The organism is Nocardia sp. NPDC057353, from assembly GCF_042667085.1.
In the GTDB taxonomy this organism is placed as follows: domain Bacteria; phylum Actinomycetota; class Actinomycetes; order Mycobacteriales; family Mycobacteriaceae; genus Nocardia.
In genome coordinates this window covers 1-57,362 of sequence record NZ_JBHVAK010000030.1, presented here as the reverse complement: position 1 = coordinate 57,362, position 57,362 = coordinate 1, and the positions used below count along the sequence as shown (strand labels likewise).

Annotated in this window: 48 protein-coding genes and 1 pseudogene (1 of these 49 running past the window's edge); 31 read left to right on the top strand and 18 right to left on the bottom strand. The window is 68.1% G+C overall.

The features are described 5' to 3' along the window. The 3 genes and pseudogenes from ACFUUZ_RS17555 to ACFUUZ_RS17545 all read left to right on the top strand — a co-directional run. A pseudogene (locus ACFUUZ_RS17555) lies at positions 1–1,125 on the top strand (IS3 family transposase) (it extends 32 nt beyond the left edge of the window). 217 nt (positions 1,126–1,342) lie between these two features. Further along, positions 1,343–1,729, top strand: a complete 387-nt coding sequence (locus ACFUUZ_RS17550) for a hypothetical protein (protein WP_378697323.1) — start codon at positions 1,343–1,345, stop codon at positions 1,727–1,729. Positions 1,730–1,925: 196 nt separating this feature from the next. Then, positions 1,926–6,965: a hypothetical protein gene (locus ACFUUZ_RS17545; RefSeq protein ID WP_378697321.1), complete on the top strand. Its 5,040-nt coding sequence runs from the start codon at positions 1,926–1,928 to the stop codon at positions 6,963–6,965. Positions 6,966–7,094: 129 nt separating this feature from the next. On the opposite strand, the gene ACFUUZ_RS17540 is transcribed toward ACFUUZ_RS17545, so the two are convergent. Continuing rightward, complete coding sequence (locus ACFUUZ_RS17540) at positions 7,095–8,225, bottom strand: hypothetical protein (RefSeq protein WP_378697319.1); 1,131 nt, start codon at positions 8,223–8,225, stop codon at positions 7,095–7,097. A gap of 448 nt (positions 8,226–8,673) precedes the next feature. Continuing rightward, on the bottom strand, positions 8,674–9,474 hold the full coding sequence (locus ACFUUZ_RS17535; RefSeq protein WP_378697317.1) for an HpcH/HpaI aldolase/citrate lyase family protein: 801 nt from the start codon (positions 9,472–9,474) through the stop codon (positions 8,674–8,676). A gap of 204 nt (positions 9,475–9,678) precedes the next feature. Here ACFUUZ_RS17535 and ACFUUZ_RS17530 point away from each other — a divergent pair, with 204 nt between their 5' ends. The 9 genes from ACFUUZ_RS17530 (at position 9,679) to ACFUUZ_RS17490 (ending at position 22,223) form a co-directional block, all read left to right on the top strand. Further along, positions 9,679–11,010 carry an LLM class flavin-dependent oxidoreductase gene (locus tag ACFUUZ_RS17530; protein WP_378697315.1) on the top strand — a complete coding sequence of 444 codons (1,332 nt, stop codon included), beginning with the start codon at positions 9,679–9,681 and terminating at the stop codon, positions 11,008–11,010. Between the two features lie 63 nt (positions 11,011–11,073). Then, a complete protein-coding gene (locus ACFUUZ_RS17525; protein WP_378697313.1) occupies positions 11,074–12,114 on the top strand; it encodes an ABC transporter substrate-binding protein in 1,041 nt (346 codons plus the stop codon). A 109-nt stretch (positions 12,115–12,223) separates the two neighbouring features. Beyond that, positions 12,224–13,813, top strand: a complete 1,590-nt coding sequence (locus ACFUUZ_RS17520; protein ID WP_378697311.1) for an ABC transporter permease — start codon at positions 12,224–12,226, stop codon at positions 13,811–13,813. Between the two features lie 28 nt (positions 13,814–13,841). Then, on the top strand, positions 13,842–14,966 hold the full coding sequence (locus tag ACFUUZ_RS17515) for an ABC transporter ATP-binding protein (RefSeq protein ID WP_378697309.1): 1,125 nt from the start codon (positions 13,842–13,844) through the stop codon (positions 14,964–14,966). A gap of 691 nt (positions 14,967–15,657) precedes the next feature. Continuing rightward, entirely contained in the window at positions 15,658–17,574 is a 1,917-nt protein-coding gene (locus tag ACFUUZ_RS17510) for a hypothetical protein (protein ID WP_378697307.1), read from the top strand. 238 nt (positions 17,575–17,812) lie between these two features. After that, positions 17,813–18,196, top strand: a complete 384-nt coding sequence (locus tag ACFUUZ_RS17505) for a hypothetical protein (RefSeq protein WP_378697305.1) — start codon at positions 17,813–17,815, stop codon at positions 18,194–18,196. After that, complete coding sequence (locus ACFUUZ_RS17500) at positions 18,193–18,519, top strand: hypothetical protein (protein ID WP_378697303.1); 327 nt, start codon at positions 18,193–18,195, stop codon at positions 18,517–18,519. Before ACFUUZ_RS17505 ends, ACFUUZ_RS17500 begins: the two co-directional genes overlap by 4 nt. Then, the gene (locus ACFUUZ_RS17495; RefSeq protein ID WP_378697301.1) at positions 18,516–18,962 is read left to right on the top strand and encodes a hypothetical protein; all 447 of its coding nucleotides are present in this window, start codon (positions 18,516–18,518) and stop codon (positions 18,960–18,962) included. Before ACFUUZ_RS17500 ends, ACFUUZ_RS17495 begins: the two co-directional genes overlap by 4 nt. Before the next feature lie 1,215 nt (positions 18,963–20,177). Continuing rightward, positions 20,178–22,223: a hypothetical protein gene (locus ACFUUZ_RS17490; protein ID WP_378697300.1), complete on the top strand. Its 2,046-nt coding sequence runs from the start codon at positions 20,178–20,180 to the stop codon at positions 22,221–22,223. Between the two features lie 406 nt (positions 22,224–22,629). Here the strand turns inward: ACFUUZ_RS17490 and ACFUUZ_RS17485 are convergent, their stop codons facing one another. From ACFUUZ_RS17485 to ACFUUZ_RS17475, 3 genes are all read right to left on the bottom strand, one after another. After that, on the bottom strand, positions 22,630–23,226 hold the full coding sequence (locus tag ACFUUZ_RS17485; RefSeq protein WP_378697299.1) for an MspA family porin: 597 nt from the start codon (positions 23,224–23,226) through the stop codon (positions 22,630–22,632). Positions 23,227–23,390: 164 nt separating this feature from the next. After that, positions 23,391–24,596: a TetR/AcrR family transcriptional regulator gene (locus tag ACFUUZ_RS17480; protein ID WP_378697298.1), complete on the bottom strand. Its 1,206-nt coding sequence runs from the start codon at positions 24,594–24,596 to the stop codon at positions 23,391–23,393. Further along, a complete protein-coding gene (locus ACFUUZ_RS17475) occupies positions 24,593–25,816 on the bottom strand; it encodes a TetR/AcrR family transcriptional regulator (RefSeq protein ID WP_378697296.1) in 1,224 nt (407 codons plus the stop codon). The genes ACFUUZ_RS17480 and ACFUUZ_RS17475 overlap by 4 nt, the downstream gene beginning before the upstream one ends. 135 nt (positions 25,817–25,951) lie before the next feature. Between ACFUUZ_RS17475 and ACFUUZ_RS17470 the strand changes: the two genes are divergently transcribed. Then, positions 25,952–27,490, top strand: coding sequence for an AMP-binding protein (locus tag ACFUUZ_RS17470; RefSeq protein WP_378697294.1), 1,539 nt, complete (start codon positions 25,952–25,954; stop codon positions 27,488–27,490). Positions 27,491–27,496: 6 nt separating this feature from the next. Here ACFUUZ_RS17470 and ACFUUZ_RS17465 read toward each other — a convergent pair whose 3' ends face one another. From ACFUUZ_RS17465 to ACFUUZ_RS17440, 6 genes are all read right to left on the bottom strand, one after another. Then, on the bottom strand, positions 27,497–30,793 hold the full coding sequence (locus ACFUUZ_RS17465) for a hypothetical protein (protein WP_378697292.1): 3,297 nt from the start codon (positions 30,791–30,793) through the stop codon (positions 27,497–27,499). 112 nt (positions 30,794–30,905) lie between these two features. Beyond that, positions 30,906–31,232: a trypco2 family protein gene (locus ACFUUZ_RS17460; protein WP_378697289.1), complete on the bottom strand. Its 327-nt coding sequence runs from the start codon at positions 31,230–31,232 to the stop codon at positions 30,906–30,908. Positions 31,233–31,352: 120 nt separating this feature from the next. Next, complete coding sequence (locus ACFUUZ_RS17455; protein WP_378697287.1) at positions 31,353–32,183, bottom strand: SDR family NAD(P)-dependent oxidoreductase; 831 nt, start codon at positions 32,181–32,183, stop codon at positions 31,353–31,355. Next, positions 32,176–34,089, bottom strand: a complete 1,914-nt coding sequence (locus ACFUUZ_RS17450; protein WP_378697285.1) for a flavin-containing monooxygenase — start codon at positions 34,087–34,089, stop codon at positions 32,176–32,178. The genes ACFUUZ_RS17455 and ACFUUZ_RS17450 overlap by 8 nt, the downstream gene beginning before the upstream one ends. Continuing rightward, complete coding sequence (locus ACFUUZ_RS17445; RefSeq protein WP_378697283.1) at positions 34,086–35,138, bottom strand: LLM class F420-dependent oxidoreductase; 1,053 nt, start codon at positions 35,136–35,138, stop codon at positions 34,086–34,088. Before ACFUUZ_RS17445 ends, ACFUUZ_RS17450 begins: the two co-directional genes overlap by 4 nt. 20 nt (positions 35,139–35,158) lie before the next feature. Further along, positions 35,159–36,316, bottom strand: a complete 1,158-nt coding sequence (locus ACFUUZ_RS17440; RefSeq protein WP_378697281.1) for an acyl-CoA dehydrogenase family protein — start codon at positions 36,314–36,316, stop codon at positions 35,159–35,161. A 197-nt stretch (positions 36,317–36,513) separates the two neighbouring features. Here ACFUUZ_RS17440 and ACFUUZ_RS17435 point away from each other — a divergent pair, with 197 nt between their 5' ends. From ACFUUZ_RS17435 to ACFUUZ_RS17420, 4 genes are all read left to right on the top strand, one after another. After that, a complete protein-coding gene (locus ACFUUZ_RS17435) occupies positions 36,514–37,404 on the top strand; it encodes an alpha/beta hydrolase (protein ID WP_378697279.1) in 891 nt (296 codons plus the stop codon). 27 nt (positions 37,405–37,431) lie between these two features. Continuing rightward, the gene (locus ACFUUZ_RS17430) at positions 37,432–38,532 is read left to right on the top strand and encodes an LLM class flavin-dependent oxidoreductase (RefSeq protein ID WP_378697277.1); all 1,101 of its coding nucleotides are present in this window, start codon (positions 37,432–37,434) and stop codon (positions 38,530–38,532) included. Further along, on the top strand, positions 38,532–39,011 hold the full coding sequence (locus ACFUUZ_RS17425) for a flavin reductase family protein (RefSeq protein WP_378697275.1): 480 nt from the start codon (positions 38,532–38,534) through the stop codon (positions 39,009–39,011). The genes ACFUUZ_RS17430 and ACFUUZ_RS17425 overlap by 1 nt, the downstream gene beginning before the upstream one ends. Before the next feature lie 132 nt (positions 39,012–39,143). After that, entirely contained in the window at positions 39,144–39,395 is a 252-nt protein-coding gene (locus ACFUUZ_RS17420) for a hypothetical protein (RefSeq protein ID WP_378697273.1), read from the top strand. A 24-nt stretch (positions 39,396–39,419) separates the two neighbouring features. On the opposite strand, the gene ACFUUZ_RS17415 is transcribed toward ACFUUZ_RS17420, so the two are convergent. The 5 genes from ACFUUZ_RS17415 to ACFUUZ_RS17395 form a co-directional block, all read right to left on the bottom strand. Beyond that, the gene (locus tag ACFUUZ_RS17415; protein WP_378697271.1) at positions 39,420–40,247 is read right to left on the bottom strand and encodes a mycofactocin-coupled SDR family oxidoreductase; all 828 of its coding nucleotides are present in this window, start codon (positions 40,245–40,247) and stop codon (positions 39,420–39,422) included. Continuing rightward, positions 40,235–41,029, bottom strand: coding sequence for an SDR family NAD(P)-dependent oxidoreductase (locus tag ACFUUZ_RS17410; RefSeq protein WP_378697269.1), 795 nt, complete (start codon positions 41,027–41,029; stop codon positions 40,235–40,237). Before ACFUUZ_RS17410 ends, ACFUUZ_RS17415 begins: the two co-directional genes overlap by 13 nt. Further along, positions 41,026–41,427, bottom strand: a complete 402-nt coding sequence (locus tag ACFUUZ_RS17405) for a MaoC/PaaZ C-terminal domain-containing protein (RefSeq protein WP_378697267.1) — start codon at positions 41,425–41,427, stop codon at positions 41,026–41,028. The genes ACFUUZ_RS17410 and ACFUUZ_RS17405 overlap by 4 nt, the downstream gene beginning before the upstream one ends. Then, entirely contained in the window at positions 41,424–41,879 is a 456-nt protein-coding gene (locus ACFUUZ_RS17400) for a MaoC family dehydratase N-terminal domain-containing protein (protein WP_378697265.1), read from the bottom strand. Before ACFUUZ_RS17400 ends, ACFUUZ_RS17405 begins: the two co-directional genes overlap by 4 nt. 71 nt (positions 41,880–41,950) lie before the next feature. Further along, positions 41,951–43,138, bottom strand: a complete 1,188-nt coding sequence (locus ACFUUZ_RS17395) for a lipid-transfer protein (RefSeq protein ID WP_378697263.1) — start codon at positions 43,136–43,138, stop codon at positions 41,951–41,953. A gap of 144 nt (positions 43,139–43,282) precedes the next feature. Between ACFUUZ_RS17395 and ACFUUZ_RS17390 the strand changes: the two genes are divergently transcribed. The 12 genes from ACFUUZ_RS17390 to ACFUUZ_RS17335 are packed head-to-tail and all read left to right on the top strand — an operon-like array spanning position 43,283 to position 54,893. After that, on the top strand, positions 43,283–44,110 hold the full coding sequence (locus tag ACFUUZ_RS17390) for an SDR family NAD(P)-dependent oxidoreductase (protein WP_378697261.1): 828 nt from the start codon (positions 43,283–43,285) through the stop codon (positions 44,108–44,110). Then, the gene (locus ACFUUZ_RS17385; RefSeq protein WP_378697259.1) at positions 44,107–44,958 is read left to right on the top strand and encodes an enoyl-CoA hydratase-related protein; all 852 of its coding nucleotides are present in this window, start codon (positions 44,107–44,109) and stop codon (positions 44,956–44,958) included. The genes ACFUUZ_RS17390 and ACFUUZ_RS17385 overlap by 4 nt, the downstream gene beginning before the upstream one ends. A gap of 25 nt (positions 44,959–44,983) precedes the next feature. After that, positions 44,984–45,961 (top strand): hypothetical protein, encoded by a 978-nt coding sequence (locus ACFUUZ_RS17380; RefSeq protein ID WP_378697257.1) that lies wholly within the window; start codon positions 44,984–44,986, stop codon positions 45,959–45,961. A 5-nt stretch (positions 45,962–45,966) separates the two neighbouring features. After that, on the top strand, positions 45,967–47,175 hold the full coding sequence (locus ACFUUZ_RS17375) for an acetyl-CoA C-acetyltransferase (protein WP_378697357.1): 1,209 nt from the start codon (positions 45,967–45,969) through the stop codon (positions 47,173–47,175). A gap of 4 nt (positions 47,176–47,179) precedes the next feature. Continuing rightward, positions 47,180–49,282, top strand: coding sequence for a 3-hydroxyacyl-CoA dehydrogenase NAD-binding domain-containing protein (locus ACFUUZ_RS17370; protein WP_378697255.1), 2,103 nt, complete (start codon positions 47,180–47,182; stop codon positions 49,280–49,282). Then, complete coding sequence (locus ACFUUZ_RS17365; RefSeq protein ID WP_378697253.1) at positions 49,275–50,417, top strand: acyl-CoA dehydrogenase family protein; 1,143 nt, start codon at positions 49,275–49,277, stop codon at positions 50,415–50,417. The genes ACFUUZ_RS17370 and ACFUUZ_RS17365 overlap by 8 nt, the downstream gene beginning before the upstream one ends. Beyond that, positions 50,414–51,205: an SDR family NAD(P)-dependent oxidoreductase gene (locus tag ACFUUZ_RS17360; RefSeq protein ID WP_378697251.1), complete on the top strand. Its 792-nt coding sequence runs from the start codon at positions 50,414–50,416 to the stop codon at positions 51,203–51,205. The genes ACFUUZ_RS17365 and ACFUUZ_RS17360 overlap by 4 nt, the downstream gene beginning before the upstream one ends. Then, positions 51,205–52,215, top strand: a complete 1,011-nt coding sequence (locus ACFUUZ_RS17355; protein ID WP_378697249.1) for a phosphotransferase family protein — start codon at positions 51,205–51,207, stop codon at positions 52,213–52,215. The genes ACFUUZ_RS17360 and ACFUUZ_RS17355 overlap by 1 nt, the downstream gene beginning before the upstream one ends. A gap of 1 nt (position 52,216) precedes the next feature. Then, entirely contained in the window at positions 52,217–52,636 is a 420-nt protein-coding gene (locus tag ACFUUZ_RS17350) for a hypothetical protein (protein WP_378697247.1), read from the top strand. Further along, the gene (locus ACFUUZ_RS17345; protein WP_378697245.1) at positions 52,633–53,493 is read left to right on the top strand and encodes an alpha/beta hydrolase fold domain-containing protein; all 861 of its coding nucleotides are present in this window, start codon (positions 52,633–52,635) and stop codon (positions 53,491–53,493) included. Before ACFUUZ_RS17350 ends, ACFUUZ_RS17345 begins: the two co-directional genes overlap by 4 nt. Next, positions 53,490–54,263 carry an enoyl-CoA hydratase-related protein gene (locus ACFUUZ_RS17340; protein WP_378697243.1) on the top strand — a complete coding sequence of 258 codons (774 nt, stop codon included), beginning with the start codon at positions 53,490–53,492 and terminating at the stop codon, positions 54,261–54,263. Before ACFUUZ_RS17345 ends, ACFUUZ_RS17340 begins: the two co-directional genes overlap by 4 nt. A gap of 12 nt (positions 54,264–54,275) precedes the next feature. Continuing rightward, positions 54,276–54,893: a 3,4-dihydroxy-2-butanone-4-phosphate synthase gene (locus ACFUUZ_RS17335; RefSeq protein WP_378697241.1), complete on the top strand. Its 618-nt coding sequence runs from the start codon at positions 54,276–54,278 to the stop codon at positions 54,891–54,893. A 21-nt stretch (positions 54,894–54,914) separates the two neighbouring features. Here the strand turns inward: ACFUUZ_RS17335 and ACFUUZ_RS17330 are convergent, their stop codons facing one another. Continuing rightward, positions 54,915–55,106, bottom strand: a complete 192-nt coding sequence (locus ACFUUZ_RS17330; protein ID WP_378697239.1) for a hypothetical protein — start codon at positions 55,104–55,106, stop codon at positions 54,915–54,917. Between the two features lie 215 nt (positions 55,107–55,321). Continuing rightward, complete coding sequence (locus ACFUUZ_RS17325; protein WP_378697237.1) at positions 55,322–55,885, bottom strand: hypothetical protein; 564 nt, start codon at positions 55,883–55,885, stop codon at positions 55,322–55,324. A 94-nt stretch (positions 55,886–55,979) separates the two neighbouring features. Here ACFUUZ_RS17325 and ACFUUZ_RS17320 point away from each other — a divergent pair, with 94 nt between their 5' ends. Continuing rightward, on the top strand, positions 55,980–56,804 hold the full coding sequence (locus ACFUUZ_RS17320; protein WP_378697235.1) for a DUF1206 domain-containing protein: 825 nt from the start codon (positions 55,980–55,982) through the stop codon (positions 56,802–56,804). A gap of 50 nt (positions 56,805–56,854) precedes the next feature. Further along, on the top strand, positions 56,855–57,362 hold a 508-nt coding region (locus ACFUUZ_RS17315), incomplete at its 3' end, for a hypothetical protein (protein ID WP_378697233.1).

Genomic DNA, 57,362 nt, shown 5'->3' with positions numbered 1-57,362 from the left:
TAAAGTCCTGGACCTGGTCGCAGCAGGGCGACCAGTCGCGCAAGTAGCCGTGGACCTGAGTATCAGCGACCAGACGATCTACACCTGGCGCAAGCAGGAACTGATCGACACCGGCCAGTTACCGGGCGCGACCAGCGTCGAGCAGTCCGAGCTGACCGCGGCCAGGCGCCGCATCCGCGAGCTCGAGCACGAGGTCGCGATCCTGAAGAGGTCTCGTGAGCTGCTCAAAGAACAGGGCAACAGCCCAAAAGGCGGTACGCGGCCATAGCCACCATCGCCGAGGAGGGGTTGCCGGTGCAGGTCGCGTGCCGGCTGCTGGATGTCTCGGTGTCGGGCTTCTACCACTGGAGATCACGCCCGCCCTCCCAAAGATCGATCCGCCACGCCTGGCTCACCGACCAGATCCGCGCCGTGCACACCGCCTCCCGCGGCACCTACGGCGCACCACGCGTACACGCCGAACTCACCCTCGGTCTCGGGATCGGTGTCGGCTACAACCAGGTCGAGCTGCTGATGGCCCGAGCCGGGATCAAGGGCCTGCCCGGGGTCAAGCGCGCCCGCCCCCGGCAGCAGACACCCAGCGCTGGTGACCTGGTCAACCGGGCATTCACTCGCACGGCGCCGGACCAGCTCTGGGTCACCGACATCACCGAGCACTACACCCGGGAAGGCAAGCTCTACTGCGCGGTCGTGCTCGATACCTACTCCCGGCGGGTGGTCGGCTGGTCGATCGACTCGACCCAGACCGCGGCGCTGGTCACCAACGCCCTGGGCATGGCGATATCGAACCGCTCACCACGCCCGGGAGCCACGATCATCCACTCCGACCACGGCGTCCAATTCACCTCGTGGGCGTTCACCGAACGGGCACGCACATCCGGGCTGGTGCCCTCGATGGGGTCGATCGGCGACTGCTACGACAACGCCGTCATCGAATCCTTCTGGGGCAGAATGCAAACCGAGCTGTTGAACCGGCGACGATGGCGGACACGGATCGAGCTGGCGAACGCGATCTTCGAATACCTCGAGATCTTCCACAACCGGCGCCGCCGCCACTCCGCCCTGGGCATGCGCACCCCGATCGAATACGAGATGATCCCATCACCCATCCAACCCGTGGCCTGAAGTCCAGTATCTCGACTCCACGAAACCGGGGGAACATCAAGTGAAAGGCGGGCGTCTTCGCTGGTTGCATGAACGCGCGCCCCTAGGCAGGCGTTGAGACCCGCGATTCTGGGCGCGGCGGTCGTGGGATTTCCGCGGCGCTTGCGCTCAGGGTGCTGGCCGGGTCCTCTCAGCTGCTTGCGACTTGCTGGGTGGTCTTGCAGTGCTCGGTGCTGCGATGCTGGCCAATCTCATCGGCATGGACAACCGGGCGCAGACTGAAGCCCATCACCGGATGGACGGTCGCCGCGATCGTGAACAGGCCCTACGCGAGCGGCACGCCGCCAGCGCCGCCGAATTCGCCGAGGATTCGGCTGCGATCTGGCAGGCCGAGGTCTACGGCTGGCCGCACCCGCCGACGACTGGCACGTCTTCGGAGACGATGAAGAGCGACAGGTCTGCATCGACCTGCTCACTGGTACCTGCGGGTACCGCCGACCGAAACCACCGACGATGGACCAAACCGGTCCGATCGCGGGATGTCGCCGGCAATCTGCGGCATTCTCTCCCGGCGCCGCGGTGCTGGTCCTACGCAGCTGGTTCGGCATTCAGTTGTGGTGTGTAGGCACAACCACGGTGCATGCCGATCGACGCGTCCGGCGCTACCGGGGCCCAGGCTCAGGTGCCAAGAGTTTGCGCAGACCGCACGATCGGGAGCCGTTCCAATCGAAGCTTCAACGGAGCCTCTGCTACCGTTGCTTACTCATTGCGAAAGTCACTCGGACATCAGCGTATGGAAGCGACACGAGGGATGAGACTGCGTGAAGGTCGATCCACTGGAGCAGCCGCCGGTGGGTGAAATTGAGTCAACCGAGGCCGAGGAACTCGCCGGGGCTACGAAACAACTGAACCCCTACTCCGGCGGTGGTGGAGGATCGACGTTCGCTCATTACGTCGCCACACTCTATGTAGCCCGAATGATTCTGGGGCAGGGCTGTCTCGAAACAGATGACCTACCGGTGCGGCAAGTACATTTTCAGGTCGCGGAACACGCGGTTGATGATCTACTCGTCGTCGGCCAATCCGGCGATGACGAGATCCGGGTCATGATAGCTGCCCGGCGCGCTCCCAACTTCGTGAGGAGCCATTCCAAGACTCGAGCTCTGGTCGCATCCCTGGTCGCCGAAGCGGAGCAGACCGAAGGTCAAGATCGAACGCGTATCGCAGTCGCAGTTGCTGGCTGGACTAGCGCATACGATAGGTTGCAAGAACTTGCGGTTCTTTCGCGAGAAAATCTCATGGAAGAAGAATCTTTTTACCGGCAGATCCACACGCCCGGGCGACGGAATCAGGCTCTCCGTACTCGGTACAAGCATCTGTCCGACCTGATTAGAGACGGTCGAGCTTCGGCGCCGTCCGAGGCGGAGGTACGTCAACTTACCTGGCGACTCTTGAGACGATTATGGATAATCCAGTTCAGGGTGGAGGTCGCAAATGAGAGGGACTGGTCTGACGTCAGCAATGATTTAGAGAGATTGGTCCGTTCACCTTACTCTGGCGCCTACCTGCGAGATAAACTATTCCGGCTGTGCGCGAAATGGGATCTATTGGGTGTTGAGATCGACGAGCGCGTAGTTCGTCATCATATTGTAAATATACTCGGAGAGGGCACTCGATCTTTCAACCGTCTTCTCGCCACGCTCGACGATGCAGAAAATTTTGCGCATCGATCGGTGCGGTCGACGATTGGAAGAGCGACCGGTAACGGACTAGGCACTCGGGTTGATCGAACCGATATCGCAGCGGATCTAAAGAGAGCACTGGCGCAGGCTGGGACTGACGGTTGTGCGCTGATCGTCGCAGGCGAATCCGGTGTTGGCAAAAGTTCACTAGTACTGTCGACGGTCCGCGAGAAGATAAAGGAAGATCCCGATAACTTCGATGCCATCGTAATCAATCTTCGCCACCTAACCGACTCAACTGCAGAGATGCGGGCAGCGGTCCGAGAAGCCATCAACACCTCGCTCAAGAACTCTCCTGCGGCGATCAGGCTTATTGTGGTAGATGCGGCAGACATCTCGCTCCAACGAGGCAAGCTCTATCTCGAAGATCTGATCAACGAGGGACATGCAACCGGCGCAGGACTGGTCGCGGTTTCGGCAAGCGTAGCAGTCGAGCATGTCTACGGGCAGATAGGCAACCACTACAGGACGGTCCATACCTTCGACGTTCCTCCGCTCAGCGATTCAGAGTTGGAGTGGGTGGCTCGCGAGGTTGCACCGCTTGGTGGTCTCCTGCGCAACTTGCCGAAGCGGTCGCTGCTGCGGCGCCTGGTGGTTCTGGACCTTCTGTCGCGTGCCCGGCCTCAAATCGATGGCCTACTGACTGGCTGGACTTGCCTGCAAATCGTTTGGCGTGGGCTCGTCCGACAGCATGAGAACAGCGAGTTCGGATCGCCCGAAGGACGCGAGGAAGCGCTTCTAGCACTTGCCGAGCGAGAGCTAGGGCTATCAGGGCGCCCGCGTTCCTCAGTCCATTCATCTGTAATCGACACCCTTCGAAGAGATCATCTGATCGCCCCGTCGGACTTTTACGACCCCGAACCGCGTTTTGCGCACGACGAAGTGCGTCGCTATGCCGTCGCTCTCGTGCTCGTGCGCTCCAGAGCGATCGCCCGCACTCTCGAGGACGCCGACGTGCCGAGGTGGGCAATGCCAGCCGCGCAGCTGGCTTGCCAAGGCTGGTTGCAGCAGCCCGGGGTAGAACCCGATGCTTCGTTCAGGCAAGTCGCTCGAGACTTCGCCCATCTCGGTGCTCGGCACGGACCTAGGTGGGCCGATGTGCCAGTCGAAGCGGCGTTGGAGTCACCGCACGCGTACGAGCATCTCAAGGTTCTCCCCCTGAATGTCTCGGACAACGCAGTACTCGGGTTCGACGACATCATTCGAGTTGCCGAGCAGCACCAGACTCTCGGAAACCTCTTGGACATCGACCGCGCCGAACCGGTAGTGCGGGTTCTGCTGCAGCAGGAGAACGCCTGGCTACACGTCGAGAGCATTTTCACCTTCATCGCCGCTTGGCTGCACGCGCTGATCGTGGCTGAAACGCCAGAAGGTGATGCTACACGTCATTACTTGCGCGCCCAATTGACCTCCTACTGGCAGCAACACTATGAACCACTCGCAACAGAACACAACAGTATCGACGAACTTCCCCCCGTGAGCCGTCGGTTCCAGAGACTCCGCCGCCCACAGCGTCGACAGCGCGGAGATCTCGACTACAGACTCACGAACGAGAGGCTGATTGAGCTGTATGCCGCGCTTGGCGCGGACATTGATATGCGTGTGGAGGAAATCCTCCGCGAGATAGCGGAGCGGGCGCCTGGGTTTCTTGCGCCGGCGGTCGACTCGCCTTTGAATGCACGGGGGATTTCGCAGCACAGCATCGACCTGTTGCAGGTTCTCATGGAGCGATACTATATCGATCTAGAAACCGACAGCGGAGGTCTGCGCGAAGATGGCATTCGAGAACACTGGGGTCGGTGGTCCCCGATTGGCCCTCCGTTCGCTGCCTACTGGTACGGCGGATTCTGGCAAATATTCCAACGGGGAAATCTGGCTCGATCTGCCTCCCTGCTCAACAATATTGTAAATCATGCAGTGCGTTATCGGGTGTCAGAAATCAAAAATTCGCGGTGGGTGGAAGCATCAGATCTGGATCAATACACCTACACAATGCTCATTTCGGGCGAGCAGCGCACATATGTCGGCGATAGTGGAGTATGGAACTGGTACCGCGGCACTGCGGGCGGACCCTATCCGTGCATGAGCGCGCTGCAAGCGATGGAACGTATTCTTGATCTTCTCCTCGAAGCGGGAGCTCCCATATCGGTGATTGTTCGAACTCTCCTGATGGACTGCGAGAACCTCGCCGTGCCAGCATTGCTGCTCGGAGTTATGATCCGGCACATCGAAGTATCTCAGAACCAGATTGAGCCTTTTCTCGCGGAACCAATAATTTGGACCTTCGAATCTGGTCGCATCGCTCACGAGCACTTTGGAGCTATGTCGCCTGACAGTGGCGAACTCGCGAATTCTGAACGTCGCCGAATGTATCTACGTGACATATGTATGCGAATGGTCCTCGGTGCCGGTGAAGACCAGCGCGTCCGACTGCGTGTAGTCGGACGTCTTCTCGCTCAGCGTGGGGAGAGCCTAGGGATGGGCGCCGAGGTTGAGGCTTGGGCGGCAAACCTGGATTACGATAGGTATCGCTTTTATCGATCCGGGGGCCAAGTTGTCGTTGAGGTCGAACCTCCGGAGCATGTAGCTCGATGGCAGGCGCAGTGGCAACCGGGACTGGACCGAACCAACAGTTTATTGCGCCTCCAAAACCGTTACTCTGCTATTCATCGACTTTCAGGTGCAGATTATTCAGAACCGACAGTTGACGAAATCGCTGCAGATCTAATCCTGGCCGAAGATCTACTCGGGTCGCCCCCGCCGATGGCGTCTTCTGATCCTCGCGATTCCGCCGCCCACGTTGCGGCCGCGGCTATCGAGGCTGCAGCGAACTCGAGTGCTCCCATTACTGTGCCTGGAATGAATTTCGCCGTCAAACTTATCGTATCAATCGCCTCGGCTTTCGCGGACGGAGAAGACTGCCGGGACGAGGGATACTATTATGCACTCGGCGCCGATCGCGGCGCAGCGGCAGCGTTACCTTTGCTGCTCCTTCCTGACCTATCCAGGCATCTATCTTCTTCTGGACTTGCAATATCCGATGTACAGAATGCAGCTTCAGCGCTGACGAGGAAATCCTCCGAAGAAACGCGCCTGTATCTCGCGCGGGGGTGTGATCGCCTCTGGGTGAGCCCGTGCCACGGGAGTCCATGTCTTCATCATGTCGCGCTCAATTGGCTGATGGATACTGCGCGATCCTCCGAAATAGGGCCATGGGATTCCGAGGGGCAGAGTCGAACGATCACCCGAATTGATGCCGATTTGTTCGATCGGCTCCAGCAGCTTGCCGACGATTCGATCGACTCTGCGGCACTCGATGCAGCAATCAGAGGTTTCGGTGCAGCTGCTGCGGGAGATAATTGCGTGGCAGAATACGCTACCGCTAAACTTCTCGTTCTGCTACAGACGCAGCGGCGAGCAATGACTGCCCAGGACGACGAAGGTTACTCGGTCGATCATAATCAATACCAATCACTCGTAGCGGCGCGCGCTCTCGCTCAGGCAGCATTAGATGTAGGAGCCGTATTCGATCACATCACCGATCTTCGTGGTAACGCTCACTTATTGGCAAGCTTTCTTCAAATGTATTCGGCAGTCGGGGCCGAATCTCCAGAATTGGGAAGCCGTGTTCGGGCGACCTGGCCGGCAATCATGGACCATTGCTTAACGCTCTCAGCTGGAACGCCTGACCCCTACTCCGACTCAACTTGGGGCGATTGGGCGATAGCTGCACTGATGCCCCGACCCAGGGCATGGATGGATGGCCTGTACAACGAGATTGGGAGTCCACCGTTTGACTGGGTGGTTGCGGAAGACTTGATTGATGTGATCCCGAAATGGGTTCAAGTGGCTAGCGGTCGACGCAAGTGCGTCGACGACTTCATATCTGTTTTGCATACCCTTTCTGCTCGCCGTCAAGTTCATCTGGGTTTGGAATGGGTTCGCGAACTGTGTGTTGTGAACGGAGTGGTAAAGGTCTCCGCATCGCTTATCTTGAATGAATGGCTTATCGGTGTGAGAGGAGCGGCGGAGGTTAACGATCGTATTCCCGAATGGCAGAGCTTTGTAGACTCTTTGGTCGCAGCTGGTAATCGGTCACTTGCCGAGTATTCGAGGTAGACCGGGGTGGTGAAGTTACTGCTAGTGCACTAACTGGGATTCCTCGAAGTCCAGCATCGCCGGATTACTTCAACGAGTCGAACAGTGCTGTGGCATAACGTGCCGAGAATCAAATCTGGTCGGCAATATTTACTGCGCGGTAGGCTCGACTTGAGCCGGCCTGGTGCTACCCGCGCCTCGCAATAACGCGCGTCCGGCCGCCAGGCTCGCGTGGATCATTGGTGCAGTGATAGGGACGCTGCCTTCGCCCCTTCGTTGCACAATGCTGATGTAAGCACCTTCGGTGCGTCCATCTTTTCTGATTGCCCCGTGCACTAGAAAAGGTTTCATCTCTTCCCCCTGAGGGGGTATGTCGATGAGAATCAATGAAGATAGTTCCGAGACCGGAACTAGGTCGATTCGTAGTCCGAAAGGCGGCGGGTACACAAGTTCGTTGAGTACCTGTAGGTATCTGGCGTTGCGACCGGGATCGGCGGGGACGCCACGGATCTTCGTGATAACCTCGCCGCCTGGTACCCGCTTCGCATGGGCGCCGATGATGATCAAGCCGCCCTCCTCGCTGTTGCAGAATCGGGAGACGGACTGTGCTAGCGAGATCTTCCCTTCGAGGGTCGACAGATCATACTCATGTGATTTTGCATCAAGCCAGTTTCCCTCAGGCTGTCCCACCAGCAAATTGGCTGCATTGCCTCGTATTAAATTGGCAACGGTCGATCGATCGATCGTCGATGTAGTGAAAGCGTCACACAACTGAGTTGCATCATCTGCGACTGAATAGAGTTCTCTGGCCGACCGCCCACGCCACGCTGCTTGGATACGAATGCGCAAGAAGAGGGAGAGTGGGTCGGAGTATCTGTCGTCAACTTCAATCGAGTGCAGCGATGCGCGTTTCGCTGCTATCAGGGGATGTAGTAGCTCCCGTGTCTGGGAGATCGCTAGTTCTTCATTACCATCTTCAGGCCAGCTGACTTGCTGACTGAAAGCAAGAAAGAGGTCTCCACCCTCGGATTCGAAGCTGATATTGCCGAATGGACCGTAGTCGTGATCGAGGTAGGCGAGAGACACTGGAGAAACTAGAGCTTCCGCCTCGGCGATTTCGTAGTGCAATGAGGCCGACGCTAGCGCGTTTCGAAGATCGGCCGCCCGAATCGTAGTTAGCTCGTCTTCGATGAGGATCAGTTGACTGTCGACTCCTCCTCGACGCGTCTGGCCTCGAACTATCCACTCTTCCCGTGCGCGGGAGAAGCTGACGGATTTCATGCTTAAGCAGCATAGTCCGTTCTCCAATGAACTCGATCGGCGTAGGCGTCGCGCGCCCGCAGTGTTGCCCAGTTGACCGGCTACGCCTGTCGTCATACCCGAGCGGGACTGAGCGCGCCTGACGAGCGCTGAGTAGGTGGTTAACGTAGTCAGGGTCGAGGAGGTATTTGCCTCATCAACTGATTCATCGCGATCGTTGTTTTGATCGAACGCACCTACCAACGGCGCTGACGCCAGAATCGACTCGGCCGGATGACTCCGACCGAGCACGAAGCGATCATGATCGGGCAGCCGGACCGGCTGCCTGACCCCGCCACCTGTTCGTGCACCAGCCCCACGCTGTCTTCCCTTGGTGGTCAGAAGCTCTTCATTTTGAGGTCCTTCACCTTAAGGGGCCGAAGTTCCCTCCACTCCTTGCCGAAGCTCATTGGCCGCTGAGGGTAGCGCTTCATCCTCGCACTTCGTCGTTCCATGCCGTGATGGCTCGACCGAGGTGGCGGATCTCGGGGCCGGCCGAGACGAACCTCATACCCGCCTGGATGATGTCGCGCAGTACTCCGCCGTCTACGGGTACGCCGCCGATTCCCGCGAATTTGCCCGCGGTCTCGGCTGCGCCGATCACGCGTTGATAGGCGGCCCAGGCTTTCTCGCTTGCGTACTCGCCGGCGATTCCGATGTCGTTTGTGAGGTCGTTTGCGCCGACGAGCAGGATGTCGATTCCGTCGACGGCTGCGATCTCGTCGATGTTGTCGAGTGCAGTCTGAGATTCGATCATGGCGATGACGAGTGTCGCTGCATCGACCGCTGCGGTGGCTGTGGCGGTCGGAACTGTTCGATAGTCGAAGAACGGGAGGGCGGAGGAGATGCCTCGTTCGCCGCGGGGGGCGTAGCGAGCAGCGCACACTGCGGCTGTCGCGTCCTGCGCGCTGTCCACGTGCGGGACGATGATCCCGAGAGCGCCCCCGTCCAGGGTCGCGCCGATGTTCTCGGAGTACGCGGAGCGGACGTGGACGAGCGGCGTGATCCCCGCTGTCAGCGCGGTCAGATTTATCTGCGCGGTGGCGTCGTCGCTGATGGTGCTGTGCTCCAGATCGACGAAGATGGCGTCGAATCCAGCCGCGCGGGCCAGCATTACGATCTCGGGCGTACGCGCGAGCCGCACCGACAGCGCGGTGGCGAGTTCGCCGCGCCGGAGTACGTCGAGCACGGTATTGGGCACCTGTGGGGTATCGGCAGCAGAACGGGTCACCTGTTCTCCCTCTCGATCGTCGGCAACTGTTCCGGTATCGGCTGGTCGGACAGGACGACGTGCCACACCTGTGGGGGTGCGAGACGCTACGTGTTGTGCCGACGATGCTCTTCGGTCAGAATACGTGGAGCAACTGCCGTGTGGCGGTCGACCGTTGCGATGCAGAGCTTTTCGAGTTCAGGGCGAGGGGCGGGGTAGGCGGCGATGATGCATCTTGTCACGTGGCTTATGGGCAACAGCTACCACGCCGCAGGGTGGCGTCACGAGCTGGCCTGGGAGCGTACCGCTATGCGTCTGGACGTCCTGATCGAGGTAGCCAAGATCGCCGAGCAGGCCAAACTCGACGCCCTGTTCGTTGCCGACGGCAACGGTGTGCGGAACATGGACAGGGTCGGCCTGTTCGAGGCCAACACCCCGTCCGCAAGGCCCACCGTCTTCGATCCGGTCACTCTGATGGCCGCGATCTCTCAGCACACCAGCCACATCGGGCTGGTCGGAACGGCATCGACGACCTACGAGTCGGCCTGGGGTGTCGCACGCCGATTCGCCTCGCTGGATCACCTGTCGAACGGCCGGGCCTCCTGGAATGTCGTGACCGGGTCCAACGCGGGTGACTCGCAGAACTTCGGCATCGAAGCGCACCCCGAGCGCGGCGAGCGGTATGCGCGCGCTGAGGAATTCGTCTCGGCCTGCAAAGCACTGTGGGACAGCTGGGACGAAGACGCCTTCATCGAACGGAAGGACACCGGGCGGTTCCTCGACGCGACGAAGGTACGAACCCCCGACTTCCGTGGACGGCACGTCTCGGTCAAAGGCCCGCTGAATGTGTCCCGCTCCCCGCAGGGCCGGCCCGTGCTGTTCCACGCGGGCCAGTCCGAGGGGGGCAGGCGCTTGGCCGCACGGCACGCCGACTGCATCTTCGAGGCGGCGGCAAGCGTGGACGCTGCCCGGGAGTTTTACACCGACCTCAAGGGGCGGCGAGCCGATCTCGGGGGCGATCCCGACCACTTGAAGATCATTGTCTCTGTGGCGGTGTACATCGGCCGCACCGAGGGCGAGGCCAGAGGGCTCTACCGTGAGTTGAATTCGCTGATTAGTCCTGACCTCGGCATCGACTTCCTCGCTAAGGCGGTCTCGGAAGACCTGACCGGGTATTCGCCCGATGCTCCGATGCCGGATCTCAGCGCGCCGGTGGTCGGAGGGAACTCCATCCGGGGACAGCTCGATGCGATCGCGAAGGCCGAGCGGCTCACGGTCCGGCAGATGTACGAGCGCGTTGTGCCCACGATGGGCAATACGGCGCTGATCGGAACTGCGGTGCAGATCGCCGATGTCATGGAGGAGTGGTACACCACCGGCGCCTGCGACGGGTTCGTGCTGGGCGCGTCCATCAGCCCGTTCACGCTCCTGCTGATCCGAGACGAGCTCGTTCCCGAGCTGCAGCGGCGAGGATTGTTCCGCACCGAGTACACCGGGACGACACTTCGCGACAACCTCGGGCTACCTCCGGTCGGGAAGCCGACCCGCGCGACCTGACTGCGAAATCCTGATCTCACTGTCTTCGAACCCATCCCCTGAGTACCGCAGCGAAGGAACAGCATGTCCGCACGACTGAGAAGAATCGGCCTGATCCTCGTCGCGGTCCTGTCGGCGGCGAGCCTGACAGCGTGCTCGCAAGGCTCTCCCGGCGGAGACGGCACGCGCAGCGACACAGAGGGCACCTTGACCTGGTACACCGATGACGATGCTCAGGAAGTGGACCCTGTCGTGCGCGAGTTCACCGCGCAGACCGGCATCAAGGTGGTGCTGCTGGCCACGGAGTTCGTCGCCCAGCGGCTGATGTCGGAATCGGCCAGCGATGTCGCCACCGCCGACGTGATCTCCTTCGCCGGGGCGCCGAGTGTGCTCCAACTCGAAAGCGCTGGCTATCTCGCCAAGCTACCGGCGAGCGTGTCCGCGGCCTTGCCCGACCAGGACCCGGTCTTCGTGAGCGCGAGCGGCAACTGGTTCTCGAATCAGGCCTCGTCGTGGGGGGTGTTCTACAACACCGACCTGGTCGACGCGAGGCACGCACCGACGGACTTCCGGTCCTTCCTCGACCCCTATTGGAAGGGCAAGTTCTCGATCCCGATCTCCACCAACGACAGCTCGATCGAGGGCTATTACCAGATCGCTCAGGAGCCCTCGCTCGGCAGGGACTTCCTGACCGCTCTCGGCAAGAATGATCCGGTGATCTCCGGCAGCAGCGGCCAGGGCGTCAGCGACGTGATCGTTGGCAACCAGCTTGGCGGGATCACCAACGACAACGCGGTCTGGACCCAGATCCAGAAGGGAGCACCTCTGACCTTCGCCTACCCTTCCGGCGGGACGACGTTCTCGCAGAAATACAACGCGCTCACCACGAAGGCAACCCACCCCCGGGCCGCGGAGGAGTTCCTAAAATTCCTGGTGTCGAAGGACGCCGCGACGCTGCTGTCCGCGTCCACCGGCAAGCTGAGCACATTCCCCGGGATTCCGTCGACACCGGCCGGGCGGCCGACCATCTCCGAGGGGAAGTTCTTCCCGCTGCCCGCCCCTCAGAGCCTGGTCGACGCACAGCCCGCGATGGCACCCTTCCTGAAAGAAGCGTTCAACGAGTAGGCCCGAAGGATTGGTAGCGCGGCCGCGTCGGTCACGATGGCGCACCCGGGTCGGCCGCGTCTGGGTATGGGCCTCGACCGCGCTGCTCGTGCCGCTGATAGTGCTGCCCATGGCCTTCCTGGTCTACGGCTCCTTCCAGTCGGCGCCGCCCGGGCAGGCCGGATCCTGGACCCTGCGGAATTACGACGTCTTGTGGTCGGGCGAATTTTTCGATCTGGTGCTGAATAGTCTGTTCCTCGCTGGTGCCGTCACAGTGATCTCGCTGATACTGGGGGCGGCTCTGGCGATCGCGCTGACCCGCTGGAACGTTCCCTATGCGAGGTTCTTCGACGCGGTCACGATCACCCCGGCCTACATTCCTGCCTTCGTCGGAGCCATCGCTTGGTCGTTCTTGCTCGCGCCCCGGTCCGGCTACCTCAACGCAGTCCTGACGGCGCTGGGTCTTCCACCGATCAACATCTTCTCGTGGGGCGGAGTGACCGGCGTGCTCTCGATCTACAGCGTGCCTGTGGTCTACCTCAATCTGCGCCCGGCGCTCCAGTCGGTCAGCAGATCCGCCGAAGAGGCGGCACGGACGCTGGGATCGGGCCGGCTGCAAATCGCCCGACGGATCCTGCTACCCGCGATCCGACCGGCCATCCTGTCCGCCGCCCTGATCGTCTTCATCAACGCTCTCGCGGACTTCGCCGTCGTCGGAGTGCTCGGCGTGCGCGTCCACATCGACGTAGTCGCCTTGCGGATCGTCGAGCTCACGACCAAGGGCGTCTTCGACACCGGCCGCGCCGCGGTGCTCGGCCTGGTGCTCGCGATGTGCAGCGTCGTCGCCCTGAGCGTGATCGTGCGGGGCCTCACCCACCGCGACCTTGCTACCATCGGAGCCCGGCACAGTACAGAATCCGCCACAACCTCACGCGCGCTGAGCGCTCTCGGGTTCGCCCTGTGCCTGGGCTATGCGCTGATCACCGTCGTCCTGCCGGTCGCCGTGCTCGTGATCGGCTCGCTGCAGCCCTACCTCTCGACCACCTTCAGCTCCGGCTGGACTCTGGACAACTACGCGCTGATGGCCCGTTATCCCGGTGCGCTGCGAGCGATCACCAACAGCGTCCTGCTGTCCTTCCTTGCAGCGGGCGGCTGCGCGCTTCTCTCGGCAGTCCTGGCCTACGTCGTGGTGCGGCGTGGGGGACGATGGGGAGCGCTCGTGAACTACCTCTCGATCGCGCCGCTCGCGGTGCCGCACATGGTGTTCGCGGTCGCGCTGGTGTGGACCTGGGTGAGCACGAGTGGCCTCTTCTACGGGACCCGGTGGATACTGCTGGCTGCGTACATTGCCCTGCTCCTGCCATACTCGATGCGGGCCGCTGTGACCGCGTTCCAGCAACTCGACCCGGTCCTCGAGGACGCCGGGCGGATGTCGGGGGCGGCGCAGCGGCGGGTCATGCTCCGTATCGTGGGGCCCCTCGTTCTTCCGGGGATCCTGGCCGGTGCCACCATCGTGCTCTACCAGGCGATGAAAGAGATATCGGCCTCGCTCGTCCTCTACCCGCCCGGCGACCCCGTGATCCCGGTCGCGATCTGGAGTCTCAGTTACCAGGGGCAGTTCGCCCAGCTATTCGCGCTGTGCGTGGTCTACGTCAGCCTCATCTTCGCTCTCGTAGCCGGCGTCAGCGCACTCGCCCGTGGCCGGTACGCGAAGCCATGAGCACCGCCGAGCGAATGAGGAGAGACCTGTGCCATTGCTGACCATTCAGGACCTCGGGAAGACCTTCCGAAGCGGAGATACGGACGGCGCCGGGTTGCGCCGGCTCGACCTGGAAATCGAGCGCGGTGAACTGATCAGCCTCCTGGGCCCGAGCGGCTGCGGCAAAACGACCACCCTGCGATGCATCGCCGGTCTCGAGACGCCCGACCACGGCCGTATCGAGCTGGACGGCACCACACTTTTCGCCGCAGGCCGCGAAGCGAGGCGCCGAGAGGTGAATGTCCCGCCGGAACGGCGCGGCATCGGCATGGTCTTCCAGGACTACGCCCTCTGGCCACACATGGACGTCTTCGAGAACGTGGCATTCGGCCTACGCGGAACACGCCGATCCCGTGCCGAGATCTCCACCGATGCCGAGGTCGCGCTTCGCAGCGTGCGGTTGTGGGACCACCGAAACAAGCGAATCTCACAATTGAGCGGTGGGCAGCAGCAGCGCGTTGCCCTCGCGCGGGCGCTCGCGCCGAACCCGAAGATCGTCCTGTTCGACGAACCGCTGAGCAACCTCGACAGCCGGCTCCGAGACGACATGCGGGTTGAGATCCTGGACCTGCAACGCAAGACCGGAATGACCGCGATCTGGGTGACTCACGACCAAGACGAGGCATTGGCGATATCGACCCGGATCGTCCTCATGAACAACGGCCTGGTCGAACAGACCGGAAAGCCCAAAGAGCTGTGGAATCAACCCGCGTCCAGATTCGTCGCGGGCTTCATCGGGTCGCCAAACCAGCTGTCCGGCACGGTCGTCGCTACCCAGGACAGCTGCGGCAGAGGTCTTGCGCTTGAGGTCCACGGAGCACCACAGATCACGCTGCCCGAAGACTCGGGCTTGCAGCCGGGCGACCGTGCTTCCATCTTCATCCGGCCCGCCGCCATCACTATCTCGGACGGGTACGCCCGCGATCGGGCGAACATGTGGAAGACCTCTGTTGTGAACCAGATGTTTTATGGGGAGCACACCGTCGTCACCGTCGAGTTCGGAGATGTCGCTCTGCGCGTCCGGAGCGAATCTTTCCTTGAAACTGCGCTCGAAGATGTCGTCGTGCAAATTGACCCGTCCAGAATCCTTGTTTTTCGTCGGCACGACACCTGACTTAGCACCGCGGCCACAGCGCCCTGAAAACGTCGCCAGATGGGTGAAAGACCTGCGCGACTCGAAGCCGTCTACCATCACCCGGTCTCGACCGGAACCTGGTTCCCTGCCCGCCAACAAAGCGGGGTAGCCTCAGGGCGAACTGCGCGCTATAGCCGACCAGTGCGTTCCGTTCACCGTCGCTTGGGATCGGGTTCTTCGAAGGAGTCGGAGACATGGTTCAGGTGCCGTTCGTGTTGAGTAGTTCCCTCCATCATGAGCGGTGCCCCCGACAAAGCCGTCCATGAACACGACACGCTTCTATCTCACCAGGTGCGCACCCGAGGAAGGGTCCGGTGACGAGATCGGCGCGAGTGGCTCGCCCGTCGGTGGCTGTTCCTGCGGCACTGGCGGGCAGGTCCTGCAGGTGTAGCCGTGCCTGCGACCCGCCGCACCCGCTCCGGTCAACTCGGCCTGCGGGGCGGTCACATTCTGCGACTCGTCGTCTGCAACCCAGTGTGCTACCGCGACCGAATGTGACGCGCGACAACGAAAATCGCCGTTGGCGGAACGATCCAGTTGGAAGTTCGAAGTGTGTCTCTATGAAACCAACCGGCCTCGTTGATAACTCTGGCGGCAGGAATCTGCGGTTCGGCTACCGGTAGCTACCGATCAACTGTCATGATCGATACGCAGGTCGTTCGAGGGGGTCGTGGCTGAAGCCGGCTCTGTTCACGGTGGCTGTTTGCTGGAGGGGTGGGTGTCGGACTCGGATTGGGGTGTAGCGAAGCCGCTGTCGCTCAAAGCGTTGCACCCGTACCTGTCGGTGGTTGTACTCGAATGCACTGGAGATGACGTTGTAACGCAGTTCGCCATCCTGGAAAATTTCGTCTCGACCATGCCACGACGGCGGGCGGGGCGCTCCGTTGAGACTGTCGCCACGATCAGGTGGGGATCAGATGTCTCGGACGCGGACGTGCCCCGAGATATTCTGACAGAAAATGATTTCAGTGAATTGACGGGATTTGTACGAAGGGTTGAAACGTCGCCGAGTTGGGCTAGCGAGGAGTTGGGACTCCGCGACATCGAACATCTGCTTGTCCTGATGCTTCGGCAAGAACGATTGGTCGCAATTTACGCCGACGATGCCACTACCCAGCGTCTGCAGCGCTGGCTGAGCAAGGCGCCTCGGCCGCAGTGGAGGCGCCTACCGGCTGCTGTTCTTGAGGCGGCCCTGCTGAGTGGGGAGGTGAAAGGGCTGTGGCTGCAGGGCACTCATCGGCGCCGTTCATCGAAGCCCGACTCCAAGAACATCGTCGGGCTGGACCTGCGGGATGCACTCGATCCGGCACACGACTCATCATTTGCTCTTCGTGCAGCGCGAGCGGACCTCGAGGACAGTCCTGAGCGGACTGCATTCAAGGGCAAGGTGGGAACCACACCGGCGAATTCTGCGGTCTGGTCGTCCGAGCGCACCGCATCCTTTCATCAGTATGTCCGGGCAGTCTCCGAATTGTTGACTCTGATCAGGAAGGTGATGACAGAGGGGTCGACGGTTGTGACCTCCCTGCCGATCCTTGCCCGCGAAACCCTGGATGCCTCTGCGGTGCGAGACGCGTACGCGGTCACGGTCTTCACGCCCGAGGGAATAGCGAGTCTCGCGCAGGCCGACATCGCGCGCACGGCCGAGGCTGAGTTGATCCAGCATGCGATCCATGACGTGGTGGGTGACCCGAGCTCGCCGGCTTTCCAGCTCGAAGTGGGTATCGGTGGCGCGATCGGGGGCACGCTCGGGGTCACACCGGTGGAAATCGATGGTCGCTTCCGCCTCGACATCGGCATTCGTGGCACGCCCAGCGATGTCTCGCGGGTAACACCTGTACGTGACGCACTGAGCAGTGGGGATTCGGTTACCATCTACTACCGGTCGGGCCATGCATTCGTCAACAACACATTTTATACCGCTCCCATCACGACTGCACGCTTCTCGAATTGGAGTTTCGAGGACTTCGGCGGCTATCGAATCGACCGGGAGAAGCCGGAAGTCAGGGGTGATCAAGCTATTCACGACAGTATCGGACTGGACGGCGACACGTCACTGTTCGCCTGGGTGCTGCATCACTACGGCGACGGATGGCTGATCTGTGACGACGGATCGGGCGAAGTCGCCGACTTCTTGCATATCGCTGATGATGGCGTTCTCACATTCATTCATGTGAAGGCGACCGACAATGTCAGTCCGTTACGTCGTATTGCTGTCGTCCCCTATGAAGTAGTTGTCAGTCAAGCGGTCAAAAACTCGGTTTATGCCGATGCGGAATTACTTGCGAAAAGATTGCAGGTGCCTCGTATCGCGCGGCCTGCCGCGTGGATCGAAGGCCAGCGCGCGCCAGACCGTAGTGAGTTCTTGGAAGTTCTCGCTTCGCGCGATGCGACCGATCGAACCGAGGTGGTCGTGATTCAGCCGCACGTGAGCGAGCAGAGCTATTGGCGTGTCCGACGTTCGAATAATTCCCCCCCGTCTAACGAGCTCCTGCGGCTCTACTTGCTAGAGCGGCTTCTGACCAGCGCGCGGTCCAATGTGGTGGCCTCGTGCGACGAGTTCACGGTCGTCGGCAGCGCGGTATGAGATCGGACAGTCAGTTTGTGCGTCGTCGCCCGCGGTCGCGAGGGCTCATCGTCCTCCACACCGTGGCGGCACCGTCCTCAGCGGGCGCACAACCGACCGGCACCATCGGCCTCCGAACTCGCGCCCCAACCTCTCTGATCCATACTCAATGCTCCACATCGCGCTGCGCACGACGATGCACCTGAGCTTATCGTGTCGGTGAAGGCCGCGGCCGCACTGTGCGGAGCAGAATGAGCAGATGTTCGGTCACGGCGATGAGTTGCAGACGGCGGGCGAGGTCTTTGCTCGCGCCCTGCCCATCACAGAGGAACTCGCGGTCGCGGCCGAGGCGGTGCTGGCTGCGGTGGAGGCCGAACTGGAGCAGACCGAGACCGCAGCGGAGCTGCTGCGCGCCCAGGACGGCGGCCGCGACACCGAGACGGCGGAAGTGTTCCGCCGGGGTGCGGTGAAGGCGCTGGCCGCTGATCGGAGCCGGTGGCGCCGGATCGTGAACACGCTGCGGCAGCAGCCTGAGCCCGGATTCGACCCGAATGCGGGGCGGGCCGATTTTCGAGGGGCGGAAACCGGATCGGATCTCCGGGCCCGGCTCGGGTCCACCGACGGAGAGCGGGAGAACCTATGACTTCGCGCGGGCAGGTCCGGGTCTGGCACGTCGACGACGGCTGGGGAGCCATCGACTCACCGGCGACGCCGGGAGGCTGCTGGGCCTCGTTCTCCGCGGTGCGTACCAGGCGGCTCCACTTCGAGGCCAGCGAAGCGGTGGAGTTCGAATGGGAACTGGCGGACCAGGACGGCTACCGCTTCCGGGCTACCCGGGCATGGCCGGCGGGGGCGCAACCCACCAATGAGCCCGGCTCGCGGAGCCCGGCCGACGAGCGCCACTTCCGAGGAACGTTCTGGGACATCGATCCCGACGGGACGATCCATCGAGAGGATGGCCGATGATCGGACACCGGCCCGGCGTGGCGCTGGCGGGCGTCGTGGTCGCGGTGGGCCTGACCGTCGCGGGCTGCGCGGAGCCCGGCCCGGACACTTCGCCGTCGGTATCGGCTCCTGCGGTTCCGTCTGTCATCGAGCTCGACGCTGTGCTGGCGCGCGCGATGAGCGCGTCGGTCGAGGAGCGGTGCGGTGCGATCGAAGGCGACGGCACCGACTACGAGCTGATCGACCGGCACCCGAAGGTGCCGGTCTTCGCCCACACCGTGGTCGCGGTCCGACTCAAGAGCTCCTCACGGGTGTGGGGCCGGGTGCAGACCACCATCGACGGCGACCCGCTTCCGGCCCCGGGGGAAGTCCCTTTCGTCTTCGAAGGGACGTCCTGGAAGGTCCAGCGAGACTGGATCTGCGCGATGGTCGCCGCACTGGGGCATTCCTCCCGGGACTGCTGACCCGCTCGCTCGCGGTGGCGCCGGTGCGGTGGGATCCCATTGACTCGAGCCCCGGTCGCCTGGTGTGCCGCCTGCTGCCGGATCCGGTAGCCAACTATTTGCTATGAAGGACAGTTGTCGGCGTGGCGGCTGTTCGACACGCCGTGGGAGAGCCCTGTCGTGAGCGGACGAACGCAAGCCGGTTGGACCGCCTGCGCTGACTGCCCGTCCTACGGAGGTGTGGTGACGTATCGGAGGAGCTGCCGGATCGTCTCACCAAATTCTCACATTTTTGATGGGATTCAGTCGGCCTTCTTGGGAAGTGATGGGATCGATGGTGGAGGCGAAAACCGCTAAATGACAATCTTTTTGGGACGATTTGAGACTGCTTCGGAAAACTGGAACCCGTGTCAAGTGGTCGCAGGTTCAAATCCTGTCAGCCCGACATCGAAAACCCCTTCCGACCTGGATCGGAAGGGGTTTTCTCGTTTCGCGACACGCCGGGAGATTCGAGCCAAGCCGGTCAAAATCTCATACCGCGGTCCCACGCCTCCAGAACATTCCGGTCGGCACCGTCGCGGGCCGATCGATGTCGTGGATGACCGCGGCCTCGCGGTTGTTGCCGAGCTGGCGGGCTGCGCGCTCGGGACTTTCGTGTGTATGGTCGACCGCGGTCGCCACACTTTTGCGGAATCTGCGGGGTGACCCAGGCGAAGTTCTTCCCGCGGGCCGTGCGCCAGATCCAGCTGAAGTTGTCCGGGTTGTGCACCGACCCGTCACGAGTCGAGAAACAGCAGCCTTGTCGGGTTCGGCCTTCCGACGACTTCGAGGTTGTTGATCGCAACGCGCAGCGACTCCGCGGTGTAGTCGACCAGTGCCGCTGTCGTCTCGTGCGATCGAATCCTCGTGCCAGTGTTCAGGTCGACCGCCTACACCCTCGTCCAGTCCCGCGCCGGTTCGCTCGCGCAGGCCGGCGTGTGCTGCGCAGTCGGATCATAGGTAGCTGAGCGATTGCCTGAGTAGTAAAGACTGCGGGATCGAGTAATTGGCTACTCTTGCCGCGCCGAGTAGCGGAGAAGACGCTGAGAAGTCCTACACAGGTGAGCAAAGGTCGACCCTGGAGTTCGGTCGAGCACGAGACCGACAGGAATTCGCACCACAGCTGTGCGCCGCAGTTTCCGGCGGCGGGCCGACCCGTGGTATCGCCTGTTCCGACCGGCGTACAGGGAGGCCGAGATGACCACAGCGGAGGATGCGGACCGGGGACGCGGGACCGAAGTGCGATTGCACGGAATCGGTGACCACGCGACGTACAGCGCGCTGGGAAAACCGCGGTATCGGGAGGTGATCGACAGCCGCGTCTGGATTGGGGAAGTTCCAATGCTTCCGCCGCACAAGCTGCGTCTGGTCAACTGGAGCCGGGCGAACCGGCAGCTTACCCGCAATATCGGGTGGTACCTCGCATTTCCGGCCACGCTGGTGAACGTGGCGGGCTACATGGAGCCTCCCAAAGGTCGAATCCGCACGGTCCTACGCCTCGCGGTTGGCACGGCGAGTGTGTGCCTGACTGTGGTGATGGCGGCGTGGATCTGTGCGATCATCGAATCCGGGTGGCAGGCGATCGACGGTGCTGATGACCGGCTCACCCGGATCCTGCTGCAGTTCTCGGGGCCCGCGATTCTGATCACCGTTATTCTGTACCGGCTCGCCAACGGCCGGGTTTTGGTGGATCGAGGCGGAATTCTGATCTCTTTGATCAGCATCGGGTCTCTGGTCGGTGTCGGGATTTTTGCCGCGCGCAGGCCGGCGTCCACGACAGCGGGCGACGGGTCCCCTGTGCTGCTGGTCTACGACGAGGTATCGAACGCGATCGATCCCATGACGCCGATCGTCGTCATTACCTCGGTGATCGTCTGTGTCATCGCCATCGTCCTCGCGCTGCTCGCTTTCATTCCGGTCTTCAATGCTCGTGCCCCGCTGGCCGGTGCCGCACTCCTGCTGGTCCTGGCGATTTCCATCCTCCACGCTGGTGCTTCCATAGTTCGCCTGGTGATAGCGAACGTCCTGCAGTTCTTCTCGTGGGGTGACTCGCGCCGCGACGGCGAGTATCCCGAGATCTTGCCCACGATGCTGCCGGTTCCCGACGACGTGGATTTGGACGACAGCACTACCGAACTGAGTAACGTGCTGCGCATAGATTTCATCCCGGCCTTTTTTCTCGTCGCAGCAGTGGTCTTCGGCGTGGTGGCCTACGCAATGGCACAGCGCCACCAGAAAGCTGAGCAGGAAAAGCCTGAACAGGCGGTGCGGGATGACGCGGGAGCGAAGGCTGCCAAGGATTGCGCCCGCGAAGCGCGAGCGCACTACATGGTGACCAGCATCCCCAAATTCCTGCCCTGGGTGGCGCTATGCGCTATTCCGGTGACGGTCGCGTGCTGGGCCGGGCTGGCGGTGCTCCTCACCGCGTTGAGCCCGTGGTGTCTGCGGCAGGTCGTCCTCGCACTCAACGTCCTCGGAGCGGTTCTGGTGATCATGATCCTGGCGCGGCGGCCCGAGCGGTGGGCCGATGAAATCCGGCGTACTTTTGCCGCTATCGCCGACATCGCCGGATTCTGGTCACCAGATCTGCATCCACTCGCCGGTGCGTCCTACCGGCGAGCCCTGCTGGCCGGACTGCGGCAGGCCGTCACAGACCTTCAATTTCGCTACCCCGACGAGGTCATCGCTTTGGTCGGGCACAGTCAGGGCTCGGTGGTCTGCGCATGGTTCGTGCGGGGAGCGCACTGGGAGGAGCGCCGGGCCGAAGCCAGGTCCGATCGTCGCGCTCTGAAGGACGGTCTCCACGCTATGGACCGCACTCGGTCGGACCGGATCGCGCTGTTCACCTGCGGGTCGCCACTCGAATCCCTGTACGCGACCTGCTTCCCCCTGCACTTCGGGACAGAATTTTTCGAACGCACCCGAAAGATGACCTACAACGGCAATAGCTGGTGGAACTTCTGGCGGCTGACCGACCCCATCGGTACTGCTCTGCCGGACGTACACAACACTCGGGTGGGCGACAAAGAAGGTATCGAGGCCAAGGGGCACGGCGAGTACTGGAAGGAGGAAGCGATGCGGAAAAAGATCGCCGCATTCCTGGAGAAGCGTCCGATCAGGACAGCCGGGCGCGGGCGGGCCTGTGATTCTCGACCTTGCCCGCAAGTCGGCAATTCTGTTCAGACGGTCTTGTTGGCGTCGACGAGTCGGAATTCGCAGGGAAAGTTGAACACGACCTCCTGATCGAACGCGGCGTCGTCGGCCGCTCGGACGATCCGGGTGCGGCGCGACCACCGCTCCCGTGTGCTTGCCAAAGTCGGCGGGGTACAGCCGGGGGCCGGGCAGCCTACGGGTTCGGGCACGACGTCGGGCTAGGCCATGTTGGTGAGGAGGGCTGTGGAGTCGCTGCGGCCCGTGACGGCGTCGAACCAGGTTCGCAGGTAGATGCGCTGCAGTGTCCAGGGTTAGATGGCCGGCCTGAGCGACTGCGCTGAAATGGGGTCGGCGGGCACCCCTACCATCCGCGTCGACGGCAACTCCTTCTTCGGCCGGCCCTGTCCCGCGTGCCCGACGGCCCGCAGGTGGTCGTCATCTACGAGGCGGTGCACACCCTGGTCGACTACCAGCGCGGGTGCCGGAATGGCCTCGGTCAGATCCAGAGCGGATCGCCATACACCACACCCATGTCGCTGATCTCGTTGGTGTAGACCTGCATCATCGTGTACTGCCGGATGACCGCCGGACCGACGCACCCGTTGATGACCAGGTGGATATCGCGCATGTTGATCCGCGCGGAGGCGCCAGGGACCACGTCCTTCTTGGCGAGCTGCACCTCGGCGACCTTGCCTGGTGTCACCGAGACCGAGGCGTTGAGGCCGAGGTCGGTCAAGTCGGGGTCGCCGTCGTAGTCGGGGCCGATGCCGAAGCCCAGCCCCTGCAGGTCCACCGCGCACCCGACGTGGTAGCCGACGCTCAGCGACCCCGACGCCGGCGACTGCGTGTACGACGATCCGCTGATGTACACCTCGCGCACCGTGCCCGCGGCGTTGAGCGGGGGCACCTTGTTGATGCTCTCGCCGGTCGAGCCGACGACGAAGGTCGGTCCGTCCGGCGATTCGAAGGTCAGCTCGTGCGGGGCCAGGTTCACCACCTCGGCGGCGGCCGAGGGGGCGAACGCGGTGGCGAACGCGGCGGCGACGACGGGCACCGAGCAAGACAGGACGAGCTTGGTGAGGATGGATGGCATGGCGCGATGGTAGCCGTGGGAGGCGTCGGGCAAACGCGGACACGACCGGAGGGGCGGGGTATAAAACCGCAAGTAAAGCAAGGTTTTGCGAGTGCATTCCGGGTATCGGGAAAGACCTCGGCAAACGTGACGCGGGTCGGTGCGGCGCGGGCGGCGGCCGTGGATCAGCTAAGCCGGGCGAGCACCGCCGCGTGCGCGATCGTGGCGAGCTTGGCGGCGATGCCGGGACGGGTGCGCAGCCGCGGGTGCTGGGAGATGTCGGTGAGCACGCCGATGGCGGCGAGTGCGAGGGCGCGCGCGTCCTCGGCGGCGAGGTCTGCGGTGTGGGCGAGGATCGCCTGGGCCCATTCGGCGACGTATTCGCGCTGGGTCTCGCGCAGCGCGGTCTGCTCCTCCGCGGGCAGGTAGAGCAGGTCGGCGGCGAGGATGCGCATGATCCGGCCGTGCATGCCGAGCGTCTGCCGGATGTAGCCCGCGATCAGCGCGTCCAGCACCCGGTCGGAATCGGTGACGGCGGCCAGGTCTTCGGCGGTGACGTAGAGCAGCCCCTCGGCGCCGCGGTGCAGGATATTGCGCAGCACCTCGGTCTTGCTGGTGGCGTACTGATAGAGGGTGCTCACCGACATCTCCGCGCCGGCGGCGATGTCGTCGATGGGGGTGTCGTAGAAGCCGCGCTCGTCGAAGAGCACGGTGGCCGCCGCCAGGATCCGCTCGCGGCGGCCTGCGGGGAGCCGCGGGGCGGGGGCGGGCGGGGGTGGTTCGGTAGCGGCGGGCAGCTCGCAGGCGGCAATGGCGCGGGCTACGGCGGACTGGAGTTCGCGCAGCCGCTCCGGGGCGAGGGTGCCGCGGATGCCGCTGGTGTTGGAGTACATGGTGAGCACGGCGAAGCCGAGCAGTTCGGCGTCGTCGGCCGCGAGTTCGGGGCGGATGCCGCGGATGGCGCCTGCGATCCGGGCGGTGACCTGGGTGAAGTTCTCCTCGAAGACGGCGCGCTGTGCCGGTTCCAGGTGCCGTTGCTCGCGCCGCCACAGGGTGGCCTCGTCGTGGTAGGCGGTGAGGTCGCCGAGGCCGTCGAGGAGCAGGTCGAAGCGCTGCTGCGGGCCGGCGGCCTCGGCGTCGGCGCGGGCGGCGAGCTCGTCGACCATGGCCACCTGCCGGGTGAGCGCCGCGACCAGGATGGCGTTCTTGCCCTTGAAGTGCCGGTACACCGCGGGACCGGTGAGCCCTACCGCGGCGCCGATCTGGTCGATGCCGACGTTCTGGTAGCCGAGGGTGCGGAAGAGTTCGCCCGCGGCGGCGGCGATCTGGTCGGCGCGGCGGCCGCGGCGGGCGGTCGGGCGCGCCGGAGTCGCTTCGGCGGAGGTGGTCATCGGCGCTGTCCGGTCGGCTCGGTCATCGCTCCAGTTTCGCATTCGCCGGGCGCGGCGGAGGGGAGTGTCGAGCGGGGCGGTGTCAGCATGGCGTGGCCGAGGAGCCGCAACTCCGCGCGGATGTTCGGGCGGGTGCGGATGCGCCGGGTCTGGGAGAGGTCGGTGACGACGCCGATCACCGCGAGCGCCACCGCATGCGCCTCGGCGGACGGGTGGCCGGGGTGGCGGGCGCGGACGGCCTCGACCCACTCGGCGACGTATTCGCGCTGCGCGGCGCGGAGCGCCTGCCGGACGTGCTCGTCGAGGTAGACGGCGTCGGTGGCGAGGATGCGCATGGTGCGCCCGTGCATGCCGAGCGCCTGGTCGACGTAGGTGCCGACCAGGGTGTCGAGGACGTCGGGTGTCTGCGCGAGCGCTTCGGCGGTGACGTAGAGCAGCCCCTCCGCGCCGCGTTCGAGGACGGCTCGCAGGATCTGCGTCTTGGTCGGGAAGCTCTGGTAGAGCGTCGCTCCGGAGATCCCGGCGGCGCGGGCGATGTCGTCGACGCGGACATCGTGGAAACCGCGGTCGTTGAACAGCGCCGCCGCCGCCGCGATGACGCGTTCCCTGCGCCCGGCCGGGATGCGCTCGGACTGCGGCGGCGGCGCGGCTGCTACGGCGCTCTCGGGCAGGGCGCACCACGCGATCGCGCGGGCGATGGCGCCCTGGGCGGCGCCGAGCCGCGCGTCGTCCAGGCCGGCGCGGATCTCGGGGGTGTTGCCGTAGAGCGAGAGCAGGGCCAGGGAGAGCAGTTCCAGGGCGCCGTCGCCGAGTTCGGGGCGGGCGGCGGCGAGGGTGGAGCGGGTGTGGCGCTGCACCGTTCCGAAGGCCGCCCGGAACTGCTCGCGCTCGGCCGGGCGCAGGTGCCTGCGCTCGCGCCGCCACAGCATGGCCTCGTCGCGGTGCACGGCGTGGTTCTCCAGGTCGGTGAGGAGACCGGCCAGGCGCCGCTCGGGCGGGGCCGTGCCCTCCGCGGCCCGGCGGGCCATGTCCTGCACGAGTTCGACCTGCCCGATCAGCGTGCGCACCAGGATGTCGTGCTTGCCCGCGAAGTGCCGATACACGGCGGGGCCGGTGAGCCCGACCGCGGCGCCGATCTCGTCCACGCTCACGTTCTGGTACCCGGCGTCGCGGAACAGGTACGCGGCCGCCCGCATGATCTGATCACTACGTCGCGTCATGAAGCCCCCTTGTTTCGTAGCGAAGACTAACACAAAGCTCTATTTAGCCATTTGAGTGCCGCTATTGACGGGGACGTCTATCGAAGTTTACATTCACTCAAGAGACTTGGATCACAGCTAGCGAGGAGCCTCGACATGTACCCCGGCCGACTCGTCTCCGAGCACCCCGACCGACCGGCGATCATCATGGCCGCCACCCGCGAGACGCTCACCTACCGGCAACTGGACGAGCGGGCCAACCGGCTCGCGCACCACTTCCGCGCCATCGGCCTGCGCCGCACCGACCCGATCGCGATCTTCACCGAGAACCACCTCGAGCTGATCGTGACCATGGCCGCCGCCGAGCGCACCGGCCTGTACTACACGCCGGTCAACTCGTTCCTCTCCGGCGAGGAGGCGGCCTACATCGTCCGCGACTGCGGTGCGAAGGTGGTGATCAGCAGCACCGCCAAGGCGGAGGTGGCGCGCAGGCTCCCCGAGCTGTGCCCGGCCGTCGAGCACTGGCTCATGGTGGACGGCGCCGAGCCGCCCTTCCAGGACTTCGCGACGGTGCTCGCCGACCGGCCGGTCACGCCGGTCGAGCGGGAACGGCTCGGTACGCCGATGTTCTACTCCTCCGGCACCACCGGGCGGCCCAAGGCGGTCAAGCGGCAGCTGCCCGATGTCGCGCCCGACACCCAGCTCGGCATCGAGGAGATGGGCAAACGGCTCTTCCACATGCGCGAGGGCATGGTCTTCCTCTCCCCGGCGCCGCTCTACCACTCCGGCCCGCAGTCCACGATCTCCATCGGACTGCGGCTCGGCGCGACGCACATCGTGATGGAGCGGTTCGACGCCGAGGCGTTCCTCGCGCTGATCGAGGAGTTCCGGGTCACGCACACGATGGTGGTGCCGACCATGTTCTCCCGGCTGCTCAAGCTGCCCGCCGAGGTCCGCGAGCGCTACGACCACTCCTCGCTCGAGGTGGCGGTGCACGGCGCGGCGCCGTGCCCGCGCGCGGTGAAGGAGGACATGTTCGCCTGGTGGGGGCCGGTGATCTACGAGTACTACGGCGGGACCGAGGCCAACGGCACCTGCGGCTGCACGCCGGAGGAGTGGCTGGCGCACCCGGGCACCGTCGGCCGCGCCTTCTTCGGCGAGATCGCCATCCTGGACGACGACGGCAACCCGCAGCCCGCGGGCACGCCCGGCACCATCTGGTTCCGCGGCGGCAACAGCTCCTTCGAGTATCTCAACGACGCCGAGAAGACCGCGGAGGCCAGGGATCCCAGCGGGACCATGTCCAAGATCGGCGATATCGGGTACCTGGACGAGGACGGCTACCTGTTCCTCACCGACCGGCAGGCCTTCGTGATCATCTCCGGTGGGGTGAACATCTACCCGCAGGAGATCGAGAACCTGCTCGTCACGCATCCCGAGGTCATGGACGCCGCGGTGTTCGGCGTGCCCGACGAGGATTTCGGGGAGGCGGTGCAGGCGGTGATCCAGCCGCTCGATCCCGACGGGGCTTCGCCGGAACTCGCCGAACGGCTGCGCGCCTTCTGTCAGGAGCACCTGGCCCGCTTCAAGTGCCCGCGGTCGTTCGATTTCATCGAGGAGATGCCGCGGTTGCCCACGGGGAAGTTGTACAAGCGGACGCTGCGGGACGAATATTGGCCGCAGCCGCGCCAGTGATGCCGCTCAGTGATGCATTTGAGCTATGACTGGGGGCAGTCGGTAACCGAGTCGGTGCAGTGTCAGAACAGCGGCCTCGGCTCCCCAGAATGCCCACTGAGCCTCCGAGCGGCGAAGCAGCAGGTTCAGCATGGCCCCCATTCGCCGAAAAGCGACGTAGACGTGGGGCAATTGAGCCACTGGATCGCGCGTGGCGAGATCCTGGCGAATCCGGAGTGTGCCCCGTGCAGCAGCCAGCCCTTGCTCGCGCCGGCCGAGGTCGTACAGGTTCTCCGCATGGTTGCCCAGGGCCATGGCGACGTCCGTGAGGTAGGGGTCGGGGCGCGACTTCGCCAGGAGTCTGTACATGTCCAATGCGGCGGAGGAGTCGGCGAGCCGCTCCTCGAGCCGGCCGACAGTGCCGAGCCGGACAGCGCGATTGTGCAGGCACATCGCCATGTCTGGAAGGTAGAGGGCGGGATCGAGTGCGTGCAGTTCGCGGCAGAGCCGGACCGCCTCTTCGATCGTTCCGAGTGCCTCGTGCTGCATGTCGTCCTCGCCCAACCGTACGGCGTGGTTGCTGAGAGCTCTGACCAGCATCTGCCGCGTAGCGGGCGAACCCTCGGTATCCAGTCGGCGTGATATGTGCAGCGCCTCCGTCGACGCCTCCCGAGCCCGCGCGCTGTATCCGAGGTTTGCCTGGATGTTCGACAGAGTGACGAGACTGAGCCGGAGCTGCGGAAGTACTGCATCCGGATCCTCCTCCGCGGCGTCCCGCCGGATCTGCACCGACGCTTCGGCAGGTCCGAGCGCTGACGCGAAGAGGCAGCGAGCGCCGAGTGCTTCCGCCAGGTTCAGCAGGCTCATGGCGAGGTCGTTCCGCGCCCTTCCAGGCTTGCCCTCGTCCAGAGTGAGGTGTAGCGCGACAGCGGCTCGGGCGGCGTCGGCCGCTTCTGCCCATCGACCCACATTGAGCAGCCGTTGTGCCCGATTGTTGACGACCATGGCGATTGCATCCATGTTCTCCACCTGCAGCGCGAACGGCATGAGCCGATAGGTGGCGAGCGCGTGATCCACCACTGCCAGACCCTGCTCCCAGCGCCCCAACAATCCGAGCGCCAACTGAACGAGATTGAGGCTCTCGAGCGCGGCCGGGCACCTCGCCGGCTGCTCGATCGCCAGCTCGCTTCTGATCTGGAACGCTTCGGCGGCTGCGGCCAGGGCTTCCGTGCTCGGGCCGAGGGGCAACAGCCGATTCGCGAGTTCGTTCAGGCTGTACGCCAGCAAGGTGCGTTGGTCGTCCGCTCGCTGCGCGGCGTTCCGCGTGCGCGTCGCCACGATGCGAGCGAGCTTGACAGCGGTGGACGCGAGAGCGACGGTCCGAGTCGGTAGGACGAGTTGATAGGAGAGCAGTGTGCCGAGCTCGGTGCTCGCATCGTCGATCACTCGGTGCAAGGCCGTCAAAAGAGGGTCGGGCTCTTCGGTTCGGGTGACGACTTCGATCGCAGCCACCATCAACGTCTCCCGATGCTGCACGCACCAGCCCGTCAGCCGCTCGCTCGCGAAGGCGAGGTCGGGGTGGGTCGCCGCACGGGTGCAGACAGTCAGAAAATGGACGGCAGCCGGATGGTCGGCGATAGCGGCTACCACCGCGGACAGCACACACGAACGATCGCGATCGCTCATGATCGATCCGACCAGCCGCTCCGCCAACCGGTCGGGTGCCAAACCGCCGAACAGGCCGGGACCGGCGCCCGGGTACACGCTGATCAACCAGCTGCGCAGCCTCGTGCGCACGAGTAGAGGCTGATCGATCAGTTCGGGAATCACGCTCAGCACAGAATCGAGGTCGTCCACGGTGACCGGTCCCGACACCACGCAGGCTGCGACGAGGTCATCGAGCAGTGCGCTGCCCAGATTCTCCAGCCGCTGTCCACGAGCCGTGTATTCCCAGTATCGCCGCTCGTGGCGGAGCACCCGCTCCTCGACTGCGCGGCTTCCGATGACACCGGGGGCGGGTGTCAGCCCCGCGTCGAGTAGATCTGCCAGCGCCGCCATCTGGACGGCGAGTACGGTTGCGCCGTCGCCCGGATCCCGCACGACCGGCCGGTCGAGGATGTGGGTGCCGAGGTCCTGCCAGTCGCACTTGGGCCCGAACTGCAACGCTTCCATCGCCGCGGCGAAGGCGGTCACTGCGGCGCGATAGGTCGATGTGCGCGCCTCCGGCGACTGGTCGAGTGGCGTGAGCTCGCTGACCCGAGCGGTGTCGATGACGTCGGCGGCCGCGTCGCTCTTCGCGGCGAGCTCCTGCCACCACGGGCCGGCGGTGCGCGCCGTCAACAACACCTTGATGGTGCACGACGCCGGGGAATGGATCAGTTCTTCGCAGAGCGCGGCGATCTGCTCCACTTCCCCTTCGGCGTAGTCGACGATGATCAGTAGCTTCGATCTGACCGCACGGACGATGCGGAGATCCGCTTGTTCGCTGCCGCGTTTCAGCCAGAGCACCGCCCATCCCCGCCGGGCCATGCGAGCACCGAAATGGCGGGCAAGCCTGGTCTTGCCCTGTCCGCCGCGACCGTGCATCAACCATGCGGGCACGTGCGGCTCGTCGGCCCAGGCCGTCAGCTCCGCGAGAAGTCCTTCTCGTCCGGGCCGGAACGGCACAGTCGCATGGCGCGCGGTGAGCAGGGCCGCGGGCGTGCGGGCGACGCTCGAAGCGTGGTCGACGGCCAGCGAATCATGGAGTTGCTGGAGTTCAGCGGCCTCGCAGCGCAGTGCCTGGGCACCGGCGTATCGTTCGAGCGTCGCCGTGAAGTCCGGGTCCGCGAGCAGCAGATAGGAAGGAACCACCACGAGCGCTGCGTGACCCCGGTGGGCGGGATCGGCGCACACGACGCCCATCAGCAGCTCGCCCGAGTGGACTGCCGCCCCCGACATCCCGGACCACGGGGAAGGACGCAGATCATCGGGAGGGTGGTTGTCGAGTTTGACGATGTATCGGTCCGCGACATAGCCGTCGCCCGGATTCAAGGATCCGGTCACCTGCTCGATCTCGGTGGATGCGTCCGATGGCCGGGCGAATTTGGGCAGGCCCCAGCTCTGGCAGGGGAGCCCGGGCTGCTGGGTAACGGTGCGACCCCACGTCAGCGAGGAAAGCGCAGGCGGTTCCCATGCCGGGTCGGAAATGTGGACGAGGGCAGCGTCGGTGCGCCCATCGGGGCTGCCGCGCCAGACGATTTCGGCGCGGTAGGTGGTGGGAGAGCCCGGGACGAACACCGATACCGCGGCCTCCGCATGCTCCGCGAGGTGAGCGGAGGTCACTACGAGTCGGGGAGCCAGAAGACACCCCGACCCTGCCGCGGTCCCCTGCACTCCGACCACATGGTTTCGATCCATTCGACGATCCTCCGACCGCGCCCGCTGCGTCCGCCGCTCATCGTCCGATCGGGCTGGTGCTCCGCTCTGGACCGAGCTCGAAGTGATCGCCGCCCACGCGCACGTCATCGCCGCTGTGGACGCGCGGAGTCAGGGTGATGGCGACGCGATGCCTTTTGGTCTTGACCGCTCCGGCCTCGACGTCACCCGTCACCACCCACGCCTTGAATCCCAGCTTCGCTTTGGCGTCCCGGCGGAGTTCGAGTTCGAAGGACAGCTCGACCGGTCCGACCACGAACTCGATGTCGGGCTCGCCGCGGCGCGCCACAGCCGCGTACAGCTCGTTTCGGACCACCTCGACGGCATCGGCCAGTTCGATCTCCATGACCGGGACATCGCCCGCCAAACAACTTCTGCTACACCGATAATCGATCGGTCGGCGATGCCCCGACGCCTCTCGAAGCGGAACCGGCACCGGGTTCCGCGCCGAGGAGGCAGGCCGGACTCAGACCTGCGTCCCCGCGGTGGTGGCGGAGAGCGACTGCATGTCGGGGACGAAGGGCTGGTGGGCGAGCAGCCCGCCGTCGACGCGAATCGTCTCCCCGTTGATTCCGCGCGACGCGTCCGAGGCGAGGAACAGGTAGACCTGGGCGAGCTCGTCCGGCCCGTTCAGGTCGGGGGACGGGGTGTGCCTGCGGTAGATGTCGGTGATGGCGGGCGGCAGGTTCTGGGCCGGGGGAGTGCGGGTGGTGCCGGGGCAGATGGCGTTGCAGCGCAAGCCTTCCGGGCCGTACTGAGTGGCGGTGTAGGCGGTGAGGGCGAGCAGGGCGGCCTTGGTGCAGCCGTAGCCGGTGAGGCTGGTGTCGCCGGCGAAGGCGTGGGTGGAGGCGGTGTTGACGATCGAGCCGCCGGCCGAACGCAGGTGCGGCAGGGCGTGTTTGGTGGTGAGCATGGCGCTGCGCAGGTTCACCGCCATGACGTCGTCCCAGACCTCGACGGGCATGGTGGCGATCTCGCCGTCGCCGCCGGGGAAGACGCCTGCGACGTTCATGAGCAGGTGCAGCCCGCCGAAGGTCGCGACGGTGGTCTCGACCAGGGACCGGATCTGCTCCTCGGAGCGCAGGTCGGTCTCGACGGCGAGCGCCACCCCGGGGCCGTGCTCGGCCTCGAGCTGCTTCGCCAGCGCCTGCGCGCCGTCGATATTGATGTCGGCGAGGACAACGCGGGCGCCTTCCGCGGCGAAGGCGGCGGCGGTGGCGCCGCCGATATTGAGCCCGCCGGGGTCGACGAGGGTGGCGCCGGTGACGATGGCGGTGCGGCCGGTGAGTCTAGCCATGGCGGTGTCCTTCGGTGGTGTGGAAGTCGGTGAGGTCGGGGGTGGCGGTGCGGGCGAAGTAGTCCGGGACGGCCCACGGCGAGTTGGTGACGACGCGGCCGGAGCTGTTGCGGTAGTAGTTCCGTACGCCGTCCTCGGCGTAGACCATGGCGGCGTTGGCGGCGTCGAGTTCGGTGTTGTAGCGCTCGTAGACCTCCGGCCGCACCTCGACGGTCGCCAGGTCGTCGCGGACCATGCGGGTGAGCAGCTCGACCACGTAGCGCACCTGCGCCTCGGCGGTGACCAGGTAGCTGCCGCCGGGCGGGTTGGTGTTGGGGCCGTAGAGGAAGAAGAGGTTCGGGAACTTCGGGGCGGTGATGCCGAGGTAGGCGCGGCCGTTGTCGTCGCCCCAGGATTCGCGCAGCTCGACCCCGTCGCGGCCGTGCAGCCGCAGCGGGTACAGGAAGCGCTGCTGCTGGAAGCCGGTGCAGAGCACCAGGGTGTCGATCTCGTGGGTCTCGCCGGAGGGGGTGACCAGCGCCCGCTCGGTCAGGTGGTCGATGCCGTCGGTGACCAGGCTGATGTGCGGGCGGCGCAGGGTGGCGAACCAGCCGTTGTCCAGCAGCAGCCGCTTGCCGAACGGCGGGTGGCCGGGGGTGGCCTTGGCGATCAGATCCGCCCGGTCGCCGAGCTGGGTCTCCAGGTAGCGGGTGAAGAAGCCGCGGAAGGCGTCGTTGAGCGAGCTGACCCGCTTGCCCTTGGCGGCTGCCTGCGGGTCGACGCGGAGCGCGGCGTAGGTCCGCTCGGTGTAGAGCCAGTACAGCCGGAAGCGGAACCAGGCCCGGTAGAACGGGACGTGCTGGAAGAGCAGGTGCCGGTCGGCGGGTTGCGGCTGGAAGTAGTGCTCGTTCGGCGCGATCCAGTGCGCCTCGCGCTGCAGCACCACCAGCCGCTCGGCCTCGTCGGCGATGGCACACACCAGCTGCATGGCGCTGGCGCCCGCGCCGACCACCGCGACCCGCTTGCCCGTGAGATCGGTCTGCTCCGGCCAGCGCGCGGAGTGCACCACCTCGCCGGTGAAGTCGGCGAGCCCGGGGAAGTCCGGCACGTTCGGGGTGCTGTGCAACCCGGCCGCGGTGATCAGCGCGGTGCAGCGGATGGTCTCGCCCGCGGTGGTGACGACCCACTCGTTCGCGGCCGCGTCCCACTCCGTGGCCTCGACCGCGACCCCGCACTCCAGGTGCGGCGCCAGTTCGAAGTGGTCGATCAGGTCGTCGATGTAGCGGACGATCTCGTCGCGCCTGGCGAAGTTCTCGCTCCAGTTCCGGGGGAAGAAGGAGTAGGAGTAGAGGTTGCTCGGGATGTCGACGCGCGCGCCGGGGTACCGGTTCTCGAACCAGGTGCCGCCGGGCCGGTCGTTGCGCTCCAGCACCCGGAACGGGATGCCCGCCCGCTTGAGGTGCACGGCGGCGGCGAGCCCGGAGAAGCCCGCGCCGACCACCAGCACCGAGAAACCGGGCCGCAGCCGCGCGCCGACATCCGCGGGCAAGTACGGGGTGAAGCCGAGCTGCTCGGCGGCCAGCGGCGCGTAGGTCTCCGGGATCGGCTCGCCCATCACCGCGCTCATCAGCTCGACCAGCTCGGCCGGGCCCGGCTCGGGATGCGCGGCCCCGGTGCCCGCGGACCACGCGGCGACGGCGTCGGCCGCGGCGGCCCGCACCTCGGCGGCGCGCTCGGCGGGCAGCCCGCCGTCGTCCAGGTCCTCGAAGCCGACGGTGCGGGCCACCCGGTACGGCTCGGCGAGCCAGCGGTGGTCGCCGGTGAGCTGGAACAGCACGCCGAGCAGGCAGGGCACGTTCGCCGATGCCAGCGCGCGCCGAAGGTCGTCCGGTTCGACGGCGGGGGCGGGGTCGAGCAGGCTGCTCACGGGATCTCCTTGCCGAGGGCGACGACCGTGCGCACGGCGTCGATGCGGTCGGTGGGGTCGGTGGCCATCGGGGTGACGTTCACCAGCGTCACGCCTGCGGCGCGCAGCGCGCCGAGCCGTTCGCGCAGGTGTGCGCGGCTGCCGATGAGGGTGGTCGCGCGCACGAGGTCGTCCGGCACCGCGGCGACGGCCTCCCTCGTGCGCCCGGCCAGGAAGTGGTCCTGCACCACCGCGGCCTCCGCGGCGAAGCCGTAGGCCGCGACGAGGCGGTTGTAGAAGTTCCGCTCGCGGGAGCCCATGCCGCCGATGTAGAGCGCCAGCTGCGGCTTGGCCGCGTTCAGCAGCGGGGTGGGGTCGCCCTCGGTGACCGCGAGCGGGGCGCGGGCGATGATCTCCAGCGGCGGCAGCGTCTCCGCACGCTTCGCCCGGCCCGCGGCCAGCGCCGCGCCCCAGACCCGCTCGGCCCGCTCGGGGTGGAAGAAGATCGGCTCCCAGCCCTCGGCCAGCTCGGCGGTGAGCTCGACCATGCGCGGGCCGAGCGCCGCGACCGAGATCGGGATGCGTTCGCGCACCGGGTGGTTGATGAGCTTGAGCGGTTTGCCGAGCCCGGTGCCGCGGTGCGGGTCGAGCGGGATGCGGTAGTGGCGGCCCTCGTGCCGCAGCGTCTCCCGGCGCCAGACCGCGCGGCAGATGTCGATGGTCTCCCTGGTCCTGCCGAGCACCCCGTCGAAGGGAAGCCCGTGGAATCCCTCGACGACCTGCGGCCCGGAGGAGCCGATCCCGAGCCGGGCCCGGCCCGCGGCCACGGAGTCCAGCCCGGCCGCGGTCATGGCGATCAGGGTGGGGGTGCGGGTGTCGAGCGGCAGCACACCGGTGGCGATCTCGACGGTCGCGGTGCGGGCCGCGAGGTAGGCGAGTTGGGTGACGGCGTCGAAGGTGTAGGCCTCGCCGACGGTGACCGATGCCAGCCCCTCGTGCTCCCAGGCGGCGATCTCGTCGGCGACCTCGGCCATCGGCCTACCGAACTCCAGTACTGTCCCGATGCGCATGCGGCGCTCCCTGTCCCGGCTCACAGCCCGAGGCCGCGGCCGACGATCTCTTTCATGATTTCGGTGGTCCCGCCGTAGATCCGGGTGACCCTGGCGTCCGCGTAGGCGCGCGCCACCGGCTCCTCGGCCATGTAGCCGTAGCCGCCGTGCAGCTGGACGCAGCGGTCGGCGGCCCGGCCCTGCAGCTCGGTGCACCACCACTTGGCCTTCGCCGCGTCGACGGCGGTGAGCGTGCCCGCGTTGTGCGCGCGCACGCAGGCATCGACGAAGCACTGGGCCAGGTCGTGCTCGGTCGCCAGCTCGGCGAGCGCGAATCGGGTGGCCTGGAAGGAGCCGATCGGGGTGCCGAAGGCGGTGCGGTCGCGCACGTACCGCACGGTCAGCTCCAGCACCGCGCGGGTGCATGCGGTGGCGTGCACGGCGATGGCGAGCCGCTCCTGCGGCAGGTTGCGCTGCAGCAGCTCGAACCCCGCGCCCTCGGCGCCGAGCCGGTTGGTCTCGGGGACGAAGACGTCGTCGAAGACCAGCTCGGCGGTGTCCTGGGCGTGCTGGCCGAGCTTGTCCAGGTTGCGGCCGCGCTCGAAGCCGGGCATGTCGCGCTCCAGCATCAGCAGCGAGAGGCCGTCGTGGCGACCCGGCCCGGTGCGCACCACGGTGACCACGAGGTCGGCGTTGATCCCATTGGAGATGAACGTCTTCCGGCCGTTCACCCGGTAGCCGGGGACACCGTCGACGGTGTCGCTGACCGCGGTGGTGGCGATCCCGGCCAGGTCCGAACCGGTGCCCGGCTCGGTCATGGCCACGGCGGCGATCAGCTGCCCGGTGGCGGCGCCGGGCAGCCAGCGGCGCTTCTGCGCGTCGTCGGTGAGCGTCTCCAGGTAGGGGAGCACCAGGTCGTTGTGCGCGCCGAGCCCGGTGCCGGAGCCGCCGAGGTGCGCGGCCGCGATCTCCTCGGCGAGCACCACGTTGAAGCGGAAATCGGCGGCGCCGCCACCGCCGTACTCCGCGGGCGTCTGCATGCCGGTGAAGCCGAGTTTCCCGGCGCGGGCGAACATCTCGCGCGGCACGATGCCCGCCGCCTCCCACTCGGCGAGATGCGGCACGAACTCGGCCGCGAGGAAGGCGCGGAAGGAGGCGCGGAAGGCCTCGTGTTCGGCCTCGAACAGGTCACGTCGCATGGTTGTCCCGGAATCGGTGGATTGCGCCCGTCGCGCAGGATCGAGTTAACGCTAACTATGGACAATAGAGAAGTCAACGAGGCGTTCGACTGGGCAAAACTCGCGAAAGCTCTTCAAATGTTAATCTCGACTATGTTACCGTCGTCACACGGCAGGGCGCGGGGGTGCCGTTACCGAGAGAGCTGGAGGAAAGTCCCATGGCGCGTACCGAGTCGCTGGCCCGGGTGGAGAAGATGTATGTCGACGGGTTCCCCGACGCGACCGATGCCTCGATCGAAGAGCTGCGAGCGAGCTACGACGCGCTGCTGCTGCAGTTTCCGGTGCCGGCGAGCGCGACGGTCACCGAGGGCGAGCTGGCCGGGGTGCCGACGGTCACCGTGACCGCCGCCGGTGCGGCGACCGACCGGGTGCTGGTCTGGTTCCACGGCGGCGGCTACGTGCTCGGCAGCGCGAAGGCGTTCGCCGAGATGGCGCACGGGCTCTCCCGCGCCGCCGGGGTCACGGTGATCCTGCCGGACTACCGGCGCGCACCCGAGCACAAGTACCCGGCCGCCGTCGACGACGCGGTGCTGATCGCGACCGCCGTCCTGGAGCAGTACGACGCGGTGGCGTTCGGCGGCGACTCGGCGGGCGGCGGGCTGGCCGTGGCCACCATGGTCGCGCTGCGCGAGCGCGGCGCCGCGCTGCCCGCCGCGGCCGTGCTCATCTCCCCGCTGCTCGACTTCTCCCGCAGCGGCGACAGCATCCGGACCAACGCCGCCACCGACATCGCGGTCTCCGATGCCTCGATCACCGACCTCGGCGCCGCCTACCTGCAGGGCCAGGACGAGCGCACCCCGCTCGCCTCCCCGCTCTTCGCCGAGCATCACGACCTGCCGCCGATCCTGGCGCTGGTCGGCTCGGTCGAGGTGCTGCTCGACGACTCGCGCAGGCTCACCGAGCAGGTGCGCGCGGTGGGCGGCAGCGCCGAGCTCTCCGTCTACGACGACATGTGCCACGTCTGGACGCTCTTCGCCTCGGTCCTGCCCGAGGGGCAGCAGGCGCTCGACGAGGCGGGCGCCTTCGTCAAGAAGCACATCCAGGCCTGAAATCCGTTCTCTGAAGGAGTCACCCCCATGAAGGTCACCTACCAGATGTTCTTCACCGGCAAGTCGCCGGAGCAGAGCGATGCCGAGTTCTACCGCCGCGAGATGGCGCTCGCCGAGCTGGCCGAGCCGCTCGGGTTCGAGGGGATCTGGTGCGTCGAGCACCACTTCGACGGCGCGTACTCGATGTGCCCGGACAACTTCGCCGTGCTGTCCTACCTGGCGGCCAGGACCGAGCGGATCACGCTCACCACCGGCGGGGCGATCCTGCCCTGGAACGACCCGCTGCGGGTCGCGGAGAAGGTCGCGCTGCTGGACAACCTCTCCGGCGGCCGGGTCCAGCTCGGCGTCGGCCGCGGGCTGTCCAAGATCGAGTACGACACCTTCGGCATCGACATGGGCGAGGCGCGCGGCCGCATGGAGGAGAGCCTGGACATGATCCTGGCCGCCCTGCGGACCGGCACCATGGAGCACCGCGGCGAGTTCTACACCCAGAACGCGGCGCCGATCCGACCCGGGCCGGTCAAGGCCATCGCCAACCGCGACGTGGTGAGCATCGCCATGTCGCCGGAGTCGCGGGCCACCGCCGCCCAGCGCGGCACCGCCATCGCCTCCTTCGCGCAGTTCCCGGTCGAGGTGCACGCCGCCGACTTCGCCGCCTACCGCGAGGAGTACCGCAAGCACCACGACGACGAGCCGCCGCGCGTGGTGCTCTCCGACTCGGTGTACTGCTCGGAGGACCCGGCCGAGTGCGAGGCCACCTCCAAGCAGGCCATCTACACCCACTTCGCGCTGACCACCGCGCACTACGGGCTGGACAGGTCGGGGCACTTCGACAACATCAGCGGGTACCAGAACTACGCCGCCATGGCCGACGGCATCGTCGCCGCGGGCAAGGAGGCCGCGGCCGAGGGGTACTGGGCGGCGCAGCTCAGCGGCACCCCCGAGCAGCTGGTGCAGCGGATCGCCGAGCGGTACGAGGCGTTCGGGGACTACGACCAGAACTGCGGATTCTCCTGCGGCGGGTTGGATCACGGCAAGGCCGAGGCCAGCATGCGGCTCTTCGCCGAGAAGGTCATCCCGGAGCTGTCGAAGCTCGGCATCCCGGTGCGCACCCCGGCCGCGGTCTGATGTCTCCCGACCTGGCCGCCGCGTTCAAGGACGCCATGGCGGCGGTGTGCACGCCGGTCGCGGTGGTGACGGCGCTGGACGGTGCGCGCCCGCACGGGACCACCGTCAGCGCCTTCGCCTCGCTCTCCGCGAGCCCGCCGTCGCTGCTGGTCAGCCTGGATCGCGGGTCGGATCTGCTGGCGTTGATCACGGTCAGCGGGGAGTTCGGGGTGAACATCCTCGGGCACGGGCAGTCGGAGTTGGCGGCGCGGTTCGCCCGGAAGGGGCAGGACAAGTTCGCCGGGGTCGAGTGGTCAGGGGCGGACGGGGTGCCGCGGCTGGCAGGCGTGCCCGGCTGGTTCGCCTGCCGGGTGGCGCAGTCGGTGCCCGCCGCGGACCACGTGCTGCTGGTGGGGGAGGTGCACGCGCTGGCCACCGCCCCCGCGGCGCCGCTGACCTACCACGGGCGGGTCTTCGGCACGCACCACGTGCCCGCGTGAGGGAGCGGGAATGGCCGGTCGCCACGGCGACCGGCCATTCCCCTTGTTCTGGGCGGCACAGGAATTCGCGGCATGGCAGTCGTTCGGATCCGCACTAGCGTCCCCCCGGAACTCCGTGGAAAGGACTCATCAGTGCGAACCCTCGCGTATGCCGCAGCCACCGTCGCTCTGGCGGTCGGGATGTCGGCCACCACCGCCGCCGCCGCTGCCACCGCGGCACCGGCGGATCCGGCGGTGGCCATCCAGTGGGAGACGATTCCGTCGGGCTCCGCCGTCCAGGACCTGGCCCTGCTCAATACCCTCGTCGGGGCGCTGGTGTGTTTCCTCGGCGGCGGAGTCCCCGGCTCCGCGGGCGGGGGTCCGCTCCTGTGCTCCGGGGCCTGAGGGCGGACGCGCGCCACGGCAGGGTCAGAGCCTGCCGCCCGCATCCACGATGTGCTGGGTGCCGGTGACGTAGCGGCCGGACTCGCCGACCAGGTAGAGGACGGCGTTGGTGATGTCCTCGGACTCCAGCGCGGCGACCGGCAGCTTGTTCAGGGTGCGGGCCGCTTCCTCGAAATCCGCCCGGGTGGGTGACTCCAGGTCCGGGCGGAACAGTCGGTACGTGGCGTCGTTGAGGATCATGTCGGTGGCGACCGTCGTCGGGTGCACGGTGTTCACCCGGATGCGCTGCGGCGCCAGCTCTTTGGCGAGCACCCGCATGAGCCCGACCAGCCCGCTCTTGGCGGCGCTGTAGTGCGCCATGTTCTCGTTGGTCGCCTGCGCGGCCAGCGAGCTCACCAGCACCACCGAGCCGCCGCGGCCGCCCGCGACGATGTGCGGCACCGCGGCCCGGACGGTGCGCCACTGGCCGGTGAGGTTGATGTCGATCATGGTAGTCCACATCTCGTCGGACATCTCGAGGGTGGGCGCCATGCTGGAGATGCCCGCGTTGGCGATCACGATGTCGAGCCTGCCGAACTCGGCGACACCGGCATCGGCGGCCTGCCGCAGCGCGGCGAGATCGCGGATGTCGGCCCGAGTGGCCAGGATTCGGCGACCCGTGGCCTCGACCAGCCGGACGGTCTCGGCGAGGTCGTCCGGGGTGGCGGTGGGGTAGACGACGGTGTCGATCGGTGCGCACACGTCGACGGCGATGATGTCGACGCCGCGCTCGGCGAGGCGGAGCGCGTGGTTGCGGCCCTGGCCGCGGGCGGCCCCGGTGATCAGCGCGACCTGTCCGGTCAGCGTGTCCATGTCGGTTCCTTTCCGGCCGCGGGCGCGGTGGCGCGCCGGATGTGGCCGTGGACGTCGGGGTAGCGCAGCAGGTGCGCGCCGCCGTTGAGGTCGAGGGTCTCGCCGGTGAGCCAGCCCGCCCGGCGCAGGTAGAGCGCCGCGTCGGCGATCTCCTCCGGGGTGCCCGCGCGGCCGAGCGGGGTGTTGGCCAGGTAGTCGGCCTCGACGCCGGGCAGCTCCAGCGAGGCCGCGGTGAGCGGGGTCCGCACCAGGCCGGGGGCGATGGCGTTCACCCGGATGCCGCGCGGCGCCAGCTCCAGCGCGGCCACCTCGACCAGCATGCCGAGCCCGGCCTTGGCCGAGCAGTAGGCGCCCATGCCGATGGCGGGCTGCCTGGCATTGAGCGAGGAGAGCACGGCGATGGAGCCGCCAGCGGCGAGCCTCGGCGCCGCGTGCTTGATCGTGAGGAAGGCGCCGGTCAGGCAGACGTCGAGCACTCGGCGCCACTTGTCCGCGGGCAGCTCGGTGAGCAGCCCGAGGACGCTGACTCCCGCGGTGTTCACCACGAAATCCACCGGCCCGGGGACGGATTCGAAGAGCGCGGCCACCGAGTCCTCGTCGGTGACGTCGAGCGCGGCGGGCTCCGCGCCGAGCTCCGCCGCGAGTGTCCGCGCCGCGGCGACGTCGCGGTCGGCGACGGTCACCGGTGCGCCCGCCGCGGCCAGCGCGCGCACGATGGCCGCGCCGATCCCGGACGCGCCGCCGATCACGACGGCGCGCCCGGCGGGCTCGCGCCCGGTCACGTGTCTGCCTCCGGAACGGCGAGCAGCGCGTGGCCGCGCAGGGTGACGGTGCCGTCGGCGAGCGTCGCGGTGAGCGCGTACCTGGCCAGCCGCGCACCGTCGGGGCCGGTCTCGACCCCGTCCGGCTCGGCGGTGATCACCGGCGCGGCCAGCACCGGGGTGATGGCGGTGAACCGGGTGGCCAGCTCGACGAGCCTGCTCTGCGGGACGACGTCGGTGAGCGCCCGGCCCAGGTAGGCCATGGAGAGCATGCCGTGCGCGAAGACGTCGTCCATGCCGGAGGCGCGGGCGGAGTCGATATCGATGTGGATCGGGTTGTGGTCGCCGGAGGCGCCCGCGAAGAGCGCGAGCGTGGTCCGGGTGATCGTCCCGACCTTCAGGGGTGGCACGGTGGTCATGACGGGTTCCCCGCATTCCGGATGACGGTGACGCTCTCGAGTTCGGCGACCGGGTTCCCGTCCCGGGTCACCTCGGTGCGCCGGACCAGGAAGTCGAGCGCCCCGCCCGCCTTCGAGTAGGCGGAGACGTAGCGGCTCTGGAAGCGCAGCACGTCGCCCGCGTGCACGGCGGCGTGGTAGCGGAAGGTCTGCTCGCCGTGCAGCACCCGGCCCAGCTCGACGCCGTGCCTGGCGAGGTCACCGAAGACGTCGGAGTTCTCCAGCTCCAGGCCGAACAGGAAGGTGGGCGGGGCGAGCACGTCGGGGTGCCCGGCCGCGCGGGCGGCGGCGCGGTCCCGGTAGATCGGGTCGGTCTCGCCGATGGCGACGGCGAACTGGCGCAGCCTGCCGTGCTCGACGGTCAGCTCCAGCGGCTCGGGGACGACGTCCAGGATCGCCTTGTCGAGGCTCATGCCGTACCGACCTGGCCTGAGCGAGGGCCCTCCGTGGCTACGCTCCGCTCCCGCCTCCGGGCCTGACTCGCTCATGCCGTGACCTTCTCGTAGAGCGAGACGACGCATGCCCCGCCGAGTCCGAGGTTGTGCTGCAGCGCGATCCGCGCACCCTCGACCTGCCGGTCGCCCGCGCTGCCGCGCAGCTGCCAGACCAGCTCGGCGCATTGCGCGAGCCCGGTCGCGCCGAGCGGGTGGCCCTTGGAGAGCAGCCCGCCGGAGGGGTTGGTCACCACCCGGCCGCCGTAGGTGTTGTCGCCGTCGAGCACGAACTTCTCCGCGGTGCCCTCGGGGGTGAGACCGAGCGCCTCGTAGGTGATGAGCTCGTTGGTGCTGAAGCAGTCGTGCAGCTCGACCACCGGGATGTCGAGCGGGTCGACCCCGGCCTCGGCGTAGACCTGGGCGGCGGCGCGCCTGGTCATGTCGTAGCCGACCACGGTCATCATGTCGGTGCCGTCGAAGGTGCCCGCACCGTCGGTGGTCATCGCCTGGGCCCGCAGCCGGATGCTCGCGTCCAGCCCGCGGGTTTGCGCGAAGCGCTCGCTGCACACCAATGCCGCGGCCGCGCCATTGGTGGGCGGGCAGCACATGAGCCGGGTGAGCGGCCCCCAGATCCGCGGCGCGGACATCACCTCGTCCAGTTCGATCGGGGTGCGGAAGACCGCGAGCGGGTTGCGCGCGGCGTGCGAGCGCGCCTTCACCGAGACCCGGCCGAACACCTCCGGGCCGACGTCGTAGCGCTCCATGTAGGTGACGCCGGCGCCGCCGAAGAGCTTGGCCGCCATGGGCGCCGGTGCGTCGCCGCCGGGGCGCGCCTCGGCGATCCGCTCGCCGCGCGCGGTCGGGCTCGGCCGGTCCTCGTAGGCGTTGACCAGCGCGCCCGGCCGCATCTGCTCGAAGCCGAGCGCCAGCACGCAGTCCGCGGCGCCGGAGGCGACCGCCTGGCGGGCCAGCCAGAGCGCGGAGGAGCCGGTGGAGCAGTTGTTGTTGACGTTGACGATCGGGATGCCGGTGAGCCCGATGTCGTAGAGGGCGTTCTGCCCGGACGTCGAGTCGCCGTAGACGTACCCGGCGTAGGCCTGCTGGACGTCGGCGTACCGCACGCCCGCGTCGGCCAGCGCGGCCGCCGCGGCGTCGGCCGCCATCCGCTCGTAGGTCTCGCTCTTCCCCGGTTTGGCGAACGGCACCATGCCGACGCCGCTGATGCACACGGTTTCCATCGACTCTCCCATCATTGGATCGAATTCGAAATTAACATTATGACGATCCAGCTGCAATGACATGCTGATTGACGGGTGGATGTACTGAAGTTAGTATTCACATTCGTGACTCGGGTCACGAACGGACCGGAAAGGGGTCGTCAGGTGAACGCACAGAGGCTGCAGGGCAGGGTCGCGCTGGTGTCGGGGTCGGGCCGCGGCATCGGCCGCGCGGTCGCCGAGAAGCTGGCCGCCGAGGGCGCGAAGGTCGTGGTGAACGACCTGGACCCGGAGCCCGCCAAGGAGGCGGTCGCGGCGATCGAGGCGGCGGGCGGAGCCGCGGTGGCCTGCGTCGGCAGCGTCACCGACCCGGAGTTCGCGGACCGCTTCGTCGCCACCGCGGTCGAGGAGTTCGGCGGGCTCGACATCATCGTCAACAACGCCGGCTACACCTGGGACAACGTCGTCCAGAAGATGACCGACCAGCAGTGGGACGACATCATCGACGTGCACCTGACCGCGCCCTTCCGGATCCTGCGCGCGGCGCAGCCGGTGATCGGCGCGACGGTCAAGCGCGAGCGCGCCGAAGGGGTCGCGGTGCCGTGCCGCAAGGTCGTCAACATCTCCTCGACCTCGGGGTTGCAGGGCAATGCCGGGCAGGCCAACTACTCCTCCGCCAAGGCCGGGCTGGTCGGGCTGACCAAGGCGATCGCGAAGGAGTGGGGCCGCTACAACGTCACCGTCAACGCGGTGGCCTACGGCGTGATCAACACCAGGCTCACCTCGGTGACCACCGAGGAGAAGACCATCAGGGTCGCCGACCGGGACATCAGGGTCGGCGTGAACCCGGCGGTCATGGAGGCCGCGACCAAGCAGATCGCGCTGGGCCGAGCGGGCTCCGCCGAGGAGGCCGCGGGGGCGGTGTACCTGCTGTGCAGCCCGGAGTCGAGCTACATCACCGGCGAAACCCTGGTCTGCGGGGGCGGGCTGTGACGGTCACCGCCGACCGCGAGTACGAGGAGGTCCGGCTCGAGGTCGCCGACGGGGTCGCGGTGCTGACCCTGGACGCCCCGGCCCGGCGCAATGCCATGCGGGTGCAGATGCTGGTCGACGTCCGGCACGCGCTGGACCGCGCCGACCGCGACCCGGCGGTGCGCGCGGTGATCCTCACCGGCGCGGGCCCCGCCTTCTCGGTCGGCGCCGAGCTCGACGGCCCGGACACCCTGGTCCGCGCGCTGAACGCCGACGTGGACGGCCACACCCCGACCGGCTACCGCGAGCCCGCGGGCCGGATCACCGAGCGCATGTTCGCCATGCAGAAACCGGTGATCGCCGCGGTGAACGGCGACGCGGTCGGCGGCGGCGCCTCGCTGATCGCCGCCGCCGACATCCGGATCGCGAGCGACGCCGCGCGCTTCGGCTTCGTCTTCACCCGGCGCGGCGTGGTGCCGGAGGGCGGGTCGTCCTGGTTCCTGCCGCGGCTGGTCGGCATCGGCCGGGCCACCGACTGGATCCTCTCCGGGCGGGTCTTCGACGCCGCCGAGGGGTACGCGGCCGGGTACCTGACCCGGATCGTGCCCGCCGCCGAGGTGCTCACCGCCGCGCACGAGTACGCGGCGCAGTTCGCCCGCGACACCTCGCCCACCTCGGTGGCGCTGGCCAAGCGGCTGCTCGCCGCGAGCTGGTCCACGCCGCTGCCCGGCCTCGCCGCCGCCGAGGAATCGCGCACCTACGCGTCCCGGGTGGACTCGCCGGACGCCCGCGAGGGCATCCTCTCCTTCCTGGAGCGCAGGCGCGCCGTCTTCCCGCCGCTCGACCCGAGCCCCGCCCAGCGGTTCTGACCGCACTCCCGAGAAGAAGGGCCCCATGAGCTTCACCAACTGCCAGTACGGCGCGGACGCCGAGCGGACCCACGAGTTCGCGGGCATCCCGAACTACAACGAGAGCGTCTACGTCAACTTCCTCGACCCGGTCTCCCAGCTCGGCGGGTTGCTCCGGATCGGCAACCGGCCCACGCTCGGCTACTCCGAGGCCTCGGTGCAGCTGACCCTGCCCGGCGGCGCCATCGCCTTCCGGGCCGGTCGGGAGCCGAGCGAGAGCAATGACGGCTTCGCGAGCGCCGGGTTGGAGATCGTGGTCAAGGAGCCGACCCGCACGGTGCAGCTGAGCTACCGGAACACCGTCGCCCGCATCGCGATTCCGGCGCTGCTTGCCGACCGCGGCAGACAGGCGCTGAAGAACGCGCCGTCGGAGGAGTGCGAGATCGCGCTGACCTTCACCGCCGCCACCCCGCTCTTCGTCACCACCGACGACGACGGCGACTGCACGCCGGGGTCGTCCACCATCGCCAGCGACCACTACGAGCAGTTCGGGCACGTCAGCGGCACGATCCGAGTGGGCACCCGCACCTGGACGCTGGAGCAGGCCACCGCCTTCCGCGACCACTCCTGGGGCCCGCGCGAATGGGCCTCCTACACCGGCGAGTGGCTCGCGGCCTGGCTGGCCGACGGCACCGCCGTCACCGCCTACGGCGAGTTCGAGCCCTCCGGGGTGCGCGCCTCCGGCGGGGTCGTGGTCACCCCGGACGGCAGTTTCCACACCATCACCGACTACACCGTGCACACCGACTACGCGGGCGAGCCCACCTACGCGGGCCGCCACGTCGCGCTGGTGCGGGCCGAGGGGCTGCCGCTGCTGGTCCTGGACGGTTCGATCCGGCACTTCGTCCCGGTCACCCAGCGCACCGAGGACCGCGCGCTGCGCATGGGGCAGATGACCGTCGACTTCGCGGGCGGGCTCGGCGGCTGGGGCATCGCCGAGTTCCTGCGCCCGATCCGGGGGTGAGCGCCGTGCCGCACGACGTCTTCGTCTACGACGCCTTCCGCACCCCGCGCGGCCGGGGCCGGGGCGGCGCACTGCACGGGGTCAAGCCGATAACCCTGGTGACCGGGTTGCTCGCCGCGCTGCGCGAGCGCAACCCCGGCCTGGACCCGGCCCGCGTCGACGACCTGGTGCTGGGCTGCGTGAGCCCGCTGCGCGACCAGGGCGCCGACATCGCCCGGATCGCCGCCATCGCGGCCGGGCTGCCGGACACCGTGGCGGGCATGCAGCTGAACCGGTTCTGCGCCTCCGGGCTGGAGGCGGTGAACACCGCCGCGCAGAAGATCGCCTCGGGCTGGGAATCGCTGGTGCTGGCCGGCGGGGTGGAGAGCATGAGCCGGGTGCCGATGGGCTCCGACGGCGGCGCCTGGGCCAACGACCCGGAGACCGCGCTGGCCACCGGCTTCGTGCCGCAGGGCATCGGCGCCGACCTGATCGCCACCCTGGAGAACTTCACCCGCACCGACGTCGACGCCTACGCCGCGGAGTCGCAGCGCAGGGCAGCGGCCGCCTGGGACAACGGCTGGTTCGCGAAATCCGTCGTGCCGGTGCGGGACCGCAACGGCGTGCAGCTCCTGGCGCGGGACGAGCACCCGCGCGCGGGCACGACCGTCGAGACGCTGGCCGCGCTGAAACCGGCATTCGCCGCCGCGGGGCGGGACGGCTTCGACGCCGTCGCGCTGCAGAAGTACCACTGGGTGGAGCGGATCGAGCACGTGCACACCGGCGGCAACTCCTCCGGCATCGTGGACGGCGCCGCGCTCGTCGTGCTCGGGAACGAGCGCGTCGGCGCCGAGCTCGGGTTGACGCCGCGCGCCCGGATCGTGGCGGGCGCGGTGAGCGGCTCGGACCCGACCATCATGCTGACCGGCCCGGCCCCGGCCACCCGCAAGGCGCTGGCCACCGCCGGGCTCACCGTCGACGACATCGACCTGTTCGAGATCAACGAGGCCTTCTCCGCGGTCGCGCTGCGCTTCCTGCGCGACCTCGACCTGCCGCACGAGAAGGTGAACGTCAACGGCGGCGCCATCGCGCTCGGCCACCCGCTCGGCGCCACCGGCGCCATGCTCGTCGGCACCGTGCTCGACGAACTCGAGCGCCGCGAGCTGCGCCGCGGGCTGGTGACGCTCTGCGTCGGCGGCGGCATGGGCATCGCGACCATCGTGGAGCGGGTGTGACGCCATGACCGAACTTCCGAGGGAAACCACCGTGCACGCACCGCTGACCGTCCGGCACGACGAATCCGGCGTCGCCGTCATCACTTTCGACGACCCCGACCGGGGCGCCAACACCGTGACCGCCGCGTGGGCGGACGCGCTGGAGGCCGAGCTCGGCCTGCTCCCGGCGGGCTGCACCGGCATCGTGCTCACCTCCGCCAAGCGCAGCTTCTTCGCCGGCGGCGACCTGCACGACCTGCACGCCGCGGGCCCGGCCGACGCCGAGCGGCTCACCGCCTTCGCCGACCGGGTGAAGGCGCTGCTGCGCGCGCTGGAGACCGCGGGCGTGCCGGTCGTGGCCGCGCTGGCGGGCAGCGCGCTCGGCGGCGGGCTGGAGATCGCGCTCGCCGCGCACCACCGGATCGCGGTGGACGACCCCGCGCTGCGGGTCGGGCTGCCCGAGGTCACGCTCGGGCTGCTGCCCGGCGGCGGTGGCGTCGTGCGCACCGTCCGGCTGCTCGGCCTGGACACCGCGCTGCACCGGGTCCTGCTGCCCGGCACGGCGTTCCCGGCCGCGGCGGCGCGCGAGCTCGGGCTGCTGGACGAGCTCGTGCCCGACGCCGCCGCGCTGCTCCCGGCGGCGCTGGCCTGGATCCGGGGCAACCGGGACGCCGCCCAGCCGTGGGACCGCGCCCCGGCGGTGCGCGCGGCCGAGCTCCCTGCCTACACCGCCCGGCTGCGCGCCGCCCAGCGCGGCGCCCCCGGCCCGGCCGCGCGGAACATCCTCAGCGCGGCGGTGGAGAGCACCCAGGTCGACTTCGCGACCGCCTCCGCCGTCGAGACCCGCTACTTCGTGGAGCTGGCCACCGGGCAGATCGCCACCAACATCATCCAGGGCACCTTCCTGGACCGGCGCACGGTGCGCTCCGGCGCGAGCCGCCCCGCCGACCTCCCGCCGCACCGGGCGCGGTTCGCGGCGGTGCTCGGCGCGGGCATGATGGGCGCGGGCATCGCGCTGGCCTGCGCGCTCGTGGGCATCCGGGTGGCGCTGAAGGACGTCGACGCGGCCACGGCCGAGCGCGGCAGGGAGCACGCCCGCACGGTGCTCGGCGAGCAGGTCGCGGCGGGCAGGCGCACGCGGGCGAGCGCGGACGCCGTGCTCGCGCGCATCACCCCGACCACCGAGGTCGCCGACCTGGCAGGCGCCGACCTGGTGATCGAGGCGGTCTTCGAGGACCCCGAGCTCAAGCACCGGGTCTTCGGCGATGTGCTCGACGTGGTGGCGCCGGACGCGCTGCTGGCCTCCAACACCTCGACGCTGCCGATCACCGGCCTGGCCGGCGGGGTCACCCGGCCGGAGGACTTCATCGGGCTGCACTTCTTCTCCCCGGTGGAGCGAATGGAGCTGATCGAGATCGTGGTGGGGGAGAAGACCTCCGACGCCACCCTGGCCGCCGCCTTCGACATCGCCCGGCAGCTCGGCAAGACGCCGATCGTGGTGAACGACGGCCGCGGCTTCTTCACCAGCCGGGTCATCCTGCAGCGGCTGATCGAGGCCGCCGCCATGATCGGCGAGGGCGTCTCGCCACACTCCGTCGAGCAGGCCTCGCTGCAGGCCGGGTACCCGCTCGGCACACTGGCGCTGCTGGACGAGGTGACGCTCTCGCTGCCGCTCACCATCCGCGGGCAGTTCCGCGCGGCCGGGTCGCTGCCCGAGCACCCCGGCGACGCGGTGCTCACCACGCTCACCGAGCTGGGGCGGCGGGGTCGGGTCGCGGGCGCCGGGTTCTACGACTACACCGAGGGCCGCAGGCAGCGGGTGTGGCCGGGGCTGGCCGAGCACTTCCCGGTCGCCGCCGAACCCGCTGATCTCGGGGAACTGCGCGACCGGCTGCTCTTCGCCGAGGCGCTGGAGACCGCGCGCTGCTGGGAGAGCGGGGTGCTTCGCTCGGCCGCCGACGCCAATGTCGGCTCGCTGCTCGGCATCGGCTACCCGGCCTGGACCGGCGGCGCCGCCCAGTTCGTCACCGGCTACCCGGGCGGGCCGCCCGCCTTCGCGGCCAGGGCCCGGGAGCTGGCGCAGCGCTACGGGTCCCGCTTCGAGCCGCCGGAGTCGATCGATGCGTAGGGACCTCTACACCGCCGAGCACGAGGCGTTCCGCGCCGCCTTCCGCGCCTTCCTGGACAGGGAGGCGGTGCCGCAGGTCGAGGCGTGGGAGTCGGCGGGCACGGTGGACCGGGAGTTCATCCGCGCCGCCGCCGAGAACGGCTTCCTCGGCTTCGAATTCGATCCCGAGCACGGTGGACTCGGCATCGAAGACTTCCGCTACAACGCGGTGATGGCGGAGGAGGTGGTGGCCTCCGGCGCGGCGGGCGACACCTTCTCCATGCAGAACGACATCATCGTGCCGTACCTGCGCGACCTCACCACCCCGGAGCAGCGCGACCGCTGGCTGCCGCGCTTCACCGCGGGCGAGTGCGTGACCGCGCTGGCGCTCACCGAGCCGGGAGCGGGCTCCGACCTGGCGGGCATCCGGACCACCGCGCGCCGGGACGGCGACCACCTCGTGCTCGACGGCGCCAAGACCTTCATCACCTCCGGCGCCAGCTGCGATCTGGCGCTGGTGCTGGTGCGCACCGGCGAACGCGACGGGCGCGGAACGTCGTTCGTCGCCGTCGAGGCGGGCACGCCCGGCTTCGAGCGCGGCAGGCCGCTGCACAAGATCGGCCGCCGGGCGCAGGACACCGCGGAGCTGACCTTCACCGGCTGCCGGGTGCCGATCGGCAATATCGTCGGCGAACCCGGACGCGGGCTCGGCTCGGCCATCGGGAACCTGCCGCGCGAACGGCTCTCCATCGCCGTCGCCGCGGCCGCCTCCGCCGCGCACGCCCTCGGGCTCGCGGTCGAGCACGTCCGCGCCCGGGTGGCCTTCGGCGCGCCGCTGGCCGAGCTGCAGTCGGTGCGCATGACCATCGCCGAGCTGCACACCGAGCTCGAGCTGGTCCGGCACTACGTCGACCGCTGCGTGCGCGCGCTGGACGCGGGCGAGCTCACCGCCTCCGACGCCGCGGGCGCGAAGTACCGCGCGACCGAGCTGCAGTGGGACGTGGTCGACCGCTGCCTGCAGCTCTTCGGCGGCTACGGCTACATGGAGGAGTACCCGATCGCCCGGATCTGGCGGGACGCCCGCATCCAGCGCATCTACGGAGGGTCGAACGAAGTGATGAAGGATCTCGTGGGCCGGGCGGTGGTGCGCGCATGAGCGGGGCGCTGGACGGGCGGATCGCGCTGGTCACCGGCGGGTCGCGCGGAGTCGGGCGGGCGGTCGCGCTGCGGCTGGCCCGCGCGGGCGCCGCGGTCGCGGTGAACTACCGCCGCGATGCCGACGCCGCGGCCGAGGTGGTCGCGCTCATCAGGGAGTCGGGCGGTCGCGCCGAAAGCTACCGGGCCGCCATCGGCGACGACGACGCGGTCGCCGAGATGGTCGCGGCGATCACCCGCGACCTCGGCCCGGTCGACCTCGTGGTCAGCAATGCCGGGTCGGCGAGCAGGGGCGCCACCGTCGAGCACACCCCGCAGGCCGATTTCGCCGCGCTCATGCGGGTGCACGCCTTCGGTCCGATCGGCCTGATCCGGGCTCTGCTGCCCGGAATGCGCGCGGCCGCGGCGAATTCGGTGGGCCGCGGCGACATCGTCATGATCTCCAGCAACTCGACCACGACCACCCCGGCGGGCGCAGCGCCCTACACCATGGCCAAGGCCGCCATGGAGAGCTGCGTGCGCACCCTCGCCCGCGAGGAACGCCCGCACCGCATCCACGCCAATATCGTGGCGCCGGGGCTCGTCGCCACCGAGATGGGCAGGCGCCTGGTCTCCGCCGCGCGCGGCGCCGAACTCGACGACATCGCCGCCACCTCACCGTTCGGCCGCGTCTGCACCCCCGAGGACGTCGCGGGCACCGTCGCCTTCCTGGTCTCCGGCGACGCGGGGTACCTCACCGGGCAGCGGCTCACCGTCGACGGCGGCGGCCCCGACACGGAGCTCTTCTGATGGACACCTTCCTGGACGACCTGACCGCCACCCTGGACACCGCCCTCGGTGCCGCGGGCACGCTCCGGCTCACCGAGGTGGACCGGCGCGGCGAGGGCAACTCGTGGGAGACCTACCTGGTCGGCGCGAAGTGGTCCGGTGGCGAGGCGGACTACGCGGTCAAGCGCAGGCCGAACAGCGGCATCGTCACCGACTACGACGTCGAGCGGGAAGTGGCGCTGCTGGCCGCCGCCGGCTCGCTCGGCCTGCCGGTGCCCGCGGTGCTCACCCACGATCCGCAACTCGCCCGCGGCTTCTTCGTCATGGAGAAGGTCACCGGCGCGATCCCACTGCCCGGCACCGTGACCCGGCTCGTGCCCCCCGAACGCCGGGAACCGCTCGGCAGGCAGATCGCCCGCGCCATGGCCCGGCTGCACGCCGCCGACCCGGCCGCGCTCGGCCTCGACCGCCTCGGCCCGGTCCCCGCCGCCGACCGCACCGGCGCGCTGGAGAACGCGGAGTGGGCGAGCCACTACCGCGAGGTCGCCGATGTCCGGATCCCGGTGCTGGACCTGGCGCTGGCCTGGCTCGAACACCGGGCCGACCGGGTGTCCGGGCGGGTAGCGCTGGTACACAACGATTTCCGGATCGGCAACCTCGTCGTGCGCGACGACGGGCTCGCCGCCGTCCTGGACTGGGAGACGGCGCACTTCTCCGACCCGGCCGCCGATATCGCCTGGTTCGCCCAGCGCACCAGCCGCGGCCGCTCCCCGCTGCTGTGCAAGATCATCGCGCTCGAACCGTTCCTGGAGGAGTACGAGGCGGCGGCGGGTTGGCGGCCGTCGACCGAGACGCTCACCTGGTGGGCGGTGCAGTCGCTGACCAAGACCGCCATCGGCTGCCTGCAGGCGGTGCGCGTCTACAACCGCGGCGACCGCGACGACCTGCGCTACGCCGCCATGGCGAACAGCGTGTACTACAGCCTCGGCTGGCTCGGGCAGATGCTGCGCGACGGCGAATGGGGGAGTTGAGATGACCGGATACAGCAGCGATCCCACACAGCTGCTCGGCACGATCGTGGCGACGTTGACGCACCGGGTGCTGCCCGAGGTGCCGGACGGGCAGGCGCGGCTGGAGCTCGGCGCCGTGCTCGAACAACTCGGCAACCTGGTCGGGCGGGTCGGGTGGGACGGCGCCCGGCTCGGGGCGGTGTGCGCGCGGACCGAGGAGCTGGCCCGCGAACTGGGGCTGCCCGGCGCGGTTCCCGAGCCCACCGTCGCGGCGCTGCGCGCGCGGCGCGCGCAGATCGCCGAAGCGCTCGCAGGCACCTACAGCGGGGGCGCACCCGGCCCCGCCGCCGCGGCCGTCGCCGCCTTCACCGCCGAGGACGTCGCGGACCAGATCACCGGTGCCCTGCGCGGCGCCTTCGCCCCGGAGGAGACCGCCCGATGACCCCCACCACGCTGACGGCCGCCGAGGCCGCATGGGCCTCGGTCTTCGGCGACGGCCGCCTGCCCCTCGACCGGCTCCGGCGCAACCTCGACGCCATGATGACCGCGGCCCCGCTGCCGCCGGGGACCCCGGTCGCCGAGGAGTCCGTCGCGGGTGTGCCGTGCCTGCGGGTGGGCACCGGCAGCAGGACCCTGGTGTGGTTCCACGGCGGCGGCTACGTCATGGGCAGCCCGCACGGCTACCGCGGCGCCGCCGCCGCGCTCTCAGCCGCGCTCGACGCCGAGGTGCTGCTCCCCGACTATCGCCTGGCCCCGGAGCATCCCTTTCCGGCGGCCTTCGACGACGCCGCCGCCGTGCTCGGCGCGCTCGACCCGGACACCCTGCTCGCCGGGGGTGATTCGGCGGGCGGCGGCTTGGTGCTCACCGCGCTCACCGCCGCCAGGGACCGCGGGGCCGCGCTCCCGAAGGCGGTGCTCACCGTCTCACCCCTCGCCGACTTCACCGCCGCAGGCGACAGCTACACCACCAACGCGGCCACCGACCCGGTCATCACCGCCCGGGCACTGCGCGGCATCGCCGCGAGCTACCTGCGCGGCCACGACCCGCGCGACCCCCGCGTCTCCCCGGTCTTCGCCCGCTTCCACGACCTGCCCCCGATCCTCTTCCTGGCCGGCGAGCGCGAGGCACTGCGCGACGACGCCGTGCGCATGCACGCCGCCGCCCGCGCGGCCGGGAACGGGGGAGCGCTCTCGATCCACCCCGACACCTGCCACGCCTGGACGCTCTTCACCGAACTGCCCCGGGCGCGGAAGGCGCTGGCCGAGATGGCCGACTTCGTGAACGGAGCACTGCCGTGACCATCCGGGTGACCGACCAGGACGCCGTGCGGCGGATCGCGCTCGACCGCCCCGAGCGGCTCAACGCCGTCGACGCCAAGACCCTGATCCTGCTGCGCGAAGCCGTCGACGCCGCCGCCGCGGACCCGACGGTGCGGGTGATCGTGCTGGCGGGCGAGGGCCGCGCCTTCTGCTCCGGTGGCGACCTCGGCGCCGACGACCCCTTCGACCTCGACGCCACCGCCCGCACCCTGGACGCCGCCACCGGCCTGATCACCGCCGTGCACACCGCTTCGCGCCCGGTCGTCGCCGAACTGCGCGGCCCCGCGATCGGCGTCGGCGTCTCGCTCGCGCTCGCCGCCGACATCGCCGTCGCGCGCGCCGACAGCTACCTGCGCGCCCCCTTCGGCACGGTCGGCCTCATGCCGGACGGCGGCGCCACCGCCCTGGTCGCCGCGGCGGCGGGGCGCGCCGTCGCCATGCGGCTGTTCGCGCTGGGGGCGAAGATCAGCGCGCACGAGGCCGCGCGGCACGGGTTGATCGCCGCCGCCTTCGCCGTCGACACCTTCGACGCCGAGTCCGCCGCCATCGTCGCCGCCCTGCGGGACGGCTCGCTCGACGCGTTCGCGCGGACCAAGCGGGCCGTCAACGCCGCCGCGCTGCCGCACCTGGAGGCTGCCTTCGTCCGCGAACGGGAGGGTCAGCTCGCCCTGGCCGCGGGCCCCGACTTCCGGGAAGCCATCACCGCCTTCGCCGCCAAACGACCCCCGGTCTTCCACCGCCCCGCCTGAACAGGAACCGCCATGTCCGCGATCACCGCCGCCCGCCCCGCCACCGCCCACGCCGACCTGGGCACCGGGCGCCCTGCCACCGCCCACGTCGAGTTCGCCGCGGGCCGCCCCGTCGTGCTCCTCGACCCGCCCACCGGCGAAGGCCACCTGGTACTCGCCGCCGAGCACGCCACCACCGCGGCCATCGCCTTCCTCGTCCGCCACACCTCCGGCTTCGTCGAGGTGGCGCTCGGCGCCGCCGACTGCGCCCGGCTGCACCTCCCGCCGATGTGGAGCCTGCCCGGCGCGCCCGGCGGCGCCCGCGACCACACCATCACCCTCGACGCCGTCGACGGCGTCAGCACCGGCATCTCCGCCGCCGACCGGGCCCGCACCATCCGCGCCATGGCCGACCCCGGCACGAAGCCCGCCGACTTCACCCGCCCCGGCCACGTCGCCCCGGTACGCGCCACCGGCACCGGCGCGGTCGCCGACCTCGTCCTGGAGCTGGCGGCCGCGGCCGGGACCCGACCCCTCGCCGCCTTCGCCGCCCTCGTCGCGCCCCGGCATTCCGCCCGAATGGCGGATGTCGGCGAGTGCCACGCCTTCGCCGCGCAGCACGGCCTCGCCGTGGTCGCGCCGCGGGGGTGATCGCCGAAGCGGACCGTCCTGTCAGCGGTAGGCGGCTTGCTGGTCCTCGTACCCCATGGCCGTGATCTCGTAGATCACCGTCACCGACACCACGAAGGCGGTCAGCTGCGCGAGCCCCACCGTGCCGATGGCCGCCGCGTACCCCGGGAAACCGAACCCGGCCAGGGCCGGCGCGACAACGATGACGGTGGCGGCGAACTGGCGCCGGATCACCCGCAGGTGCACCGCCGCGAAGTGGCCGCGGCGCCGGTCGGCGATCGCGCTCCACCGATAGCGCGGAGTTGCACGAACGGGATGCCGTGGGGAGCTTGATCCTGGTGGAGCGCTCCGCCACCATCGCACACCGGAACGACATCCCATACTCGGATCGCGCGATGCGATCGAACAACGGATTCGCTCCCGCTGAGGCAAAGGCGGGCGGTCGGAACTCAGACGGTGTTCAGGCGCTTCGTGCGGCTGCTGCGCGAGGGGTTCGCGATGGCGAGGTAGGCGCGCAGGAAACCGCGGATCTCGCGCTTGTTGCGGGCGTTCATCTCGAGCAGCAGCTCCGGCGTCTCGCGGCCGAACGCCTTCGCGAGGCGGCGATCGTGCCCGTAGGCGACGCCGCGCAGCCAGAGTGCCTGGGCGAGGAAGAAACTGACCGGGAACAGCACCACGAGGACCGGGACGAACAGCCACTTCGGGTCGGCCAGGACGAAGGTCGCCGCGCCTGCGGCGACGGTGAGCACGGCTGCCGTCGCGAGCGGCTTCCATTTGCCGCTCCGGTACTCCTCCGCGACCGCCATCGCGCTCGCCAGCCCGGCCTCCTGCTCGGCAGGCGGGAGTTCGCTGTAGCCGGGGCCCACCACGAGCACCGTCTGCTCGGGCTGGGGCAGTGCCCGGACGCCCTCGGCGACCCACGCAGGGACCTCCCCCTCCTCGACGCGCGGGGGCTCGATTCCCATTCGGGTCGCCAGTTCGCGGGTCCGGGCGTCGATGTCATCCAATTTCACCGCCACATCATCCACGGGGCGCTATCGGCACCACAACCGGACGGCGGATGAGAACGTCGAGCGGTGTGTGTCCCGCGCGGTTACGGTTCTGAAGATGAGGAAGTCGAGTCAGGTCCATCACGAGGTGGCCCGGAGCGCGCCGTTCCAGCTGGCGGCGCGGGTGGGGCTGGTGGCATACGGGGTGGTCCACCTGCTCGTGGCCTGGGTCTGCGTGCAGCTCGCGCTCGGCGACTTCGACGGCGACGGAGTCGGGAAGGCGGACAAGACCGGGGCGCTGCAGAGCCTGGCGGAGAACCCCGAAGGGGAGCTGGTGCTCTGGCTCATCGTCGTCGGGCTCGGGTTCTCCGTGCTGTGGCAGCTGCTCGAGGCCGGTACCGGCGCGCGGCGCAGCCGGAAGGAGAAGTTGCTCCGGGCGATGAACTTCGGCGAGGCGGTCCTCTTCGGCTACCTCGCCTACAGCGCGGCCAAGCTCGCCAAGGGGTCGCCTGCCTCGTCGACCGACCAGGCGCAGCTCGCGTTCATCGACGGGCTGCTCGACAGGGAGTGGGGCAAGGCCGTGGTGATCGCGATCGGGCTCGCCATCATCGTCGCCGGGCTGTTCATCGCCCACCACGGCTGGTCGAAGCGGTTTCGCGAGGAGCAGGACCTCCGCTCGCTGAACCGGTCGACCGAGCGGGTGGTGGTCCGGCTCGGGCAGGTCGGGTACGTGGCGCTCGGCGCGGTGTACGCGGGCGGCGGGGTGCTGGTCATCGTGGCCGCCGTGCAGAGCCAACCGCAGAAGGCGACCGGGCTGGACGTGGCGCTCAAGACCCTGGCGGCGCAGCCGTACGGCACCGTGCTGCTGCTCGTCGTCGCGCTCGGGCTGGCCGCGTTCGCGGTCTTCACGTTCCTCGACGCCCGATTCCGCAAGGTCCACTAGCGATCTCGCGCCTGCGTAATGAACCTCGGGCGCGCCCCGATCATCGAAATATGACGATCGCACGAGGAATGATCTCGACAGCAGCCGCCGGACTCCTGGGAGCCGCGATGGTCCTGGTGGCTCCCGGCGTCGCGAGCGCCGCCGAGCCCTGCCAGCTCGGCTGGTCGAATGTCGGCCCCCGCAGCTGCGTGACCACCGAACTGCGGACGGCTCCGGCGTGGACGCTGGGCAACGGGATCTGCGTCGGCATGCTCACCGCCGCCGGGGTCGCCTACGACGGGCCGCTGGCCGAGTACCACGTCTTCCCGGGGACTGCGCACTCCATCGAGCTGCGGATCACGCAGGGGTTCTCCCCGCTGGGCAACTACGCGCCGACGGTGCTGGCCTGTGATGTCACCGCCATCGTCGACTGGCGCAATCTCGACACCGGCCGCAGTGGTTCGGTGAGCCAGTTCGTTCCGGCGGGGAACACCGGGTCGCGGCCGTTCTTCGTGCACGTGGACTCGGGTCAGGGGCGGGTTGCGCTGACCCTGCGGACCGATCGGCCCGGCATCCCGG

What these genes read in the sequence shown, in the direction of transcription:
- ACFUUZ_RS17550 (WP_378697323.1), top strand. Translation starts at nt 1,343, where the DNA reads ATGCTGGCCAATCTCATCGGCATGGACAACCGGGCGCAGACTGAAGCC.
- ACFUUZ_RS17540 (WP_378697319.1), bottom strand. Translation starts at nt 8,225, where the DNA reads ATGAAATCCGTCAGCTTCTCCCGCGCACGGGAAGAGTGGATAGTTCGA.
- ACFUUZ_RS17530 (WP_378697315.1), top strand. Translation starts at nt 9,679, where the DNA reads ATGATGCATCTTGTCACGTGGCTTATGGGCAACAGCTACCACGCCGCA.
- ACFUUZ_RS17525 (WP_378697313.1), top strand. Translation starts at nt 11,074, where the DNA reads ATGTCCGCACGACTGAGAAGAATCGGCCTGATCCTCGTCGCGGTCCTG.
- ACFUUZ_RS17520 (WP_378697311.1), top strand. Translation starts at nt 12,224, where the DNA reads ATGGCCTTCCTGGTCTACGGCTCCTTCCAGTCGGCGCCGCCCGGGCAG.
- ACFUUZ_RS17505 (WP_378697305.1), top strand. Translation starts at nt 17,813, where the DNA reads ATGTTCGGTCACGGCGATGAGTTGCAGACGGCGGGCGAGGTCTTTGCT.
- ACFUUZ_RS17500 (WP_378697303.1), top strand. Translation starts at nt 18,193, where the DNA reads ATGACTTCGCGCGGGCAGGTCCGGGTCTGGCACGTCGACGACGGCTGG.
- ACFUUZ_RS17495 (WP_378697301.1), top strand. Translation starts at nt 18,516, where the DNA reads ATGATCGGACACCGGCCCGGCGTGGCGCTGGCGGGCGTCGTGGTCGCG.
- ACFUUZ_RS17490 (WP_378697300.1), top strand. Translation starts at nt 20,178, where the DNA reads ATGACCACAGCGGAGGATGCGGACCGGGGACGCGGGACCGAAGTGCGA.
- ACFUUZ_RS17485 (WP_378697299.1), bottom strand. Translation starts at nt 23,226, where the DNA reads ATGCCATCCATCCTCACCAAGCTCGTCCTGTCTTGCTCGGTGCCCGTC.
- ACFUUZ_RS17480 (WP_378697298.1), bottom strand. Translation starts at nt 24,596, where the DNA reads ATGACCACCTCCGCCGAAGCGACTCCGGCGCGCCCGACCGCCCGCCGC.
- ACFUUZ_RS17475 (WP_378697296.1), bottom strand. Translation starts at nt 25,816, where the DNA reads ATGACGCGACGTAGTGATCAGATCATGCGGGCGGCCGCGTACCTGTTC.
- ACFUUZ_RS17470 (WP_378697294.1), top strand. Translation starts at nt 25,952, where the DNA reads ATGTACCCCGGCCGACTCGTCTCCGAGCACCCCGACCGACCGGCGATC.
- ACFUUZ_RS17460 (WP_378697289.1), bottom strand. Translation starts at nt 31,232, where the DNA reads ATGGAGATCGAACTGGCCGATGCCGTCGAGGTGGTCCGAAACGAGCTG.
- ACFUUZ_RS17455 (WP_378697287.1), bottom strand. Translation starts at nt 32,183, where the DNA reads ATGGCTAGACTCACCGGCCGCACCGCCATCGTCACCGGCGCCACCCTC.
- ACFUUZ_RS17445 (WP_378697283.1), bottom strand. Translation starts at nt 35,138, where the DNA reads ATGCGCATCGGGACAGTACTGGAGTTCGGTAGGCCGATGGCCGAGGTC.
- ACFUUZ_RS17440 (WP_378697281.1), bottom strand. Translation starts at nt 36,316, where the DNA reads ATGCGACGTGACCTGTTCGAGGCCGAACACGAGGCCTTCCGCGCCTCC.
- ACFUUZ_RS17435 (WP_378697279.1), top strand. Translation starts at nt 36,514, where the DNA reads ATGGCGCGTACCGAGTCGCTGGCCCGGGTGGAGAAGATGTATGTCGAC.
- ACFUUZ_RS17430 (WP_378697277.1), top strand. Translation starts at nt 37,432, where the DNA reads ATGAAGGTCACCTACCAGATGTTCTTCACCGGCAAGTCGCCGGAGCAG.
- ACFUUZ_RS17425 (WP_378697275.1), top strand. Translation starts at nt 38,532, where the DNA reads ATGTCTCCCGACCTGGCCGCCGCGTTCAAGGACGCCATGGCGGCGGTG.
- ACFUUZ_RS17415 (WP_378697271.1), bottom strand. Translation starts at nt 40,247, where the DNA reads ATGGACACGCTGACCGGACAGGTCGCGCTGATCACCGGGGCCGCCCGC.
- ACFUUZ_RS17405 (WP_378697267.1), bottom strand. Translation starts at nt 41,427, where the DNA reads ATGACCACCGTGCCACCCCTGAAGGTCGGGACGATCACCCGGACCACG.
- ACFUUZ_RS17400 (WP_378697265.1), bottom strand. Translation starts at nt 41,879, where the DNA reads ATGAGCCTCGACAAGGCGATCCTGGACGTCGTCCCCGAGCCGCTGGAG.
- ACFUUZ_RS17395 (WP_378697263.1), bottom strand. Translation starts at nt 43,138, where the DNA reads ATGGAAACCGTGTGCATCAGCGGCGTCGGCATGGTGCCGTTCGCCAAA.
- ACFUUZ_RS17380 (WP_378697257.1), top strand. Translation starts at nt 44,984, where the DNA reads ATGAGCTTCACCAACTGCCAGTACGGCGCGGACGCCGAGCGGACCCAC.
- ACFUUZ_RS17370 (WP_378697255.1), top strand. Translation starts at nt 47,180, where the DNA reads ATGACCGAACTTCCGAGGGAAACCACCGTGCACGCACCGCTGACCGTC.
- ACFUUZ_RS17365 (WP_378697253.1), top strand. Translation starts at nt 49,275, where the DNA reads ATGCGTAGGGACCTCTACACCGCCGAGCACGAGGCGTTCCGCGCCGCC.
- ACFUUZ_RS17360 (WP_378697251.1), top strand. Translation starts at nt 50,414, where the DNA reads ATGAGCGGGGCGCTGGACGGGCGGATCGCGCTGGTCACCGGCGGGTCG.
- ACFUUZ_RS17355 (WP_378697249.1), top strand. Translation starts at nt 51,205, where the DNA reads ATGGACACCTTCCTGGACGACCTGACCGCCACCCTGGACACCGCCCTC.
- ACFUUZ_RS17350 (WP_378697247.1), top strand. Translation starts at nt 52,217, where the DNA reads ATGACCGGATACAGCAGCGATCCCACACAGCTGCTCGGCACGATCGTG.
- ACFUUZ_RS17345 (WP_378697245.1), top strand. Translation starts at nt 52,633, where the DNA reads ATGACCCCCACCACGCTGACGGCCGCCGAGGCCGCATGGGCCTCGGTC.
- ACFUUZ_RS17335 (WP_378697241.1), top strand. Translation starts at nt 54,276, where the DNA reads ATGTCCGCGATCACCGCCGCCCGCCCCGCCACCGCCCACGCCGACCTG.
- ACFUUZ_RS17320 (WP_378697235.1), top strand. Translation starts at nt 55,980, where the DNA reads ATGAGGAAGTCGAGTCAGGTCCATCACGAGGTGGCCCGGAGCGCGCCG.